The organism is Nodosilinea sp. LEGE 07088 (assembly GCF_015207395.1).
Lineage (GTDB): Bacteria > Cyanobacteriota > Cyanobacteriia > Phormidesmidales > Phormidesmidaceae > Nodosilinea.
In genome coordinates this window covers 1-55912 of record NZ_JADEWX010000016.1, presented here as the reverse complement: position 1 = coordinate 55912, position 55912 = coordinate 1, and the positions used below count along the sequence as shown (strand labels likewise).

Genomic DNA, 55912 nt, shown 5'->3' with positions numbered 1-55912 from the left:
TTTTTGGCAATTTCATGGTGAGCGCTCTTTTTGTTATTCCAAAGTTCCCACAGTAGATTTTGAGTGAGCCTAAAGTCATTGTGGCCTCTCGCAAGGCAAGGGATCAGATCCTAAGGCAAACCTTTATGCAGGGTTTAATCTAAAGCAATCAATGTAAAGGCGCTTAAAATGATTGCAATTTATGGTTTACCTAATCTACCTTCCTCGCTGAGAAATTAAAATTCAAAAGCTACTGGGTATAAAAGATGCTTTACCTGAGCAATATGCTCTTTGTCATTGTCCGCATTTAGATTCATTCTTTAAATACCAAATATAAAGAAGTTAGAACATCTAGAAAACAAGAGCGGCGGCTTCCTAGTAATCAGCAGAGTCCGTTTAGATGTGAGATGTCAGAAACCAAAAGTCTTGCTCAGTGCAAAAAGGATCCTTAATTCCACTATTCTCCCTACCTAGATCGTATCGTTTTCATCTTATACAGCCTCACGGAGTATGCTTGTGAAATTGGGAAACAATAACGAGGACTTTGCAGTCATATTAAAATGTGTATGCTCTTTAATATGCCCAAATAGTCAATGAAACAACTGATTGAACTAAGGAACCATAACGGCAAAGTCTGACAATGGTGTTCCCCTTGTCTCGTCTGTGCGTTTGCTAAGCCCAGGAAAGGAAGAGAAGCGGTGTAGGTGGGTCTACTGAATCCTTCACACGATAGATGATAAGGCTTGAGTCGCTCTCGTGAGGCTATCTATACCCAGCTTTATTGAATTTTTATACACTCAGCTCTAGATGTCTAAGAGATTAGACTTGGGCTAGCAAAAAAAAGATACTTTGCCTTCTTCTGACTCGTAAGAGCCGTATGACCATACTCTATGGTTGAGACAGACAATAGAAACCCTTTGGTTCCAACTGATTCCATCAGCTGAGAGCGCCAAATTATAGAAGGCAATCAGGAGCTTGCTACCCCAGGCCAAGCATTGCCCGTAAGGTGAAGGTCAAAAATAGAAAGCCAGCTACTGCGGTACCAACCAGAGCTACAGCAGTGATGGGGCGCTGTAGCAGGGGCACTAAGGGCTCGACAGCACTGTACAAAATACCCAGACTAAAGGAAATCAGGTAGCGGGGATAGCGAAAAACGTTTTCGAAAAATTCTTTCATGACGGTGATGAGAGGGTGTGAAAGGCTGATGCGCGTCGATCCAACCTCAATAGTTGAGCGGTTGGATGGGGGGCTACTAACGGCAGAAGACGCGTCTATCAAGCATGGCATAGCCAGGCCTTAGGGCAAGGAGATACAGAATTTGCCCTCCATCTTAACCTACGACAAAACGCTGGGCTGAAACCGACTCGGCACCACGAGGTTTTGATATAGTGTAAGCGTTTCTCAGGAAGTACATTTGATCTTGAATGGTTCTGTGACAGCAGTACTCTCAACTCAGACTGGTCTACATCCCCGCCCGTTTCTGAAATGGGCGGGGGGTAAGGGGCGTCTGCTGGGGCAATACGAACCTTTTCTGCCGACAGCTATTGATACCTACTACGAGCCATTTTTGGGCGGAGGGGCGGTGTTTTTTCACCTGGCAGGTCGAATGCAGCGGGCAGTGCTGGGGGATATTAACCCGGAGTTGGTCAATGTCTACTGCTATGTGCGTGACCAGGTGGAATCTCTCCTGCTTCATCTGTGGGAGCATCAACGTCGCCACAGTGTTGACTATTACTACCAGGTGCGCCAGCAGCATAACCTGCGATCGCCCCTGGAGCGAGCCGCGCGGCTGATCTACCTCAACAAGACCTGCTACAACGGCCTCTACCGCGAAAATTCCCAAGGCCATTTTAATGTGCCGATAGGTAAATACAAAAGCCCGAACATTTGCGATCCATTGCTGCTGAGGGCGGCCTCGGCGGCGCTGCAAAAAGCTGAGATCCGCACTTTTTCCTTTGAGACACTGCTGTCGCGATCGCTGTCTAGCCGAGACTTTGTTTACTTTGACCCGCCGTACCACCCTATTAGCCCAACTAGTAGCTTTACCAGCTATAGCCGCTACGGGTTTAGTCGCGATGACCAGCAAGCGTTGGCCCATGTCTTTAGCACCTTAGCTGCCCGAGGGCAACGGGTGATGCTGTCTAACTCCGACTGCGAGTTTATTCGCGACTTGTATCAAGGGTTTAATCTACAGCCAATTTTGGCCGCGCGGGCGATTAATTCGCGCGCGGGGCAGCGGGGCAAAATCGGGGAGTTGCTGGTTACCTTCCCCTGATACCGCCTAGATCTTACCGAGGATAAATCTTATCGGGGAAAATCTTACTGGGGATAGTTGAGTTTGCCCCGGAGCCTCAGTCTAGAGTAAGAGCAATATTCCTCTGAGAGATGTTGCCGATGCCCTCTTCCAGTTCTGGTGTACAAGATGCCACCCGAGATACCTTTCAAGCGATTACCCAGGTCATGCAGGCCATCGTCGCTGTACTCGACAATGCCACCGCTGCCGCCGGTAACGCAGTGGTGGCAAAGGCCCAACCTCTGTTAGAACCAGCTACCGCAACCGTTGGCAACGTGGTTGGCCCGATCGCAAATCTCCCCTTCGTGCAGTTTGCCACGGCACTGCCAGGGATGAAATGGCTACTGGCTGCCATCGGTCAGGTGAATACGGAGGCGGTGCGATCGCAGGTGGATGATTTGCGTCAGCAGTATCCCCAGGACAGCCAGCGCGCCCTGGCCCAGCGGGTCATGGCCGAGACGGCCCTCAAGGCAGCAGGCGTAGGCCTGGCTACTAACTTTGTGCCGCCGGTGGCGTTTGTGCTCACCTTGGTCGATATTGGCGCGATCGTGGCGCTCCAGGCCAACATGATCTACCGCATCGCGGCAATCTATGGCTACTCTCCCAGTGACTATGAGCGGCGCGGTGAGGTATTGACGGTTTGGCTGCTGTCATCAACCACCGCCGGTGTAGTGAAATCAGGGCTGAGCGTCGCGGAGATCATTCCAGGTCTGGGCGCTGTCTTGGGCATTGCCTCCGATGCCAGCCTGGTTTACGGCGTCGGCTACTTTGCCTGCCGCTATTACGAAACTAAGCAGGTAGCACCCAACGAGATTGTGGTGTAGCGATCGCCCTGTCCAAGGTCATAACTATACCCTGCTAGAGGGTCTAGCCTTTGAGCATGGTTCCTAGTACCGAAAGGCAGAGGCAGAAGGCAGAACGGGAATTCTAGGTCTCATCAGGGTTGCCGCGTTAATAAACAGCTGGGTTATTTCGGCCTCAGAATACTAGGTCAACAGATCAAACAAACCATCATCAATTTCGTAGCCCAACATTTGGGTCATAAACTTGAGTCGACTGTACTGGGTCTGGCCCTGGGAGCGCTGCCAAGCGGCGATCGCAAATATCTTAGCCATCATAAAAATTTCTAAGCACTCAGGGTTGTAGCGAATGCCTTCGGTCGGGCTGAACTGATGGGGCACTAGCATGGCGGCATAGCGCCCCAGTTCTCCTGCCTCCCAATCCAGCACCAGCGGCAACCAGGGATATACGCTATCTAAGCGGATAAACCACAACCGTACTTCCGGTAACTCCGATAGCTCACGGGGATCGGTCGGGTCGCGACTAATCTCGATCACAAAGCGCAGGGCCATGTCACCACTCAGTCCTTTTCCCGCTGCTAGCAACGGTTCAATCACCGATCGAGCCGGATCTAAATCCAGCGTTTGCAGGTGAGACTCGTGCAAGGTAATGGTGTGAGGCATGGGTTGAAGCAACAAACGCTAACTAACAAAATCTACAGCCATTGTGGCAGAGGGTGGCACACTATCCTCAGCTTGGGGGGCAGCCATCCGCAACGACAAATTCCTAACTCTTCAGACAGGAGGAATGGTTTAGGAAGGTAAGGCCATGCCATCATAGATATCGCTTTGGGGAATGCAGTCGGCCCGGCGATTCCTGAAGCTAGCCATAACGTTCATCGCGGCGGCTCCTATGTCTGATTTTTCTCTGCATGTATGTATTATCTTGGGCACCCGGCCCGAGGCGATTAAGCTAGCTCCGGTTATTCGTGTCTTCCAGCAAGACCCAGACATTCGTACGCAGGTGGTGCTTACGGGCCAGCACCGCGAAATGGTGGATCAAGTGATGGCATTATTTCAGCTGACGGCTGATGCCGACCTAGCCATTATGCAGCCACAGCAGACTCTCACCGATATTACCTGTCGCAGCCTGCAAGGCCTAGAGGCTTTTTTCCAGGCCCAACCTCCCGACCTCGTCATCGTGCAGGGCGACACGACAACGGCTTTTGCGGCTGCTTTAGCGGCTTTTTATCAAAAAATTCCGGTGGGTCACGTCGAGGCCGGGTTACGTACCGATAACATCTATAGCCCCTATCCAGAGGAGGCGAATCGGCGACTGATTTCCCAGCTCACTACGCTACACTTCGCCCCGACCACGACGGCGGTCAGTCATCTCAAAGCCGCGGGCGTCGTCGGCAGCATTCACCACACTGGTAATACCGTCATTGATGCCCTGTTGACCGTGGCAGGGCAAAATCCTGACTGTCCTGTTGCTGGCCTCGACTGGGAGAGCCACCGGGTCATGCTAGCGACAGTACACCGCCGTGAAAACTGGGGATCTCCCCTGGCGGATATTGCCGCTGGGTTTCTCGCTGTTTTGGAGCATGAGCCCGATACGGCCTTACTCCTGCCCCTGCACCGCAATCCTGTGGTGCGCGACCCACTCACTAAGCTGCTGGGCGATCATCCTCGTGTCTTTTTGACCGAACCCCTCGACTACGGACGCCTGGTGGGAGCTATGAACCGCTGCTATCTGCTGCTCACCGACTCAGGCGGCCTCCAAGAAGAAGCACCCGGCCTAGGAAAACCAGTACTGGTGCTGCGCGACACCACCGAACGTCCAGAGGCTATAGAGGCGGGTACCGCCCGGCTGATCGGTACCAGTGCCGACGCTATTCGTCACCATGCCCTTGAGCTGTTGACCGATCCTGATGCCTACGGAACTATGGCCCGGGCCGTGAACCCGTTTGGCGATGGCCATGCCTCAGAGCGCATTTTAGCCCTTGTTAAGGCTCACGTCTCAAACCAGCCAGCAGGCTGACCACCCAGCTGATCGCCCAAAGTCAGATCGGCTTATGTCAGAATTTCATGACATTAGACTTAGGGCTTTACGTACATTCTCAGGTTGGTTTCAAGGCAAATTCAGGATTTTATCCGCCGCAAGAACGCCGTCTACGGCCCCTACAGGTTAAGGCCGAGTTATTCTCTCCGGCAAACGTAAACCCGCCCAGTGTGATAGGTATCACACTGGGATTTCCAAAGAATCACGGGTTGATTTACGGAATCTCACACTTTACAAAAACTTGATACGGCTACATTGGAACCTAACGGTGGTCACCTACCCAGATTTATGCCCTCTCAACACCCGTCAGAAACGCAGCAGTTTAACCGCGATGTGCAGTTTCTTTTGAAACCTAACAACCCCCATGCGCGATCGCTGCTGGCGTTTATTCAGAGAACGATTCGACAATTTGGGCTGCAAGCTCACGTCACAGAGATCGATATTTTTGTGGAAGCGTATCTACGGGGTGTAAAACATACGCAGCAGCACCAAGAGGAAATTCGCCAACCTAAGGCCTGGATGCGGCGCACTGCCTACAACATTATTCGGGAGTGCAAGCGCGATCGCATGCACTATTCAACCCTGGCCTTTGATGAGCTCATGGATCAGGGACGGCCTTTGGTAAACGCCTCCCCTCCTTCGGGGGTAGAGGACGAGGTGATTGTCAAAGCCATTGACTCGGTGCTCCAGGCGGTGAATGCACTGTCACCTAGCGATCGCGCGCTCATTCAATGGAAAGTCATCGAAGGCTGCTCCTGGCAGGAGGTGCAGACCCGGCTGATCGCCCAGGGGGAGGAGCGTGTCTCCCACGCTGCGCTACGTAAGCGTGGGCAGCGCTCCCTGGAGCGTCTGCGACGGGCCTACCATATTTTCAATAACGCACCCGGCTCCCTAAAACTAGCCGACGACTTATCTGATCACCCGGACGGTGACACTGTCGCCCCGCCGGTATCAGCCTCTAGCCCCAGCAACACCTACAATACAGAAGATACCTTGCTTTGGAGCATTACTCTAGAAGGAAATTTCACCGAAACAGTTACCGATAACCAGCTCAAAATGGCCATCCTAGCCGAGCTCAGGCAGAAGTCCAAAGATCCTTTCCTACGCTTAATTAGCGTTAGGCAAGGCAGCATTATCATTGAACTCGGTGGCTCAGCAGAGGGCTACCAAATTATTCAGGCTCTGATTAGCTCTGGCCAGCTGACGAACATCCTCGGGCTACCGGTCAGGCACGTAGGGCTGGTGGGTGAATCACCTGACGATTATCAGCCGCCTCTCAACCCCCAAGAATGCAGCGAGTCCTCACCCCAGCGCCAAAGACCTGAAATTCCCCAAAGACGGTCCGACATGTACACTTTTTTGCTCAATTTGCCTGCACCTCAGTTCAATGCAGTTGTGTTCGACCTCAACCCACCCCGAGGCAATCTGGCCCAGCTAGATGCATCTCCAGGAGAACGAGTAGCGGCTCTGCTCGATTGGTTAGAGAGCTCAGTCGGCCCGGGGATAGACGCCCTACGGATTTCAATTAATAGCGTCTTAAACCGCCTCTAGCCAGCGATCGATCGATCTAACGCAATTTAGATTCTTAGGATTCAAGCCTATCCATGCCCACCACTCCTGCTGGATACTCTGACCTTTTGGATGTCTGACTCCGGAGAGTCTATCCCTACAGAATTGGGGGCTCGCTCAAGGCCCTGTACTCTTGTTTGACTAGTCTGTATCAGTCTCATGAGCACAATTAGTTGGGTCTGAGAGGTAAACTTTACTGAAGCCACTAGACGGATCCTCTCAAGGGATTGCTCGAAGCTATCTTCTGGGTTTGGCAGTGGGGTGCCTACACCAATGAACCACTATCTCAGTTTGGGACAATGTTAGGATTCCATGGCCAATATCGTTAGCCCATCTGATGCGATGACCCCGGCAAACCCTAGAGACGTCTCCCAGGGCGAGCAGGCAATAGCGGCCCAGACTTTCATGCTCAAGTTCTGGGGGGTGCGGGGCAATATTCCGGCCCCAGGGGCCGACACGGTGCGCTACGGCGGCAACACGGCTTGCGTAGAGGTGCAAGTAGCCGGTCAGCGACTTATTTTTGACGGGGGTACAGGCCTGCGGGTGCTGGGGCACGACTTGATGGAGCAGGGGCAGCCAGTCACCGCCCATCTCTTTTTTACCCATACCCATTGGGATCGGATTCAGGGCTTTCCGTTTTTCGCTCCAGCCTTTGACCCTACAACTCGTCTCGACATCTACGGTGCCCCCGCCCCCAATGGTGCCTCTATTAAGCAGCGGCTCATGGATCAAATGTTGCGGCCTAATTTCTTTAAACCGCTACAAACCATGGCTGCCACCATGACCTTTCACAACATTGCAGCAGGGGCCCCTCTGTCTTTGGGGGAGGTGACGATAGAGCCCTGGGGTCTTAACCGTCACACCAGTGCCCTGGGCTATCGAGTGAGTTGGCAAAACCGAGCGTTAGTCTACGCCACTGATACTGACTCTAGCCAAACCAGTCTTGACCCCAACCTGCTAATGCTGGCGGCCGATGCCGATGTGCTAATTTTTGATGGCACCTACGTTGATACGGCCTACTCAGAGTCGAGTGCCCGGAGTCTAAATCCTTGGCAGTTGGGCATTGAAATTGCCAAAGCTAGCCAGGTCAAGCATTTGGTGCTGTTTCACCACAACCCTTGCCATAGCGACGACCAACTCGACCAGCTTGAGCACCAGGTCCAGAAAAGCTTTGCCCAGGTCAGCCTGGCCCGTGAAGGTGCCACCCTAGACCTCACCCTACTCTAGCGATCGCCACTCTAGCGATCGCCCCCACCCAGCTCTCACACCATTAGGTGGGCTGAAGCAGATCACCGCGAATCCAGCCCGTAACCCCCTGGTAGGTCGCCTGATACCAAATAAAGCCATCTGCTGGGTTACCTACCCTGGCCATCACTTCGACTACAGCGCCGCGAGGAGCTCTGCCAATAATTTCGCTCCCGAGCCGAGGATCCATACGCAGACGGGCCGCTTCTGCAGACAGCACCAGAGCGGCGGTACCTGGGGCAAAGTTATTGCCAAGAAAGTCACTCGGCCCGGGAGCTACGCCAACCAATGCGTTGAAGCCAGGCTCCTTGAGAACTAGGGTGCCATCGGCGGCAATAATCTCTAACTCAGTATCGCCCTGGATGTTGATGCGGGCCAAACGTTCGGCCTCACCTTGCTCAACCCTGTAGACCATTTGATCGCTGGTATTCGGCACCAGCTGTGTCGGAGCGCCTCGCACCTCAACAATGTCGGTGCTCTTGTTGTAGAGGTTCATCAACAACGTAGAGCTCCGACGATAAACGCGTACCACCATAGACTCGGTTTCAAAATACAGCACCGTTTCTACGACATCGGCCTGGGCCAGCTGGAGTGTTTGTCCTAGCGTTGTTGCCGTCATTGAGGTTATGGCTGTCGTTCTGGCTGGCGCTGGTGCTGCAAACAGGCTGAGGGAGACAACCGATAGAAAAATTCTGTGAGAGACCTGACTCATGGACAGTGACCTGATACGTTACCTGGCAACTGGTGCTCGCAAGGGCAAGGCAAAGCCTTGAATGCTTACTAAGGGTAACCTTACTGCAAAACTCCACGGCTGTTAATCTCAGCCGACAAGATGGTACCCCCTCAGACAAACCGGAGATAACAACTGAATCCCTTAGCCTCTCCGTCTTAAAGCATGGCTGTTGCCGGCGGAGAGCCGGTTGAACCTACTGGTTCCAACCGGGCATCACCAGACTGTCGTGGATAGAGCCGAACTTGCTGAGACGGCACAGTAATTGTTACCCGACTGCCAATAGCAATGGGGTTACCGACCGGCAGACGAGCGTATAGCCATTTCCCCGCAGGGGTTTGCAGGCAATACTTATATTCACGGCCTAGAAACTGGCGATCGCGTACTACCGCCCCCCCGACAGCATCTTCGACCAGGGCAATATCTTCTTGGCGCACCATTAAATCGACCTGGCCCAGTTGGCTCCCAGGTTGATCGGTAGCATCAGTTTTAGCCTTAAAGCAGCCCACTTCAGTCAGCCAGCCGCCAGCACTATGCTGGGCCGGTAAAAAGTTGGCTTGGGTCACAAACTCTGCCACAAACCGTGAGGAAGGTTGACCGTATACCGCCTCTGGAGCATCAATTTGCTCTAATCGGCCCTGATGCATAACCGCAACCCGGTCTGCCAGGGCTAGGGCTTCTTCTTGGTCGTGGGTGACAAATACACCCGACGCGCCTACCTGCCGCAAAATATCGCGCACCTCTTGACGCAGATAGAGACGCACCTGCACATCGAGATTACTAAACGGTTCATCGAGCAGAATAATGGTCGGGCGCGGAGCCAGGGCGCGGGCTAGTGCTACCCGCTGCTGCTGCCCACCCGAGAGCTCGTGGGGAAAGCGGTGCTTTAGACCCTCTAGGCCCACTAGGGAGATGGCCGCAGCAGTCTGTTGCTCGATCTCGGTAGCTGTTGGCCCTCCTCGAGAGTTGCCCTGGAGACCAAAAGCTACGTTCTGGGCCACCGTTAAGTGCGGGAACAACGCATAATCTTGGAACACAATACCCACATCACGGCGCTCAGGAGGAAGCCAGGTCGTGCCACAGACTGATTGACTCCCGAGGAAAACATCACCATCATCAGGCTGCTCAAACCCAGCAATCAGCCGCAGCAGCGTGGTCTTGCCGCAGCCCGAGGGCCCTAACAGGCCTAAAATCTCCCCCTGCTGCAAAGCTAGACTCACTCGGTCTACTGCTGGAGGCAGCTGAGAACTATAGCGTTTGGTAATGTTATCAAGGCGAAGAATATCAGGTGGGGTCATAGCCTGGAAACGATTACAACAGCACAGGGCCGCTTGCAGTTTGTTATTGAGAACGCAATGCATTAACTATACCGTTCGCCAGGGGCTGATCTAGCCGGGGCAGAGGTATTTACAGTGCCGAAAGCGAGCTCTACTGCCTGTCTGGCGACACAGATTATGATGCGATCGCTTTATGATGCGATCGCTCAGGTCATCTGCAAGGCTGTCGTGATAGTCCAAGCATCGACCAGCAGTAGCAGCAGGGTAAAGCCCAGCAAAATGATATACATCCAGGGCTGAGCCAGTGGTTTAATATCCTGAGTATCAATGCCTGTGTAAGTCTCAACGATCTCTACTAAGCGAGCGAACCCGGCTACTCGCATCGGCAACAAATACGCCTGCTGGTCGCCGCCCACCAAGTAGTAAACGATCCCTCCTTGCCCCGTAGACCGGGGTTTTAGCGATCGCACCTGTGTCCAAGGCAAGCGCCAGCCGCCCCGCCACAGCCACCTCACCCAGGCTGGATAAGCCACCTCAATGCCACCACTATCCACCTCAACCCGCTGACTCAAGGCACCATAAAGCCCAGCCCAACCCAGCCCAATCGCGACGATGAGTCCAACTGGTGGTATTGCGGCCTGGGTAGCCTGGGCCAAAAACGGTAAGGGGCCCATCAACGCTAAGTACAGCAATAATAACGTCAGGCGAATTAACGACGAGATGTAAAAAACCTTGCGGGTTTCTGCAACATCTCCCATGGCCAAAGTAGTCGGAGGCAAAGACTCAGGCATAGCGCATCAAGGGAAAACATGGAACCGAGCAAAGTAAGGCATCAGCGCAGCTTAGAGCCCATTAGTAAAGCCTTTTAAGGTAAATATTTCTGCACGACCTGCCAGCCCGACAGACCCACAGCCATTAGCCCTAACCCCAACAGTCCATTTACGGTCAGGTGAAGCGATCGAGCCCAAGGGCGCTCTAACGCGATTCGGCTGGCACTCCAAGCTGAAGTCAGTACTAGAGCCACCACTAACAGACCAAACAGCAGGTGAATAGAGTGCCCGAGGCTACCATACTCGCCTAGGGTGCCGATCAGGCCGATCGCAAGCAACACCAGCACCAACATCACCATGGTTATGCCTAAGGCAATGTGAAGGGGACGCAGCCAAGCTGAGCGCTCAACGGTCTTAGATCGGGTATAAGACAAAACACTACCGGTAACAGCCAATAAGCTATAGCCAGTCAATGTCAGCCCCATTGACCAAGCCGCAATCCGCCAAAGCCACAAAAAAGAAGGTAGATTCACCATCCCTCCTGAATAGCACCAGCAAAACTTGATTGGCGACTCAGGAGCAGCAGGCTACCCACCCTCTGCAACACACCGATATTGAAACCCATACCCCAAATCCGAATACACTTGCCTTAATCTACCAGGCTAGCTAGCCGGAGAAACAGCCGCTACTGCAGAGGCATCGCCCAATGAGTCAGAAACTGGCTTCTCAAACATTGAAGGCTCCGGTGCATCTACTTCTAGGCGCTCACAGGGTATGCTATCAGACAAAATTGCGCTGGCCATCATGCCGGTATGAATCTCTAAAATCGCTCTTGGGACGGTTTCAAAGAGCAACCGCTGCCCTGGAAAAACGACTCGTTCAAAATACCAGTCTGAAACGTTTGTAATGCGGGCAATCTGAATTTTACTTGTTGCGTTTATGTAGCAACAGAGTATTTGGCTTTGCCCGTCAGATGGGAGGGGATCAAGGATTTGTGCCATTGATGCTCTACGGCAGTACTGCAAGAATCACTAGCAAAGCGTAACACCTTGCGATCCCCAGCTGTTGTAAAGGCGACTACCAACCCCTACAACGGCTTAATTATTCAGTACATTTAGCCATGGAACGTTACGATTCGCAATAGCCTCTGCCTAGATATCGCTTTAGGTGGTGCCCTTCTCGACCTCAGCCAGAGCGCAGGTAGAAACTTGCTATAGAGTTGTCTATGCAAACCGAGAGCCTGAACTACTTTTTTATACCATGGCAGACGGGATTTTTGTTGGCGATGATGGGGCCACCAGGATGTGACTATGAGGCTGACTCGGCTAGTACCGAAAGGCAGAAGGCAGAAGGCAGAACGAGAACCCAGGTCTCATAAGGGTTTCCGCGTGAGTAAACAGCTGAGTTATTTCCGCCTCAGAGTACTAGGAGCTGGATCCATGGAATAGGAAAAATTATGTGGTCAGACCTCGGAGTAGAAACAGATTTACCGACTTTCCCGGCCCAAGCCAAGGGACGGTGCTATCGTAAAGATATATATCAAGCCTGAGAAGTATGTCTCCTCCTACCGCCAGCCAGGCCCGCGTGCTCTACGTGCGACTACCCTGTAACCCTATCTTCCCCATCGGAGTAGTCTACTTAGCCGACCATGTTCATAAGCTGTTTCCAGCATTAGAACAGCGTATTTTTGATTTAGGAGCCGTTCCTCCCCTCGACTATGGGGCGGCCCTAGATCGCTGTATTGACGCATTTAAGCCCACGCTGCTGGTGTTCTCCTGGCGCGATATTCAGATTTTTGCGCCGGTAGGTGGTCGCGGCGGTAACCCCCTGCAAAATGCCTTTGAATTTTTCTACGCCCGCAATCTATTGCTCAAAGCCCGGGGTGCCCTGGGCGGTTTACGTATGGCTACGACCTATCTGGCCGAGCTGTGGCGTAACCAAGGGTTGATTAAGCGCGGGTTCAAGCGGGCCCAGCGCTACTGCCAAAACGTCACCACCGTAGTAGGGGGCGGTGCCGTCAGTGTGTTCTATGAGCAGCTCCACAATCGTCTGCCCAAAGGCACGATTATTTCTGTAGGCGAGGGAGAAATGCTGCTAGAGCGACTGCTGCGGGGAGAGGATTTCTCTGACCAGCGCTGCTACATCGCGGGAGAGACCACCCCGCGCGATCGCCTGATTCACGAAGAGCCTGCCCCGATCGAAAAAACCGCCTGTGACTACGATTACATCGAGAACATCTGGCCGGAGTTTGGCTATTACCTCCAAGATCAAGACTTCTATGTTGGGGTACAGACCAAGCGCGGCTGCCCGCACAACTGCTGCTACTGTATCTACACCGTCGTAGAGGGCAAACAGGTGCGCATTAACCCTGCCGCTGAGGTAGTAGCCGAGATGCAGCAGCTCTACAAACGGGGCGTGCGCAACTTTTGGTTTACCGATGCCCAGTTCATCCCCGCCCGACGCTTTATGCAGGACGCGGAGGAGCTGCTGCAAAAGATTCTCGATGCGGGCATGACCGATATTCACTGGGCCGCCTACATTCGCGCCGACAACCTCACGCCCAGGCTGTGTCAGCTGATGGCCGACACCGGCATGAACTACTTTGAGATTGGCATTACCAGCGGCTCCCAGGAGCTGGTACGGAAAATGCGCATGGGCTACAACCTGCGCACGGTGCTGCAAAACTGTAAAGATCTCAAGGCCGCCGGGTTTAACGACCTAGTGTCAGTCAACTACTCGTTTAATGTAATCGACGAGCGGCCCGAAACCATTCGACAAACGATTGCCTACCACCGCGCTCTAGAAGAGGTGTTTGGCCGCGACAAGGTCGAACCCGCCATTTTCTTTATCGGTCTGCAACCCCATACTCATCTGGAAGAGTACGCCTTCGACAAAAACATTCTCAAGCGCGACTACAACCCCCTCGATATCCATCTGCCCTGGGTCTCGAAGAAGCTGCTCTGGAACCCAGGGCCATTAGGAGCCTTTTTGGGCGAGGTGTGTCTGGAGGCCTGGCAGCGCAACCCCGACGACTTTGGCCGCGAGGTGATGGATATTCTTGAAGAGCGCCTGGGCCGTGCGCCCCTGGAAGAGGCCCTGAGTGCGCCTATCGAGGCTGAGCGTCGCCCTCTGGCAGCCGCCGTGGGATCATAACTGGTATAGCTAGCTGTTCAAGTCCAGCCCATGCCATAGACCTGGTCTGTCTAACTCAGCATCCCCCTAACGGGCTTGAGCTAACGCCAATCCTGCATGAGCCGACAATCCCAACGGCGGATGTCCGAGTTCATGGGCCGCTTCATCCCCATAGAGGGCGGCTAGGAGGGTTGCCGTATCGGTGCGATCCCACAGATCTGCCAACACCTGGCGTGTGTAGTGTAGATCATCTACCGCCAGGGTTGTCGTAGTTGTCATCGCCTGGCCCATAGCATAGGTTTCCTGGGCAATGCAGTCCCTCAGGGTTTGAGCATAGCCGTGCCGCTGAATATAGATAGCTCGGTAAATACAGCACAATACCTCAGCCTGAATTTGGTCTGGATCATACATTTCGCTGACCCAGAGAATAGTCGCTAGCCAGCCCCGCTGGTAGTAGGGTCGTTGGCGAAAGCGGTAGTCAAAGTCGGTCGTGTAGCGGTTTGTCCAGCCGCCTTGGAGATCGTCACAGACCACCAGAGTAACCTGGTAGTCGCCAGGGTCATCGGTGAGCTGGGCGGCAGCAGCGGCGGTGGCTGTAGCGGCGATCGCATCCCCATCCATCTCAATCAGCTCGTCCAAAAATGCTGGCACATGCGCCTTTGCCATCGGGTTCATTGCCATCAACGGCAGGGTAATATCGCCCCGGGAAGCATCAACTAGCGTACGCAGATACGTCTGAAAGCGATCGGGGCCCGGGGGCAGACGATACAGATCGCGCTGGAGGTTTAGCAGGGGTACATAGGTTAACCGCATCGAACCTGGCCTCAGGACTCAATCTGAATAGTGGGCTCACACAGTACTGGAAAATTCATCGACTTGGCGATAAAGCAGTTTTGGTGGGCCTGACTGTGCAGCTGAGTGGCCAGGGTGGCGTCGCTCTGAGAAGTAATGGTAACCACCGGGCGCAGTAAGACTTTAGAAAACTGCCCGCTGCCATCGCCCATTTCGACCATAGTGCCCAGGGGATAATCTACATAACCCGCAACGATTACCCCAGCGTCGGCACACAGGTGTAGGTACCACAGCATGTGGCAACTCGCCAGGGAGGCAACCAACAGCTCTTCGGGATTGTACTGGGTGGTGTCGCCGCGAAAAGCCGGATCGGCAGAGGCTGCGATCGGGGGCTTATTGGCACCGATAATGGTGTGGGTGCGATCGTAGGCGCTATAGCTCTTGGTTCCCTGGCCTGTGTTGCCAGTCCAGTGCACCTCTACCCGATAAAGGTGGTTTTTAGCTTTCTTCATATAAACCTCGCCAGTACAGCGCCCGTTGCTCCATGGTCTTCACGAATTCGTCTTTGCCGTCCATATAGCTGTCGATGTCATGGGGATATCGAACGGCTAGGGTTCGCTTTAGGTCGCTGTACTGCTGGGCACAGTCGGGGTGGGCCATCATAAAATCGCGAAAGGCCAGATGTCGCTCTATTTCTAGTGAACCCGTCTGATAGATATGTACGTGGTGAGTTCTATCCCCCTGGGCGTTGTCTTTGCGAAAGTAGCGCCGCTCGGGGAGGCCATATTCACCCATCACCTCATAGCCGAGGGTTTCCATAGCGGCATTACAGTCGCCAATCCGGACAATATCGTCGCCCTCTACCAGGATATCAATGACGGGCTTAGCGTAAATATTGGGAATAGCGGTGCTACCGATGTGGTGAATGTTGAGCACGTTATTCCCCAGGACGATGGCGACTCGGGCTGCTTCAGCTTTAAATTCTTGAGCCCACTGGAGGTCGGGGGGGCAAACCCGAACGTTTCTCATGGTCGCTATGGCGTGGCTCTAGACGCTGCCGAGATTACTCAAGTTTTTCACCCTGAGAGCAAGGGACGATAGCTATTGTCGTGCATTACCCGGCAAATTTACGGCTCTAGCAAAAAAGAGCTCCCCGGAGGAAACTCTTTCTGCTAACTAGGTCCATGAGATAGACCTAGGATAAAGCCTGAGACTTAGTTCTCTAGGATGACCTTAGCTACCATGCCAGCGCCACGGTGGGGAGCGCAGTAATAGGTGTAGGTACCAGCAGGCATATCGCTGGTAAAGGTGGTGGCATAGTTCTCGCCGGGGGCAAAGGTCAGTTGGCTATGGGAAATGCTGTCAGCCAGCGCTTTGTCACCGGGCACGTTAGCCGCATCAAAGATGACATTGTGGGGAGCCATCTTATTGTTGACCCAGGTTACAGTGTCACCAGGCTTAACGGTGACGGTGCTGGGTTCAAATACCAGCAAACCTGCATCAGACCCCATTTTGACATCATAGTTGGTGGCGGCAGCGGGGGTAGCGGCCAGGGTCAGCGTACCCACAACCAGCAGAGCCGACAATAAAACAAGACCCAAACGCTGGGCGGCGCGAATTACACGTTGCATATCTACCTCTAAAGCTCGTATCTCCAGTTCAATCAAATGGGCTGCGATTAAACAACCCCCCTATGGCATATTACCTGCTTTGTGAAGCATCTTGAGGCTAAAACCTCAGAGTAATTGCCGCTTTATTCAGCGCTCGCAGCATTTTTCCGGCGATCAGCCGTCGCAAGCGCTATCCTTTCCTCGCTGGGAAGCAAACTTCAGCCTAGCTCACCGACGGGGCTGAGAAGCGTGTCTTACCCGCACCCCACATATCACCAATCACCTTCGGCTGAAGCAAAATGTGGCCAGAAATTGCCACCAGGTCTTCTTCAGTCAGACTACGCATTTTGGGGAAAAGATCGGCACTCTTCTTGGCGGGATGCACCTGGGAAATATCAGTCAGGCCATCATAGGTCATGGGCTCTTTCAGGTATGCCACCAGGGATTCAATGTTATCCCGGGGGGGCAAAGCACCCTGCAAAGAGTCTGGGTCAAGACCGACGGTGGGGTTGGTCTTGGTAATGCCTCCAACGTGGCAGGTGCCACAGGCGTAGTTAAACTGACGACGACCTCGGGTAACCTGCTCCAGGGAAAGCACAACGGTATCCCCTTCAGGATTGAGCTGCACCGTACGGGTGGCCTCATCTAGCTCAGCCGCGACAGCGTCTCCCATTACCAGGTGGCCGACAAAGAAGAGTGCGACCGCAACTAGCCAAATGCATCTCTTCAACATGGTTCTCCTCGAATGTATAGGGCTTGGGTATGAAATCAACACAGCTAACTCAACGGAGCGAACCCCGTCGAATCGTTCTCGTAATGTCTATCATGCCACCGAAGGGGGCCATTCCCAAGGTTTTGCCGTTATAAATCAGCCACGATGTGAGCTGCTCCTACGGTATTCAGGCCATTTGACCAGTTGGTGTGGCCATCTAAATGAACCAGTGATGCGACGGGCTGATGCAGACGAATGAGTTGCGCCAGGGTCTGCTTGAGTTGGGTACGGGGCACAATAATGTCGACAAAACCATGGGCACGCAGGTACTCAGCGGTTTGAAAGTCGTCGGGCAGTTTTTCTCGCAGGGTCTGCTCGACAACGCGGCGACCGGCAAATCCTATCGTGGCCTTAGGTTCGGCCAAAATGATATCGCCTAGCATCGCAAAGCTAGCGGTAACGCCACCGGTGGTGGGATGGGTGAGCACAGGCATGTAAAGTAATTTAGCGGTCTGATGCTGCTGCAGGGCGCCAGAAATCTTGGCCATCTGCATCAGGCTGAGCATGCCTTCCTGCATCCGGGCCCCACCGGAGGCACAGACAATAATCACCGGTCGCCCTGTGGCAGTGCCTTGCTCGATCAGGCGGGTCAGCTTTTCGCCGACTACCGACCCCATGCTGCCCCCCATGAAGCGAAAGTCCATCACGCCGAGGGCAATGGGCAGACCATCGAGGTTGCCGAGGCCCGTTTGGACTGCATCGGTCAGACTGGTCTTGGCCTGGGTTTCGCGTAGGCGATCGCCGTAGGCCTTACGATCTTTAAACTGTAGCGGGTCTTGGGGTTGAACATTGGTATCGAGGGGCTGCCAAGTGTTGGCATCGATGAGTTGGCGGATGCGCTCATCGCTAAAAATGCGATGGTGGTGACCGCAGTCGCCACAGACCCACTGATTGATACGCAAGTCTTTGGTGTACGTGAGTACATCACAGTGCTCACATTTAGTCCACAGACCATCAGCGATTTCCCGCTCCTGGCGGTCTTCACTAATGGGGCCAGACTTTCGACGATTGGCAAACCAGTCAAACAGAGACATGCTTAGTGCGTGGGCTCAACGGCGGGGGAACAACCAAAAGTGTTCGCTTTGAACACAACATTCATCCTAGCGGGTTTGCTCCGTCTGCGATAGATCGGCGGAGTCGGGGGTAAGGCAATATCCCTTGACGGCGTTCATCATGGTGGCGCCACAAAAATCAGTGTCTTTGGTGGTTACTCCCTCAAGGCGGGCATACCGCAGGTTAGCGCCCCTCAGATCGGCGCCGTCTAGTTTGACCGCCTTGAGCGTGGCCCAGCGGAGGTCTGCATTTTGCAGGTTGGTCTGGCGCAAATCGAGCCCTGCGAGGTCAACGCCTGTGAGGTCGCAGTTGGGGCAGCGGCGGGTCAGCTGCAGTTGCCATACTCGCCAGACAGTATCGGCGTGGAGAGCACCCCAAACCATCGCAGTCATAATTAGCAGCCTCAGCAGTTTGAGCATAGTGGGGCACCAAAATCTATTCGGTTAGCTGGTATTGAGCTGTCATGGGTGGGGGGCAGGGTTACTTGGTGGTCATGATATGGACACCATCCCAGTCTTCTGGGGGAGGCTGTATCAGGTATTGTCGGGCACGGCTCAAATGCACGGCCACGGCTTTATCGTTGGGGCGCATTTGCTGGGCCTGCTCAAACAGCCCCAAAGCCTGCTCAAATTGCATCGCGGTGTAGGCACCACGGGCCTTGGCGTAGAGTTCGAGAAAGGCTTCGGTATCAGCAGGCAAAGGGGTCTCGCGCTTGTCGATCAGTTCGTAGATATTGACAGCTTGCTGCTTGCCTTTTACCTGGGTGCGATCGAGCTCGCGCACCCAAATCTTGTCTGAGCAGAGGGCGTAGGTATACTCGCTAATAATGATGTCGCAGCCATACTCTTTGGTGACCCCCTCTAGGCGCGAACTCAGGTTGACCCCGTCCCCAATGGCGGTGTACTCCATCTTGCGCTGGGATCCAATGTTGCCGGAGACCACATCGCCAGAGCTAATGCCAATACCAATGCGAATCTCGGGTTGGCCCAGATCGAGACGTTCCAGGTTGAACTGGGCTAGCCGTCGGCGCATATCAAGGGCACTCTGAACCGCTACCCAGGCGTGATTACTGAGCGGTAGAGGGGCACCAAACACCGCCATCAATGCATCGCCAATAAACTTGTCGAGGGTGCCCTCAAAGTTAAATACCGCCTCCACCATGGTTTCAAAGTAGGCGTTGAGCATTTCAACCACTTTGTCAGCTTCTAACCCTTCGGTTAGGGTCGTGTAGCCGCGAATGTCTGAAAACAGCACGGTGACATCTTTCCGTTCACCTTTCATCAGCAGATCGTCGCCGCTGGCCATCACCTGCTCGGCCACTCCGGGGGTCATGTAGCGATAGAGAGTACTCTTCATGCGCTTCTCTTGACTGATGTCTTCGAGGACGATGAGGCCGCCGCGCACCCTGCCTTCGGGGTTAGTCAACGGGTTGACGGTGAGGTTAATGCTGCGCTCGATGCGCTGCACTACAGCTGCGGGAACCGGGGGTACGGTCAGGTCACCCCAAGGATAGTAGACATCGGGGTTATCGGGATCCGGTAGGGCCAACTCCGCGATGGGGTCTAGGTTAGTGCCGGGGCCGGGGGCAATGGCCACTCGCAAGCTTTGTTCGGGTACGTAGTGACGGGCCCCGTTGCTGAGGCTGTCTTCGAGGCGCGATTGTAAGTTGTCAATGGGGATCACCCCAGACACCAAGCGGTGCAGCAGGGTCGTCTGCCAGCGATCGCGGATAGTGCGGCTGTGATCGGCATCTTCGGGGCAACCGATCAGCTCTAAGGCCGCATCGTTAATGGTGACAATGCGGCCTTCCATATCGGTGGAGATCACGGCATCCGAAAGGCTCTGGAGAATATCCTTTTGATACTGCTTTTCGACCAGCACGCTCTCAAACAGCTTGGCATTTTCTAGGGCTACCCCGGCCTGAATGTTGAAGGCCCGCATAAAGGCTTCGTCAGAGGTCGTGAAGGTACCCTGGGCCTTATTGATCAGCTGGGTGACGGCAATCAGTCTGCCGCCCGAATCGAACACGGGCATACAGAGGATGGTGCGGGTGAGGTAGCCCGTGCGCTTATCGGCATCGGGGTTGAAGCGTACATCCTGGTAGGCATCGGGAATATTCAGTAGCTCACCCGTGGTGGCGACGTGGCCCACAATGCCGCTGTTAATTGGATTGCGCAACTCCAGCATCGATTTGCCATCGCCAGATTTCACCTTCGACCAGAGGTCGCCGCTCTCTTCGTCAATCAGCCAGAGGGTACTGCGATCGGCTTGCATCAGCTGACGGGCCTCTTCCATCACCGATTGCAGCGTTTTCTCCAGATCTAAACTCTGCTCCAGGGAAGAAATCGCCTTCAGTAGGGCCGCGACGCCCTTCTGGTTGCGGGCGGCGACATAAAACGAGTTACAGCTTTCGAGAATGACGCCTAGGGATTCAGCGAATTCTTTAAAGTGCTGCTCGTCGTCGGCATCAAAGGTACTGTGGTTGAGCTTATTGAGCAGCTGCACCACAGCCACAATATTGTTGGTTTTTTTGCTCAGTACCGGCATGCAGAGAATGCTGCGGGTACGATAGCCCGTTTTCTGATCGTAGGTGGAATCAAAGCGATCGTCGGCGTAGGCGTCGGGAATATTCAGCGGCAGCACGTGGGTGGCGACGTACCCAGAGATACCTTTGCCCATGGGAACGCGAATCTCCAGGGGGCGCTCTCCATCACCCTGGGCAATTTTCGACCATAGCTCCTGCTTTTCTGGATCCACCATGAAGATGGTGGTGCGCTCAGCCTGAAGAATTTGACCGATTTTAAGGGTAAAAGCCTCTAAAATTTGCTCTAGCATGATCTCCAACGATTCGTTGTTGATCATGTCGATGGCGCGCAAAAAATGCTCAAACTCTGCCGTGATCTGATCCAGCAGACTGATGAACTGCGGGGTAGGCAGATCGCGCACTCGGCGAGTGAGTGAACTATTTTGGGTGGTCAAAGACAGCGCTGTAATCATGCTGCGATGGTCTAAGACCGGTCCGGCGGGGCCATCGATCTGAGTTGTCATAGAAACCCTACTCAAGCGTGGCAGATGATAACAAAAGCAGTGGGCACAGTCAGCTGCCTAGATTCAGTGTGGGAGAGAAAAAACCTCTCTGGGCCAACACCCCACCCAGTGTTGCCGAGCCCAGCTTTTCTCTACTTTAATCGTATATCTCAGCGCCTAGGACATAACGTTGCGATTTGCACAAAATGCCCGCTCCCAGCCATGACATAGCATACCCAGTTGTCTATGGTAGAGATGCGATCGCGCCCAAGGAGTCGGCCAAGAAGGTCATCACCTCAGCCCAGGCGGCATCGGTGGCCGCAGCATCGTAGCGATAGCCATCGTCGCGCATAAACGTATGATTGGCCGCATACATCAGAGTTTTGTAGTCTACGCCGGCGGCCGTCAAAGCGGCCACAATGGTCTCTCGCCCCTCCGGGGGTACGTGGGGATCTTGATCGCCAAAGATCAGGAGCAAGCGAGCGGTGATTTCGCCGAGGCGCTCTAGGGTATCGGCTCGGTCTCGCCCCAGCTTGCCGCTGTGGATACCCGTGGGATAACAGCACACGGCTGCCCGAATGATAGGATTCAGGGCTGCCCGACAGGCCAAATGGCCGCCAATACAAAAGCCCAGGCTACCCAGTTGGCCATCGGCTATGGTTGCAGACGCTTGCAGCCAGGCCAACGCGGCCTGGATATCGGCATCATAGTGGGTAATGGCGGTACGGAGAGCGGCATCATTACCCCGTAACCGCCCCAGATCGTTGGGCTCAATAACGGTGCCAATTGGCTCTAGGCGGTGGAAGATTTCGGGGGCTGCGACCACATAGCCATAGCTGGCTAGGCGATCGGCCAGGCGCAAAATTGGGCCACCCAGCTGATAAATATCTGAATAAAACAAAATGCCGGGGTACTGGCCGGGAGCCACTGGCTCGGCCACATAAAGCCGCATCAGGCTGTCGTCAACGGTGAGGCCCACTTCTCGGCGTTGAATTTGCACGGGGCACCTCTAGAAGATTGCTCAACCAGGCATAGACAGAATTTATCGAGTGAACCGGGCCAGCCGAGATCATGATTTAACTTGGCCCCTAAAACCCGTTGCCCCTAAATCCCATTGATTATGAAGCATCTTTTTCTATGGTGAAGGATAGTCTGATAAACAAACGGTGATTCAGAATACCAGCACTGGCTATGACAACATTTTTTGCCCCCGACTCTACCCTGCAAGCAACGCTAGATCACATCGTTGAGCAAGTACGGGCCGAGTTTTCCCTCACCCCGACCCAGATGGCCATTACCTGGGTTGTCTACGACCCACCCTACATCACCAATACTGGCGGAGCCTTGAGCGCAGACGCTTTCTGGCAGCAGCGTCCACGGGGGGCTAGTTATCGAGGAGTAGAGCTGATCTATCCAGCCAGCGTGGTGAAGTTGTTTTATTTAGTGGCTGCCCACGAGTGGTTAGAGCAAGGCATGGTAGCGCCTGCAGTCGAGCTAGACCGAGCCTTGATGGACATGATTGTGGACTCTAGTAACGATGCCACCTCCCTGGTGATAGATATCCTCAGCGGCACCACCAGTGGCCCGGATCTACCGGCTGGCCCCTATGCCACCTGGTGCTACCAGCGCAACATTATCAATCGCTTCTTTCAGTCATTGCAGTGGCCAGAACTGGTGGGCACCAATATGAACCAAAAGCCCTGGGGTGATGGCCCCTATGGCCGCGAGCGAGCCTTTGTGGGTGAGCACTACGAAAACCGCAACTACCTCACCACTAACGCGGTAGCCCGGCTAGTCCACAGTATTGCCGGGGGAGTGGCGGTATCGGCAGCGCGATCGCAGACCATGCTCTCCGTTATGCAGCGTGATCTAGCCGCTGCTCCCCCAGAGCCTGGCGCAGAAAATCAAGTCGCTGGCTGCTTAGGCGCAGGGTTGCCCATGGGCACTCGACTCTATTCAAAAGCAGGCTACACCAGCAAAGTACGCCACGATGCCGCTTATTTTGAGCTGGTCGATGGCCCACCGGGGATACTCGTAATATTTACGGAAGGCAGTCAGCGTGCCACTAAGCCGCTCATATTGCCGCGCTGTGCAGAGCTAATCAGCTCATCCATGGAGAATCTCTCTCCCTCGACAGGGTTGCACTGAGGGCAGTCGTTTCCTCCAGCATAGGAGAATGTTGCCAATACAGCCTCGCCCTAAAGGGTAGAGGTGGTACAATCTTGCAAACTTTCACAGTATGACTGTGGTGTGTGAGTCTGCGCTCGGACAGAGGTTGGATTTGATCTTTGAATAGTATTTTTATTCAACCGTCGAGCTTCAGCTGTAAGGCAGGTTTACCTTGGCTGCGAAGCTGATAAAGCCCAACTGTATAAACCCTGAGGAGTGAACGAAAACATGACGTACTCTAAGCAATTTTCCCTAGCCTTAAGCTTAGTAGCAGCGGCGGGCATGGCCACCCCTGCATTGGCTAATGATCAGCTAAGCGGGCTAGACCTCGCCCCCAGTGACCTCACCATAGCAGAGAGCACTCCAGCGGCTGTGGTTGAACCGGCTGAGGCTGTTGGTGTTGAGTCTGCCACTCTCGAAGCCGCCCCAATTGACCAGGCGACTGCCACTGAAGCAGGGCTGCTGGGGCTGCCTGAGGCCACCCCTGCAAACGCTGACAATGTATCCAATGACGTATTTTACTCGACAGATATTGAATCAGTGCTACTCGCAGCTACCGTGGAGGCTGCCCCGGAGGCTAACGATGCGATCGATCTAGCCCAGACTACTCGCTCGGCCTATCAAATCACCCCTGCGTACCTGGGTATCGGTGGCAATATTGGTATTGGTAACCGTGGCCAAAGCGGTATATCGAGCTTTGGATTCAACGTCATTAGCAAAATTTCCTTGGGTCCCCGCTTCTCCCTACGTCCTGGTGTTACCATTACCAACGATCGCTCTAGCTTCACCATTCCACTCACCTATAACTTCAATACCCTTAGTGTTAAGGGCTTTCGTGCCCAGCCCTATGTAGGGGCCGGGGTTGACGTTCCGACTAGCGGCGATGTGGGGCTAATGCTCAATGCTGGAGCTGATGTTCCTATTTCCCGCGACTTCACCCTCAACGGTGTCGCTAACGTTCGCGTTACCAGTGGTTTTGCCATGGGCATCTCCCTGGGTGTGGGCTACAACTTTCCTTTCATTTTTGAATAAACCTGAATTGGGACAAGCCTGCTGAGGCATTCCGGGGGCAGCATTAACCTTGAAGGGGAGCATGGTAGCCATGTTCCCCTTTCGTTTTGGTTCAGTCGATGATCTCAATCGATCCTGCTGGGTTGCCTGGGCATGCTGAGGCAAAGATGCGGGGAATCTGCCATGGCTCAGCCGCCTGTAGTCTGGGGCGATGTACGTCAAGCGTTTCAAGATATTTGGGGATATTCAGGCTTTCGCCCGCCCCAGGATGCCATTGTCAAGGCTTTGCTAGAGCACCGCGATGTGCTGGTCGTGCTGCCCACCGGAGGCGGCAAGTCGATTTGTTTTCAGCTACCTGCCCTGCTGCAAACTGGGTTGACCCTGGTGGTGTCTCCCCTGGTGGCACTGATGGAAAATCAGGTACAAGAGTTGCGGGCCAAAGCTCTGCCTGCGGCTACCCTCCACAGCCAGCTACCACCCCCCCAGCGCCACCAAACCCTGCGGGATCTGGAACAACAGCAACTGCGTCTACTCTACGTCTCCCCTGAGACCTTACTCAGTCCACCCGTATGGGAACGCCTCTGCCAGCCTGAGCTCAAACTCAACGGACTGATTTTGGATGAAGCCCACTGCCTGGTGCAGTGGGGAGAAACCTTTCGCCCGGCCTATCGGCGGTTAGGGGCGGTACGTTCAGCGCTGTTGGCCTGTCGTTCCCCAGGCGACACGCTCCCCATTGCCGCCTTTACCGCCACCGCTGATCCCGAGGCTCAGCGGGTTTTAAAGGAGGTGCTGCAACTCCAGTCGCCCCAAGTCGTGCGCCTTACCCCCCATCGCCCCAACCTCGATCTCAGCGTTAAATCTGTGGTGAGCGTTGGCCAACGGAAAGGGGCACTCCAGCGCTATTTACAAAACCACCCTTACCAGGCTGGGCTGGTTTACGTGCGCACTCGCAAAGACAGCGAAGCGCTGGCTGAACAGTTGGCCAGTCAGTATCGAGTGGCGCCCTACCACGCTGGCTTGAGTAGCCGCGATCGCCGCCGCATAGAAGCCGATTGGATGGACGATCGGCTTCAGTTTGTGGTCTGCACCTCGGCCTTTGGCATGGGGATCAGTAAATCAAACACGCGCTGGGTCGTGCACTATCAGGCCCCCTGCACGATTACCGAGTATGTGCAGGAGGTCGGGCGAGCTGGTCGCGACGGTAACGCAGCTGAGGCCCTCACCCTGGTCAGTGAGCCGACTGGCTGGCTGGATCCAGGCGATCGCCAGCGGGCTAAATTCTTTGATGCTCAAACCCAAACGCTGAGGCAAAAAGCCCAGGGGCTGGTTCGCCATATTCCGCCTGAGGGCGATGTTCGCGATATCAGCCAGCGATTTGACCACGGCGCTATTTCTCTGTCATGGCTACACAGTGTTGGGCAGCTAGAGTGGGTGAGTCCTTTTCATTATCGGCTGACAGCTAATACCTCAGGGGTTTCAACATTACAGGCGTCGGCCAGCCAGCAGATGCATCGGTATCTGCACAGTCGTCAGTGTCGCTGGCAGGGGTTGTTAACGGCCTTTGGCTTTCGCACCGAAGCCCAGCGTCTGGGCACTTGTGGGCATTGTGATAATTGCCAGAGGCGTCGCCCATCTACTGCCCCGAGCGATCGCGTTGCCAGTCGATGAACTAAAGCCTTCCCAGCACGTCTTATACCAAATCCTGCCTGAATCCCCCCGGTTTGTCGGGGCATAGCATGCTATGTCCCGACGGGGTTCCTGATGGTGAATCAGGGTTCCCCAAATCGGATTTCGTATTACAAACCGGCCCATAACCATTTGTGTACTCTACAGAGGGGGAGGAATAGCTCTAGGATGGGAAAGCCTGATCACCTTTGGCCGCTACAGACTCACGCTAACGATCGCGATCAGCAGCATAGATGCTGTTGCACCAACCCAATCTTTGCTACGGGTCTTGCCGCCGAAGGTTGCTGATTTTAAAGTTTTGCGTTTGATTATTTCATGTAACTCCCGTAGCATGACGGGGATACCCATACGGTCTCTATGAAAATTCTTCTGGTCTATCCGCTATTTCCTAAGAGCTTTTGGTCTTTTGATAAAACCCTGGAGTTGGTTGGTCTCAAGGCTCAGCTCCCGCCCCTGGGATTGGTGACCGTTGCGGCCATTTTGCCCCAGACCTGGGAGTACAAGCTGGTAGACCGGAACGTGCGCGAGGTGCGTGACGATGAATGGCGCTGGGCCGATATCGTGATTATTTCGGCCATGATCGTTCATCGGGCCGATTTTTTAGATGCGGTACAAACTGCCAAGCGCTACGGCAAGCTGGTAGCGGTGGGTGGCCCCTATCCGACATCCATGCCCCATGAATCTGAGGCTGCCGGAGCCGATTTTCTAGTGCTGGACGAAGGGGAAATCACGTTACCCATGTTTGTCGAGGCCGTCGAGCGGGGCGATCGCAGCGGCACCTTCCGCTCTGGCGGTGAGAAGCCCGATGTCACGATCACCCCGATCCCGCGCTACGACCTGCTGGAGATGGATGCCTACGCCGAAATGTCGGTACAGTTTTCGCGAGGCTGCCCCTTCCAGTGTGAGTTTTGCGACATTATTGTGCTTTACGGGCGCAAGCCTCGAACTAAAGCGCCCGAGCAACTGCTGGCCGAGCTCCAGTACCTCTACGATCTGGGCTGGCGACGCAGCATCTTTATGGTGGATGACAACTTCATCGGCAACAAGCGCAACGTTAAGCTATTACTCAAGGCGATGAAGCCCTGGATGGAAGAGCACAGCTATCCCTTCTCCTTTGCGACTGAGGCCTCGGTAGATCTGGCTCAAGATCCTGAGCTGATGCAGATGATGGTCGACTGCAACTTCGGCACCGTATTTTTAGGGATTGAAACTCCCGATGATGACAGCCTCAACATGACCAAAAAATTTCAGAATATGCGGGATCCGCTGTCTGAATCGGTCATGTCTATCGCTCGCGCCGGACTGCGGGTTATGGCCGGGTTTATCGTCGGGTTTGACGGCGAAAAATCTGGGGCGGGGGAACGCATTTACCAGTTTGTCGAGCAGACGGCGATTCCTACGGCATTGGTCAGTATGCTGCAAGCCCTGCCCGATACAGCTCTATGGCACCGACTCGAAAAGGAGGGCCGACTGCTGGGCAAGAGTGCCGACATCAACCAAACCACGCTGATGAACTTTGTGCCCACCCGGCCTATTGAAGACATCACCGAAGAGTTTATTCAGGCGTTTTGGAGCCTCTATGACCCCTTGGTCGTGCTCAACCGTACGTTTCGCCACTTCTTGATGCTGGGCGAAGCCCAGAAGAAAAACTACAAAAACCGCACCATCTCAGCTGGGGCTCCCGATATCAACTGGGCTACCATGCGCGCCTTTTTGATTGTGGTATGGCGTCAGGGGGTGCTGCGCAAGACTCGCCTGCGTTTTTGGATCAACCTGGCCATTATTCTATGGCGCTACCCAGGCGTGGCCGCTAACTATGTATCGGTGTGTGCCCAAGCCGAGCACTTTTTGGATTTCCGCCAGATTGTGCGGCAAAACATTGAAGAGCAACTGGCCGCCTATATTGAAGCCAAGCAGCAAACTGAGGCGGCGGCGTCCACTCCAGTGTCAGTTGCACTACCGGTGAGCTAACCCCTTTAGTCGCTGAGCTCTAAGTTTCAGGCCCGCTGGTTCTCCTGTGGGCTTTGTCTCTGTACCAACAGGCATGGTGACCAAAGGCGTTGACCCATGTGTGCTGAGGATATTTTCTGTAGCGTTCCTCAGGGCAGACCAAAAGTTCACTGCCAAAAGCTCACTGAGAAATCTGAGCAGCACCGGAAGCTCGCCTACTAACCCATGGGGTTTTCCCAGATATAGCGCTATATCTGGGAAAAATTCAATTTCAAGACGCTACAGCTAAAGAATGATCCGCTATTATGGGTCACCATTGGGGCACCTTGCCGGGCTCAGGTGAGAATCTGCCGATGCGTGCTGGGTTCAATCTCTGGGTTGGGGCAAAGGTGCTGGTCTACGTCCTCTCTTGCTAGCAAAAGGCTGATTCCATGGTTCAAGAACTTCCTCGTACCCGGCAGCAGGGGCCTTTCCCTGAGGCGGCTCCAGCGGCGTTTCCCGTGTTTTATCGCACCTACAGCCGCCGGGGCGAGGTGGTAGAAGGGGAGCGCGAAACCTGGGATCAAGTGTGCGATCGCACCCTAGCTGGGCTAGTGGAATTGGGTCACCTCACGCCCGACGAAACGGCGTTGCTCAAACGCATGCAGCGCCAGGTGAAGGCGCTCCCCTCGGGGCGCTGGTTGTGGGTAGGCGGTACGGCCTGGAGCAAGCAGCCCGAAAACTTCTCGGGTGCCTACAACTGCACCAGCACCGACGTTGTCGATTGGCGTGCCTTTGGTCTAATGATGGATCTAGCCATGATGGGCTGCGGTACCGGGGCCATTCTAGAACCCAAATACATCAACCAGATTCCTGCCATTCGCAACCATCTAACGGTAACCATGGCGGGCGGCATTGGGGAGACTCCGGCGGGCGATCGCCGCGAACAAACCGACGTCACTATAGAAGGCAACCAGGCCACAATTTGCGTTGGTGATAGCCGTCAGGGCTGGGTCAAGTCGTACCAAACGCTGCTAGAGCTATCGACCGACGACCGCTTCAACGGCGAGGTTAGCGTCGTTATTGACCTGCGAGACGTGCGGCCTGCCGGAGAAAAACTCAAGGGCTTTGGCGGGGTGGCTAACCCCGTGCGCCTGTCGCTGCTCTACGATCGCTGCGCGACGATTCTCAACAAAGCTGTGGGCCGCCAGCTCAATTCTGTCGAGTGCTGTCTGCTGATCGACGAAGCCGCCGCCTGCGTTGTCGCGGGCAACATTCGCCGCAGCGCCGGTATGCGCCAGTTTGATAGCCAAGATACCCTGGCCGCCAGCGCTAAAGATAACCTCTGGCAGCAGGATGCCGAAGGTAACTGGCGCATTGACCCCGAGCGCGACGTGCTGCGCATGGCCAACCATACCCGCGTCTTTCACACCAAGCCTAGCCTGCAAGACTGCATCGACTCGGTGCGCAAGCAGTTTTACTCCGGTGAAGGGGCCATTCAATGGGCTGGAGAAGCCAAGCAGCGGGCTGGCGCGGATGACCGTTACGGCCTCAACCCCTGTGGTGAAATTTTGGGGGCCAATTTCCACTGCAACCTAGCGGAGGTTCACCTCAACCAGCTGGATCCACAAAATCTACAAGACCAAGAAGATGCCTTTACGGCGGCGGCGCTCTCTGTCGCGGTATTGCTCAACCACCAATTTGCCGAGCCTCGCTACCAAAAGTCTCGTCTAGAAGACCCCATTGTCGGGGTTTCCTTCACCGGGTTGTTTGACTTCTTTGTCAATGCCTTTGGGGTCGAGTGGTTGCACTGGTGGGAGACAGGTCGCCCTGACACTATGCAGGGACTGGACTTCAAAGCTAAGGAGCAAGCCTACCTCAGCCGCTGGAACGGCATCGTACACCGAGTCGTGGGCGAGTACTGCGATGCCCACGGGCTCAAGCGCCCCAACCGCTGCACCACCGTCCAACCGGCAGGTACCAAATCACTGCTGACGGGCGCTAGCCCGGGCTGGCACCCGCCCAAGGCCCAGCGCTTTATTCGCCGCATCACCTTCCGCAAAAATGACCCGGTGGCTATGGCCTGTATTGACTATGGTTACTCGGTGGTGCCCTCTCAGTCTGACAAAGACGACAACGGCAACTTGCTCAGCGATCCCTTCGATCCCCGCTGTACCGAATGGCTAGTGGAAATTCCGGTCGAGGTGCCCTGGGCCAATCTGCCCGGTGCCGATGAGATTGCGATCGAGAAATTTTCGGCCGCAGCCCAGTTTGACTTCTATATGCAGGTACAAAAGCATTACACCACCCACAACACCTCTGCGACGATCGAGTTTCGTGAGCCCGAGTTGGAGTCACTGGCCGAACGCATTTACCAGGCGATACAGACCGATGAGGGCTATATTTCTGCCGCTTTGCTGGCTCGGTTTGACGACCTGCAAACCTTCCCACGGCTACCTTTTGAGCCGATCAACAAGGCTGACTATGAAGCTTTGCGGCAGCAAGTTGAGGCCCGGCGCGGCACGGATAATTTTCATGCGGCCCTGTCTCGCTATGATGCAGGCGAAGTTATCGAGGCGGGGCCGGCCGGCTGCGACTCTGACAAGTGCATGCTGCCAGAGAAGAAGCCTAGTTAGCTAGAGCAATAAAAGTACAAAAAAGCGACCTTGATTCAGTTGAGGTCGCTTTTTCGTGCCATGGCTCAACGCTGGATGACGCTAAATAATGATGGGGAATCAACCGACAATCAGCTGAGATCGCTAATGTCGTCTAGCCCTTCGAGCTGCTCATCGGAGACATTATCGGTGTCGGGAGCGTTGAGTAGAGCTTCGAGGTCAAGCTCCGCCTCGGCACCAAAGTCAGTGTCGAAAGCCTGCATATCGTCCTGAATATCACCAGCTGGTGGATTATCGTCTAATAGGGCGTCGAAATTCAGCTCATCAGAGCTGCCAGAAGTCCCTCCAGACAGACCGAAAATATCATCATCCTGCGTGTCCTGATTGTCTGATAGGGTCTCTAAGTCAAAACTTTCGACGGTTTCATTGCCTAAATCACCTAGAGCGTCGTCAGCGGAACCGAATATATCATCGGCTGCCGTATTTTCACCTTGATCATTCAACAGCGCCGATAGATCGGCTAGCCCGGCATCATTAGCTTCGACCTCAGATACATCGAGGCTACTAGTTTGCGTGTCTTCTGCTTGGTTTTCTGCTGAAGCCTGCTGCTGCAATTCACTGTCCCACTCATTCAGGTCACCATCGGCAGCTGAATCCATGGAATCTGCCTCAGGGGAGAGGTCGAGGGAGAGGTCGGAGGAGACATCATCTTCTAGCTCGTCAAAGCCTAGACTATCGCGGCTAGCAGCTGGGTCCGTCATCTCGGCGGTGTTTAGCTCTGCATTGATACCGAGATCTAATTCACTTTCTGCCGTGATGAGGGCTTCGGCAATTAGCCCCTCAGTGATTAATTCTTCGGCGATTGGGGATGAGCTAGTCACGGGTGAGGTCTGCAATGCCTCATAGCTTTGATCGAGCTCCTGGGTGCGCTGGGCAAGCTGATTTTGATAATGCTCGATTTCAGCCGCTAGTCTTTGGTCATACTCTTCTCGTAAACTGGCTTCTAGCTCACGGCGCAGGTTTAGCTCTAACTCGCTGGGAGTAGGGGCAAGCTCTGGTGAAGCCGTAGGCTGGGCCATTTGTAAGCGGGCCTCGTACTCCTGCTCAAGTTGGGCCATCCGCTGGGTCATGTCGTCTTGGTATTCAGCAATCCGCTCCGCCAATCGCCGATCATAGTCGGCCTGAAGTCGTTCCTCTAACGCGGCCAGGTTCGTTGCCTCTAGGCCAACGCTGGCCGGTGAATTGATGCGCTGCGGGTTGTCCTCAGGTTGGGGGTGCGATCGCGCTGCGGCGAGCTTTGCTTGCAAATGTTGCTCGTAGGCCTGCTGAATTTTGGCGGCCGCTTCTTTTAGACGAGTTTCGTACTGTTTGCGAATGCGCTGTTCGGTCAGGCTATCGACTTCAGCCAGGGCAACGCCCTCCATACCCTGGCGAGCGCGGTACTCAGACTCTAGTCGACTGCGCTGCTCTTCTAGCTGGATCTGGTACTGCTCCATTTTCTCAGACAGCTGAGCCTCGTAGTCTTTTTGTAGCTGCTGAGTCGCATCCCGCAACCGTTGCTCATGTTCAACCGCTAGGTCTTCTTGACGTTTTTGGCTGCGCTGCAAGGTCTCGGTCAACTCATTGATCTGACCCTGACGCAGGTAATAGCCCACAATGACGGCCAGTAATAGACCAATTAACCCGGCAACAATCAGACCCTGCGTAAGTTGAGGCATGGTGTATCTTCCCCTGTAAGACTAAACGACGAGCCGTAGAGCATCCACGCCTGAGGGGCGAAAACCACCACCTAACCCGCTTTAATGGCAGCTTTTGAGCCGCCAAATATTGACACCCAATGATATACGCTGCGCCAGATTTGGGATCTCAATCTTTATGTTACTAGCGGCTGTAAGCACGACATTTGAGCGCGCACAGCTGCCCAAATTAGTCAGCTGATTGAGCCTTCCAGGGGCGATCGCACCGCCGTGACAGTTTATGACCAAGGGTCGTGGTGCAGGGCAGTACCTAGGAGTCATCCTCTACAATAGACCTAGAGCCAAGGCGCTGAATCGAGCCGGTTTAGCGTCGTTGCTGTCGTCGGTTTGACCCACTATCTTTTTGCGTATGCCCTATTCTCCCTACCCTGAGTCTGCGATCAATGGCGATGTTTCTCAGGCCGCCCCGATGGACGATGACGCGCTTCGGTTAGCCTATGCCGTTGCGGCGGCTGCCGATGAGCGCAAGGCGGGGAACATCACCATTTTGCAGGTAGGAGATGTGTCATATTTAGCCGACTATTTTGTCATCGCTACGGGCTTTTCGGCGGTGCAGGTACGGGCCATCACTCGCTCCATTGAAGCAGCCCTCGAAACTGACCACAACCGTCGACCACTGCGGGTTGAAGGGCAGGGCGAGGGCAGCTGGATCGTGATGGACTATGGGGAAGTGATCGCCCACATTTTTATGCCCGAAGCGAGAGATTTCTATGACTTGGAGGCTTTTTGGGGCCACGCCAATCAGATTCTCTATCAACCCGCTAGCCACCAGGTTGGTTCGGCTCAGGTTTAGCCTGCGATCGCCCCCGTGTTCAGCCAGTAGAGTGCCTAAATTCTCAGGAAACAATTCCTATTGACGGGCAATTCGTTTAGGCTAGAGCTATATTTTGCAGTGTCAGTGACCATGCCCCAACGATGCCCAGTACCGGCTGAGCAGCAGCCTCTTAACGAATATCAAGATGTGCAAGGGTCGTGGTTTTACGGCTGGGGTAGTCGTAGTTGGAGCGGCTATATTAAGCCGCTCGTTTGGCTCTGGGTATCGGGCTGGTTAGTGGCTGGGCCGATGGCTGCCGCCAGCTTCGCACCGGCTAAGCATCCCTTGCCCTTTGGGCTGAGCGCTGCTATGGGCGCGTTGGTGCTACCGCTGCTGGCCCTGCTACAGCTCTATGTCGGCTGGGCCCACGTGGGGGGGCGTTTGCGGCAAACCACCGTGCCCTACGAAGAATCGGGCTGGTACGACGGCCAGCTATGGGTCAAGCCCGAAGATGTGTCAAACCGCGATCGCTTGATCGTAGACTACCAGGTACGGCCTGTGCTCCAGCGGGTGCGCCGGACGCTGGGGATTATCGCCTTAATGCTAGCCCTCGGGCTGATTACTTGGCCGCTGCTCTAGCGACTACCGCCGCCATAGATTTATTATTCACCACCGCAGAGCCTCCACTATGACCAGCAGTCGAGTTAATCGGCACCACACCAAAACGCTAGAGATTCAGCTGTTGCGGGAAGGCATCGCAGAATCTCATCACCTTGCCCATGTGGCGGTGTGCGACAACCGAGGTCGTACCCTGTCGATAGCGGGCAACGGCGAGCTAGGCACGTTTATTCGCTCAGCTTTAAAGCCTTTTCAGGCGCTGGCTGTAACCGCATCGGGAGCCCTAGAGCGCTACGCCCTCGACGATCGCGATTTGGCAATCATGTGCGGTTCGCACCAGGGCAACATTGAGCAGGCCCGTCAGGCCTTTCATATTTTGTGGCAGGCCGACCTCGACCCAACAGCCCTGCGCTGCCCCACCCCCGTCGGCAAAAAAAGCCCCTTAGAACACAACTGCTCTGGCAAACATGCTGGCATGCTAGCCGTTTGTCAGCAGCGTAGCTGGCCCCTTGAGAGTTATCTTGACCGCAACCACCCGGTACAAAAACTCATTCTTGCCCGGATTGCAGAACTGTTGGGCATGCCCGCCGACGAGTTTATCTGTGCCCACGACGACTGCGGTGCACCGACTTACTTTATGCAGCTCAGCCAAATGGCAACCCTGTTTGCCATGCTGTCTTCGGGCAATAGCTTAGAGATGGAGCGCATCGTGCGCGCGATGACCCACCATCCTGACATGGTCGGTGGCCCCGATACCTTCGACACCGGCCTAATGGAAATCACCAATGGCGCTTTGGTCAGCAAGTCGGGGGCCGAAGGCATTCAGTGCATTGGTCGGGTCGGGGAAGGCCTGGGCTTAGCCATTAAGGTAATCGATGGGGCTAAGCGAGCCAAGTACGCCACCGCCATCTTTGCACTGCGACAGCTCGGCTGGATTTCACCCACCGCCGCCGACACCCTGGCTGAGACCTATATGAAAATTGGTGATTTTAAGCGTTTAGACGTCATTGGCGATCTACCCATGATGTACTAAACGCTTCATACCAAGAGCTTGAGCAATTGACATCACTCCAAAACTCTCGCTTAGAGTGTTCCAACTAAATACCTATCCGGTGTCTCTCCGCGACCGGCCCAGTGGGCCGAGTTCGCGATCCTGATCGGAATGTTTTTTAGGTGGAATACTCTTAGAGAAAATTGATTGTTAATAGCGAACATTTATCGCTATACTAAATAAGCCGACGCGGGGTAGAGCAGTCTGGTAGCTCGTCGGGCTCATAACCCGAAGGTCCATGGTTCAAATCCATGCCCCGCCACCATCGAATAAAAAGGGTTTCTAGACCGGTCTAGAAACCCTTTTTATTTGCCTATCTTGGCCAATGTCCCCCCCATGGGCGATAGTGCATAGACAGCGGTGAATTTTGTTGAATCTGTCGAGGCCAGCAGTCATGGCTCAGCCCAAGATTATTGTTTTAGACGATGACCCGACTGGTTCTCAGACAGTGCATAGCTGCCTGTTGCTGTTGCAGTGGGATGTGGAGACTCTACGCCAGGGCCTACGCGATGCATCGCCGATTGTGTTTGTGTTGACCAACACCCGAGCGCTGACCCCGGCAGCGGCTGAAACGGTGACTCGGCAAGTGTGTCAAAACCTGAAACAGGCGATCGCCTTAGAAGCCATCGCTGACTTTTTGGTGGTCAGTCGCTCTGACTCTACCCTGCGAGGGCATTACCCGGTTGAGACCGATGCGATCGCCCAAGAACTCGGCCCCTTCGACGCTCACTTTTTAGTCCCCGCCTTTTTTGAGGGGGGCCGCATCACCCGCGACAGCATCCACTATCTGATGGTCGAGGGCGTTCCCACCCCTGTCCACGAAACTGAGTTTGCTCAAGATTCGGTCTTTGGCTACAGCACCAGTTACCTCCCCGACTACGTGGCCGAAAAAACGGCTGGCCGCATCCAGGCCCAGGCCGTCGAGCGCTTTACCCTGGCCGATATTCGCAGCGGCTCCCTCGATCGCTTACTGACCCTAGAGGACAACGTTAGCTGCGCCGTCGATGGCGAAACCCAGGCCGACCTCGATCAGTTCGCCCGCGATATTCTCACCGCCGCCGCCCAGGGGAAACGCTTTTTGTTTCGCAGTGCCGCCAGCATTCTTACCGCCCTGGCGGCCCTCCCTCCCCAGCCCATTGACGCTACCCACATGAGTCGCTACGTGCGCGGTGGCGTCCCCGGGGCCATCATTGTGGGTTCCCACGTTCAAAAGACCACCCAGCAGCTAGCGCAACTACTCGAAGAGTCTGGGGTCAGGGGCATTGAGGTCAACGTAGCTGAGCTGCGCGATGGTGGCCCCGCTGCCCCCAGCCAGATCCCTGACGATATCCTGAGGCAGGTAGCCGCTACCCACCGCAGCGGGCAAGTCCCGGTCGTCTACACCAGCCGCCAAGAGCTGGGGTTCGATACCGTGCAGGCCCGTCTCGACTTTGGCGTTGAGGTATCGTCTCTGTTGATGGAGGTGGTTAAAGGGCTACCCACCGACATCGGCTTTTTGATCAGCAAGGGTGGGATTACCTCCAACGATACCCTCAGCACCGGGCTCGCTTTGCAAACGGCTCGTCTGCTGGGGCAAATTTTGCCTGGGGTATCGGTCGTGCGCACCCCAGCCGACCACCCCCAATTTCCCGACTTGCCGGTGGTGCTTTTTCCCGGCAATGTGGGGGATGAGGGGGCCCTAGCGCTGGCCTATCGGCGGTTGATGGGGATATAAGGTGATACTAAGCACAAGCTAGGCCTGGTAAAGCCCTCGGCTCTAAACCGCCAAGAGGACGTCTTCAATGGGCTTGGGCAAATCGATCGGGTAGAAACGACTGGCTGCAAAAGCATCGTCGTCACCACTTTCATCGACAATTCGCATCAGCCCGTTGGCCATGGCATCGTCATCTCGAATAGAGCGATAGATTTTGCCGATTTCTAGAGATGCCTCATAGTCGGCATTGTTGCGGCAAACTACAAACTGAATATCTACGCTGCTGGGCTGGGAACAACGTCTTGCCAATCAGGTGAACGCTTGGTCACCGCCTGCCCCTGAGGACCGTGAGGTCACTCTAGAAGGTGACGAAGTGTACGCTCGTGGCGGCGAGAACCTTCTCCCCGTTCAGGAAACACCCCCCCAGCCATGGCGATAGGGCTCTGCTCTAGACCTGTATCAACTCAGGAAATCCTTTGCATGAGAGGGTTTCGATGCATCTCCTCTTAACAGACCAGTGCCGACTCCCTACCCTGTGGCTATCGAACAGCAAATGCAACGGTACTACATCTCGTTGTCGGAGAAAGACCGACGCCGCTATGCCGCCATCGAAGCCGTGAAGTTAGGCCATGACGGGATCAGCTACATCAGTCGAGTGCTGAACTGTGACTATCGACTGAGTTTATCGAGGGATTCCCTAGGCTCTCCACTCACTGACTCACTCTACCGTCTTGCCGCCTGGCGATCTTCCCGCAGATCTTCGATCAGCTGCGCCAGCTGATCGCTACTGGTGTGATAGACCTGATTGCAGAAGTGGCAGGTAGCCTCGGCCCCATCGTCTGTTTCAATCATGTCTTGCAGCTCATCTTCACCCAGCATCTTCAGCGCCCCCAACATGCGTTCAAACGAGCAGGGGCAAGCAAACTGCACCATCTGGGTCTCGGGCAAAATTTCCAAGCCAAGGTCGCCGACTAAATCAGCAAAGATCTGGGGCAGCGTCTTGTTAGCGCGCAGTAGGGGGGTAAACCCGGTCAGGTTAGCCAGGCGGCTTTCGATCAGGGCCACCATTTCGCTGTCTTCGGCCGCGCGGGGCAAAATTTGCAGCAGCAATCCGCCCGCAGCCTCCACTCCGTGAGCACCCACAAAGACACCTAATACCAAAGCCGAGGGGGTTTGCTCTGAAGTCACCAGGTAGTGGGTCAAGTCATCCCCAATTTCTCCAGAGACTAGCTCTACAGTGCTGGAGTAAGGATAACCATAGCCCATATCACGTACCACGTAGACATAGCCGTGGCGCCCTACCGCACCGCCAACATCCAGCTTGCCCTGGGCGTTGGGAGGCAGCTCAATGGCCGGATTATCGACATAGCCTCGAGCCGTACCATCCATGCCAGCATCGACTAAAATGCCACCTAACGGCCCATCACCGCGCACGCGAATATTGACTCGCCCCTGGGGCTGCTTCATGCTGGAGGCCAGTAAAAGGCCGGCGGACAGTGTGCGCCCTAGGGCTGCCGTAGCCACGTAGGATAAGTTGTGCCGCTGCCGGGCCACCTCGGTCAATCGGGTGGTAATGACTCCCACCACCCGTATACCGCCATCGGCGGCAGTAGCCCGAATGAGTTGATCTGCCATGCGCTCCCTAGCCTTGCTTAATATTGCTTCGTATATTGTAGAAGGTTTAGATGCCAGAGATTTGAGCGGGTTGCAGACGCGGCAATGCTGTTCCAGTAATGTCCCGAGTCTGCTATTTCATCGGGTTTCTTTTGGCATACTGAGAGATGTTGTTTGCGGGCACACCACCACCCTATGCTAGGCACATTTCAGCACAGTCGCCTTCGCATCGAAGTCGAGGCTACCCGAGGACACATCCAGGCCAGTTTGGTACAGCCCAGCAAATTTAGCCACTGGCTTTGGCCCCAGCGCTTTAGCCAGGGTCTGCCCACCGAGCTCTACGACGGCTTAAAATTCATCAGCTACCTGGGCCCGGTTGAAATTCACCATGAAGTCAAGCAGATCAGCGATCACGGCCTGCGGCTGCTGCTTTCTGGCGCGATCGATGGTTTCCATGAATGGTACTGGGGTGACCAATGGGTGCAATCACGGCTGGAGGGGGTCTCTGCCCTCCCCATCAACCTAGGGCAAAGTCTGATCATGATGCAGCTACGACAATACCTGCAACGACCTACACCATGAGGCTGGTTAAGGCTGCTGCAGGAACAAATGGAGCGTTAGGGCCGGTGTATCTGCCCCAAGATCTGCACCAGTTCATCCAGGAACTGGGCCTGGGCTTTAATAATGCGCTGCCGAGCCTCATCGAGGTGGAACCAGGCGGCCTGGTCGATCTCAGGGAACTCTCGCCACACCCCGGAATGAGGTGGCCACTCTAGGGTAAACATGTTGCTACGCAAATGGGCAGGGTCGAAATTGCCTTCAAAAGCCCAGGCAAAGACGAGTTTGCCGCCTGCCTGGCGCACGGGTTGTAGAGGGCAAAAGTCTCCTTGGGGCACTTGTCCGGTCTCTTCACAAAACTCGCGCTTGGCAGCGGCAAAAATGTCTTCTCCGGGGTCAACTTCACCCTTAGGAATGGTCCAGGCCTGCCAGTGGCGGTTGACCCAGTATGGCCCGCCAGAATGCACCAGTAGAACCTCTAGGCGCTCCGGGTTGCGATACATGAGTAGCCCTGCACTCTTTTTAGCCATGCCTGCGATCGCGCATTATCCTGACATGAGTGGTCACCTAGTCGGCCATGCCCCATTTCCAGACTACCGCTGGAAGTCGGCAGATACCCAGCTTCGACCCTGTCATCAGATGGCCCCAAATGGTCAGACATCACTGTAGCCAAATCAATTGACTCTCAACCAAACCTCACCTGTAAGAATCGAGAAAAATCTGTCAAGGCCCCAATCCTTGGCCTAGCATACCTATAGAATAGATTTCCAAAACCCCATCTCAGCAGATTTAATCTGCTTTAGCTCATTCACGGCTTTTAACCAATCCTGCCATGCCTTACCAGTACGATTTTGGCCCCGGCCAACGGTTATATCTCGATAACTCTGGTGATATCACTACGATTACCCTCGCCAGCGGCAGTGCCGGGCAACAGCAGCAATCTAGCACCCAGGTACAGACAGGCCCTTGGGTAGAGATGCCACAGATTGCTAAGGCAGGCAGTGGCGCAATCGTGCGTTGTATTACCCCCCAGGGTACGTTTATTTGGCAGGTTCAGGGTATGCAAATCGCGGCTGCCCAGGCCACGGCTTGGCCTGCCGATCAAGCCCAGCCGATGCAGCCTGTCGTGGCTATGCCCCCGCCCGCCATGCAGCCGATGCCACCCATGCAGCCAATGGCTCCTATGCAGATGGGGGATATGCAGATGGGGGATATGCAGATGGGGGATATGCAGATGTCAGCCAACCCTATGACGATGCGGATGGGCAATATGACTCTCGGCATGGAAAAAACCGCTGCCCCTACGCCCAGCGCCCAAAAATTTTGTACCCAGTGTGGGGCAGCGGTCGAGCCCAGCGATCGCTTTTGCGGTAGCTGCGGTCATCAGCGGCAGTAGCAATCAACAACATACGAGGAACATTCTCCTCCCCCTGTTTTGTTGCCTGCGAACATTCCATGCGCAGCCTAGGGGATGCACCTTAATCGGGAGGAAGCTTGTGCCGCCACGATGGCACTGGCTTGTCAGCAGGCCATCTTAGATGGAGGATTGAATCCATGCTTGATTGCCGAGACCCATGGCAGAGCAACATCAGTCGAAAACTGGAAAAGTTTTATAAGTTCACCATTACCAAAGGATGCTCGCCATGGCCACACCATCTTCCTCAGGCTGGTACCCTGAAATAAGCACGGGACAAGAGCGTGATGGAATGCACCTCATGACACCGCATATCAGCTTCGTTAAGCCTTAGGGTTATTAGGAAACAGCGCTCACCATGGGAATGCAAGTCTGGCCAGGTCGTCCCCATCCGCTGGGAGCCACCTGGAATGGTTCGGGCACAAACTTCGCCCTGTTTTCAGAAAATGCTACAGCAGTCGAACTCTGCCTGTTTGACCGCTACGATCAAGAAACTCGGGTTCCCCTCACCGAGGTCGATAACTACGTCTGGCATGGCTACCTCCCAGGGGTAGAGCCCGGACAGCGCTACGGCTTTCGGGTGCACGGGCCCCACGACCCTGAAAACGGACAGCGGTTTAACCCCCATAAACTTTTAATCGACCCCTATGCCCTGGCCCTAGACGGTGACGTCCGCTTTGACCCGGCTATTTTTGGTTACGACATCAGTGCTACCGATGACGATGATCTCGGAAATCTCGATCTGTCATTCTCCGAGGTCGACAGCGCTCCCCATATGCCCAAGGCAGTAGTTGTCGATTCGACCTTCGACTGGGAAGGCGATCGCGCCCCTGATACCCCCTGGCACCGCACCATTATCTATGAAACCCACGTCAAGGGGCTCACCCAGCGGCATCCTGAGGTACCCGAAAACCTACGCGGTACCTATGGCGGTCTGGCCCATCCTGCCGTGATTGAGCATCTTACTCGTCTGGGCATTACGGCGGTAGAACTGCTGCCGGTGCACCATTTCCAGGCCAACCCAGGGCATCTAGCCAATACAGGCTTACGCAACTATTGGGGCTACGATTCCCTGGGCTATTTCGCTCCCTATGGTGGCTACAGCAGTGCTGGGCAGCAGGGCGGCCAGGTCAATGAGTTCAAGCACATGGTCAAAGCCCTTCACCGCCAAGGCATCGAGGTGATTCTCGATGTGGTCTACAACCACACCGGGGAAGGGAGCCACCTGGGGCCGATCCTAAGTTTGCGAGGCATCGACAACGCGGCCTACTATCGCCTGGTAGAAGATGCCCCCCGCTACTACATGGATTTCACTGGCTGCGGCAACTCGCTCAATGTGCGGCATCCCCAGGTTCTCAAGTTAATTATGGATAGTCTGCGGTACTGGGTGTTAGAAATGCATGTCGATGGCTTTCGCTTTGACCTGGCATCGGCTTTAGCGCGTGAGTTGTATGAGGTCAACAGCCTGGCCGCCTTTTTCGACATCATCCACCAAGACCCCGTGCTTTCGACCATAAAGCTGATCGCTGAACCCTGGGATCTGGGTGAGGGTGGCTATCAGGTGGGTAATTTTCCCCTGCTGTGGTCGGAGTGGAACGGCAAATATCGCGACTCAATGCGAGATTTTTGGCGCGATCACGACTGTCGCCTAGGCGAGTTCGCTTTTCGCATTACGGGTAGCTCTGATCTGTACCAGGCCAATGGCAAACGCCCCCATGCCAGCATTAACTTTATTACCTGTCACGATGGCTTTACCCTACGCGACCTGGTCAGCTACAACGAAAAGCACAACCTGGCCAACCACGAGAACAATCGCGATGGCGAGAGCTATAACCGCTCTTGGAACTGCGGTGCTGAAGGTGAAACCGATGATCCCACTATTCTGGCCCTGCGTCACAGACAGCAGCGTAACCTGTTAGCAACCCTGCTCCTCTCCCAGGGCGTGCCGATGCTGCTCGGTGGTGACGAGTTTAGTCGTACCCAGCAGGGTAACAACAATACTTACTGCCAAGATAGCGAACTGTCTTGGTTTGACTGGGAACTCAGTCAATCAAACCAAGACCTGTTGGCCTTTACTCGCCGTCTGATTCAGCTGCGCCAAGAGCATCCTGTCTTTACCCGTCGCCACTGGTTTCAGGGACGTGAAATTCATGGCTCGGGGATACACGACATCGGCTGGTACAATCCCGACGGTAGCAAAATCACCGCTGAGCAGTGGCATGATGGGTCGGCAAAGGCGATCGCAGTGTTTCTCAACGGAGAAGAAATGTTGGGCTTTGAGGCTCAGGGTCAGCGGCTAGTAGACGATAGTTTTTTGCTGTTTTTTAATGCCCAAGCTGAGCCCCAAGACTTTGAAATTCCTGTGTCGGTGGTTAAAGACCGCTGGTTCACGGTCTTCAATACCGCAAGCGCTAATGGCTTTGTGGACGATCCGCAGGGTTATCGGCCAGAAGCCGCGATCGCAGTCGCCGAATTTTCCCTCGTAGTCCTCACCAGTCCCCGCGCTCAACCAGCCCAAAACTAAGCCATGCTCACCTACGAACGCATCTACGCAATTGTGCGCCAGATTCCTCGGGGGCAAGTGGCTACCTACGGCCAGGTGGCCGAGCTAGCAGGACTGGTCGGCAAGCCACGGTTAGTTGGCTATGCCCTTTATCGGGTCGATACGGCTACCTCCGATGTGCCCTGGCAGCGAGTCATTAATGCCAAGGGTGAAGTTTCGCAGTCATCCCTACGCAATGGTAGCGACTACCTACAGCGAGCCATTTTAGAAGACGAAGGCATCGCGTTTGACAGTCAGGGGCGAATTAATTTGAACCAATATAAATGGCGCCCGTCCGACATTGTGATCGAACAGGCGCTGGCAGTATTTAGAGAAAAATTAGAAGAAACGACCTAGTCAACGGCCACGGCTACTTCTTCTTCCACATAGGTATCGGCAGGCTCGTCAACCACTTCACCCGCCTGTTCGGCAGCCTGGCGGCGCATGGCTTCACGATATTTAGCGGCCATCTCCTCTGCCTTGTCATAGACCAGATCAGGATTTTTCACCATGTCACCGGGCTCGGGCTCGAGCTGCTTAGTGGATAGCGAAATGCGCCCACGCTCAGCATCGAGATCAATAATCATGACCTTGATCTCGTCATTGACGTTTAGGACGCTGTGGGGCGTATCGATGTGGTCATGGGAGATCTCGGAGATGTGCAGCAGACCGCTCACGCCGCCAATATCAATGAAGGCACCGTAGGGCTTAAGACCGCGCACAGCACCTAGCACTACTTCCCCGACCTGCAGGCCATTCATCTTGCGCTCAACCAGGGCGCGACGATGACTGAGTACAAGCCGATTACGCTCTTCGTCTACTTCTAGAAACTTCAGAGGCAGGTCTTCACCCACTAGATCTTCCTTGGGCTTGCGGGTGCTGATGTGGGAACCGGGAATAAAGCCTCGCAGACCCTCAATTCGAACCAACGCGCCACCACGGTTGGTAGCAAACACCCCAGAACGAACCGTAGCGTCCTCTTGCTGCAGCTGACGCACCCGCTCCCAGGCTCGCATATACTCAATCCGACGAATTGAAAGGGTCAGCTGACCATCTTCATTTTCGTCAGTCAGAATAAAGAACTCGCGGGTTTCATTGGAGCGCAGTACCTCTTCAGGATGATCAACCCGGTTGATCGACATCTCCTGAATGGGCAGATAGGCCGCAGTTTTTGCACCAATGTCAATCAGGGCGCCCCTGGGCTCAAGACTAAACACGGTACCAGAAACGGTATCGCCCGGATTGAAGTGATAGTCGTACTGGTCTAGTAGCGCGGCAAAGTCTTCGTGTGTAAACCCGATGTCAGCGTCCTTTACGTCCTGATTGAGCATGCTAGTGTTGTCCTATTATTTCTCCGTAATACTGCGGTTTCCGTGTAGACGTACAAAACAATCAACTCAGATGTGTAACGGCTTCTACCTCAACGCGACAGCGCTTCGGTGCAGACGGCCCGATAAACCCACAGGATTAAAATTATAGCTGAAGAGGCGGTGTTGTTGATCGCCCACCCTCAGGATTGGACATAGAACAACGGCTAGCCTAAGCGCTACAGCGATTGAGCCGTGACGAAGGTAGAGTTGTGGCCATTGTCGGGGTCACCGGCTGGGGGTTCGCCTTGATGATCTTGAAGTTGGCTGAGCGTTTCAGCAAAATCACGGATGCCCTGAAACTGTCGATATACCGATGCAAATCGGACAAAGGCGACTTCGTTCATCGCCTGGAGCTTAACGAGCACCATTTCGCCGATCTCAGAGCTGCTTACTTCCCGAGTAGCACGCTGCTGAAGTTCAGCCTCAATGTCGTCAACGATCGACTCCATGGCCAAAGACGACACCGGGGTTTTTTCACAGGCCCGCACAATGCCCCGCAACACCTTAGATCGCTCGAACAGTTCTCGATCCTCGCTGCGCTTGATTACGGTAATGGGCACGTACTCAATGCGTTCGTAGGTCGTAAACCGGCGCTCGCAGCGCAAGCACTCCCGCCGTCGACGAATGCTACGTCCGGCCTCTGCCGAACGCGACTCTAGAACTCGATTATTTAGATGCTGACAAAACGGGCAGTGCATAAGTGCGCTCCCAAGGGGAGGAAGAAACCAGGAGACATAGCGAAAAGATCGGCTATAGCCTGGACAAAAAATAGAGACAAGCCTTCCCATCGCTAGGAAAACTTGTCTCTATATTAATTAAATTGTGGGAAAACAATCGCCATGCTGCGAAAGTCTTACCAAATTCAAGCCAACCTCAAGACCTTAATGCCCTGAAAGCAAGCTCAATGGCACTAATCTTTGGGAATGCGGGGGGGTTCGCGAAATGCGATCGCAAAAAACAACGTGCCAATGATGCAGGCAAAAATAAAGATGTAAGCGACAGATTCCATAGTTAAAAAGGCTCCTACCCAATCGGTTACTTTCAGTTTACAGGGATTTAAAGGCAAGTGCCCGACGGATAAAGCACAATACTCACCCGCCGGGCTACTTAACTCACCGATACCTAAACCGTCGTTTCTTCTTTGCGAGTGGAGGTATCCCCTACCTTGGCGAAGAAGCCCCATTCCACCTGTTCAGGAGAAAGATCGGGGTCAACACCAGCAAACACATCTCGGAACAGAGTACGAGACCCATGCCAGATATGGCCGAAGAAGAACAGTAAGGCAAACACGGCGTGGCCATAGGTAAACCAACCACGAGTACTGGTACGAAAGACCCCGTCAGAGCCGAGGGTTTCGCGATCAAACTCGAAGGGCTCACCGAGCTGGGCCTTCCGGGCGTAGCGCTTAACCAGAGAGGGCTCGGTAATCGTTTGCCCCCCCAGTTCGCCGCCATAGAAAGTGGCCGTTACACCAGTCTGCTCAAAGCTGTACTTAGACTCAGCCCGGCGGAAAGGAATATCGGCACGAACGACGCCGTCTTTGTCGACTAGCACTACGGGAAAGGTCTCAAAGAAGTTAGGCAAGCGACGCACAAATAGCTCGCGGCCTTCGCCATCTTTGAAAACGGGATGGCCGAGCCAGCCCTCAGCAATGCCATCGCCTTGAACCATCGGCCCTACACGGAACAAACCACCCTTGGCCGGGCTGTTGCCCACATAGTCATAGAAAGCCAGCTTCTCGGGGATGCCGGCGTAGGCTTCAGTTAGGGAATAACCAGCGTTAACATCCGCCTGAACACGACGCTGGATCTCTTGCTTGAAGTAGTCACCATCCCACTGGTACCGCGTCGGCCCAAATAGCTCGATGGGCGTGGCAGCACTGCCGTACCACATCGTACCGGCCACCACGAAGGCGGCGAAAAACACGGCAGCAATACTGCTAGACAGCACGGTTTCAATGTTACCCATACGCAGCGCCTTGTAGAGACGCTGGGGTGGGCGCACCGTCAGGTGAAATAGACCCGCAATGATGCCGACAATACCCGCAGCAATGTGGTGGGCCACAATGCCGCCGGGATTGAACGGGTTAAAGCCCGCCGCCCCCCATTCAGGGGCTACCCCCTGAGCATGGCCAGTTAAGCCATAGGGGTCAGAGATCCACATGCCTGGCCCCCAAAGCCCAGTCAGGTGAAAGGCACCAAAACCAAAGCAGAGTAGACCCGATAAAAATAGATGAATGCCGAACATCTTAGGGAGATCCAGCGCCGGTTCACCGGTACGAGGATCGCGGAACAGATCTAGATCCCAATAGACCCAGTGCCAACAGGCGGCTAAAAATAGCAGACCCGACAGCACGATATGGGCAGCAGCCACGCCCTCAAACGACCAAAATCCAGGGTTAACAGCCGTTGCGCCAGTAACGCTCCAGCCGCCCCAGGAGTCGGTTACGCCCAAGCGCGACATAAAGGGCAAGACAAACATGCCCTGTCGCCACATGGGGTTGAGTACGGGATCGCTGGGGTCAAACGTGGATAACTCAAATAGCGCCATAGAGCCAGCCCAGCCAGCTACTAGGGCCGTATGCATAAGGTGTACAGCAATCAGTCGCCCGGGATCGTTAACGACGACCGTGTGTACCCGGTACCAGGGTAGTCCCATTGACTACGATCCTCCTCTAGGTAAAGCAGTGTTGTTTTGTTGAATTGTCTTAAGCAAGTCAGATAGTGATTAGCCTATCAGATCAGGCTGCCAGAATTGCCTCAACTGACCCTTTCATCCTGGCGTTGCTTCAGGGCATTGCCGTTGTTGGATAGTGAATCATTTGGTACAGATGAGATGTAACAATGAAATTACTTAAAGAAGTGTAACTAGTCCGAATTTCCCTCGCAACCAGCTAGCGCAGCGGTCGGGGGCAATCAATCTAGATTTTGACAGGGGGGAGCTTAAGCCCAGATGCTAAAGGCTTGCCCTGCCGCCATTAAAGACGCAGAACGCAAAGGAGATTCCCTTAATGGCCAATGTTAAGTTTGTTAACGAAGACACTGAGGTTAACGTTGCCGACGGGGCCAACCTACGTTTTAAGGCACTGGAAAACCGCATTGATATCTACACCTTCAGTGGCAAGCTGATGAACTGCGGGGGCTATGGCCAGTGCGGTACCTGTGTAGTGGATATCGTGGCAGGCAGCGAAAACCTGTCGCCCCGCACCAAGGTGGAGGAGCGGAAGCTGAAGAAGTGGCCCGCTAGCTGTCGATTAGCCTGTCAGGCTACGGTGCATGGCCCAGTTTCGGTGGTGACCAAGCCGAGTCGCAAGGCTAATGCGTCGTCGAAGGCATCAAAAAACGCTTAACGCAATGTTTAGAGCCAGGCCATGGTGCAGGAATGATTCTGGCAGGCATGGGGTGTTTCCGGGAGTAGGGTGATATTCTAAAGGGGTGGAATCTGTGGGTTATGCGGCTCCCTCTTGATCTGGCCTAAATCGCCTATGAAATAGGGTTTCGCTGACATCACGAGGGTTCGACGCGACGTTGTTGGCATGAGAGTAGAGGCAAGTACTGATGGAAGTCAATAAGCTTGGTTTTGTAGCCAGCATTCTTTTTGTTCTAGTACCGACGGTTTTTTTGCTCATTTTGTACATCCAAACCTCCAGCAAACAGACGGGCTCCTAAGGGGCTAGTTGATGGGGCGAGGCGGGTTTGACTAATCCGCTGACCAACCTCTGTAAGCCCAGTCGGACAGGGATTAGGTGTAGGATTGAGGCGCTGGGCTCACCGGCGCTTTTTTATTGCCTTGGGCAATGGGTCTTGAGTCGCGCCCGCAGCAGCGATCGCACATTTTATCGAACCAATGACATACTGTTTGGGCATTTTGGTGCGAGAGGGATTGGTGCTGGCGGCAGACTCTAGAACCAACGCCGGAGTTGATTACATTTCGTCGTACCGCAAGCTGTTTGATTTTTCGAAGCCGGGCGAGCGGGTGATTTTGCTCTGCACCTCGGGGAACCTATCGATCACCCAGGCGGTGGTGCACCAGCTCAGTCAAGACATTAAGCGCGATCGCAACCACAATCTCCACAGCCTGCCGACCCTCTACGACGTAGCCCGTTACCTGGGAGAGCAGATTCGGGCGCTACAGGAAGCCGATCGCCTCTGGCTGGAAAAAGACCAGATTGATTTTCAGTGCAGCTTCTTACTAGGGGGGCAGGTGCAGGGGGAAGTGCCCGAACTTTTTTTGGTCTATAGCCAGGGCAACTGCATTCAGGCCACTCCCGAAACCCCGTTTTTGCAGATCGGCGAGACCAAATACGGCAAGCCGATTTTAGACCGCACGCTGGGGTTTGACGCTTCTCTGGATGCCGTCGCCAAATGCGCCCTGCTCTCGATCGATTCAACCATGCGATCGAATCTGTCGGTGGGGCCGCCCATTCATATGGCGATGTATCAAACCAATAGCTTTGAAGTGCGCCATCGGGCTCAATTTCAGGCGGGAGACCCCTATCTGATCAAAATGCGCAAGCATTGGGAAGTCGCCCTGCGAGCCGCCTCGACCAGCATGCCCGATATTTCTTGGAACCAGAACGATGTGCCATCGCCTTTAGGCATTGCTGACTTAGGCGACAGCTAAGATAGTCGCCATCAGCGATCGCCTGGGGTGTTGCCCCGGGTCACGTTATAGAGCTGGTAGCGCTCTTCGATCAGGCGATCGACGTCGGCATCGGCTAGGCGCTTGACATAGTTGAGCTTAACTTCTTCCAGAAAGTCGATGACCAGGGTCTCAAGTTCGTCAACGTTTTCGTTCTCTTTAAGCTGAAGCTTGAAGGTCTCCCCTAGTTTTTGCACCAAAGCTTGGGTTAACTCACCCCCAGAGTGATCTTCAAGGGAGCCTTTGACCACGCCGTAGACATTGGCCGACAGTTGAGCAACCACCTGTTGCGCCACCTGATCTGGCAGGTTGCCAATGCCAGGAATCTGCCGAAACCCCTGGTAGCCCGGGGCCTGATCAAACGCCTGGGTAATGGTGTGTTTGAGCAGGGCATCGAGTTCAGGCTTGACCTGGGGCAGCACGTTGTATACCGTCAAAGCCCCCAGTCGCTGAGCAATGACCTCGAGTTCATTCACGCCACCGACCTCGATATAACGCCGGGAGTTGGGTTCGAGCAAGGCCTTAGTGACGCCGCCCTCGCGGACAAAGGACTGCATCTGGTCAATAATGCGCAGCACCACGATTTCGGTCAGCTCTACAGCGATCTGGCTAATGGCAAAATGGCTAATCCGCCGCTGAATCGGCTCCAGGTCGATCAGGTTTGACTGGTTAATGCGAATGACCACTGGAATCACACGCGCCAGCGCCAGCCAGGGCAAGCGCAGGGCGCTGAAGGGAATGACCAGCAGCAAATCGTACCAGCGCCAGAGGATGGCGTCGCGCCAGGTAAAGTTTTTGTAGCGGCGACCGAGATAAAAACTGCGGGCCAATAGCTCCAGGCCAAACAGCAGGTTAAACCAGATATCGATGCGCCAAAACTGATCGACAAAGCCGCCGTGAACGGCAATGCGCCGAAAAAAGTTGGTCTCTACTAAGGGTCGAATTTCCTGATTGAAAAAGGCAATTTCCTGGGTGAAACCCGCCTCGTTCATGTGGTCATAGCTCCAAAAGGTGGTGAAGGCGTCGGTGGCCGAGTCAACATTGATGCGATCGCGCATTTCATTCTTAATCTGCTCCAAGTTGCCCGATCGATTGGCAATTTGAAACGGATCTTCGGCAATCATGGCCTCGCTTTGATCCTGCAAATTCTCTAAAATGGCCTGGGCAGCGGGGGAGGTAATGCCGGTTTGGGCCACCTGTTCTTCGAGCTGGTCTACAGTCTTGAGATAGTGGGCCGTAAAGCGATGGGGCTCAATGCCTTTAAAGGTTTCGCCATACCAGGTGGTGATCTTTGGCAAGTACCTGAGGTACTGATCTCGCAGGGGAATATAGCTCAGATCGCCAATTATCAAAATTAGGTTGGCAAGAGCAACCGTCGCCATCAGGCGCGCAAACCACGGCGCTTTGGGGCGGCGAGCATCGTACTTCGAAAATTCGCGACGGTTTTTCGATTTTCGGGGACGAGATAGAGCGGCCATGGCATTGAGCTTGAAGGCATTCCCTTGAAACAATGCCTGTAAATCGCTGTTTTGTCACCTTTCTGAGGGCATGGGAGGGCAAGATTCGCTACCATCACATTAATGTTTGTTTACAAAACACCTGTTTACCACTATGTCCGCCACTGCCTTTGTGCCCCAGCCCACCGTCAGTATGCCGAGTGCTCACCGGATCTGGCGAGACCAGGCCATTCACTACGTGGTGGCAGGGGAGGTTCAGGATGATCGGCCACCGCTGTTGCTGGTGCATGGCTTTGGGGCCTCCACTGACCACTGGCGCAAAAATATCCAGGGTCTGCAGGCCGACTTTCAGGTGTGGGCGATCGATCTACTGGGGTTTGGGCGATCGGCCAAGCCCGATTGGCAGTACAGTGGCGACCTGTGGCAGGCACAGCTCCACGAGTTCATTACCGAGGTGATCGGTCGTCCGGCAGTGCTGGCGGGCAATTCGCTGGGGGGGTACGCCGCGCTATGCGTCGCCGCCAACCATCCCGAATCTGCCGCTGGCCTGGTGCTGCTCAACAGCGCCGGGCCCTTTTCTTCGCCGACCCAGACCCCGCCGCCACGCCCCAACCCGATCGCAAAGGCCATTCAATCGCTGATGCTGCAGCCGTTGCCCAGCTGGCTGCTGTTTCAGTATGTGCGCCAGCCCGCTACCATTCGCCGCACCCTGCAACAGGTGTACCTGGATAAATCGGCCATTACTGACCAGCTCATCGAAGACATTCGCCGCCCCTCCGGTGACCCCGGTGCGGCCAAAGTCTTTGCCTCGGTGTTCAAGTCGCGCCAGGGGGAAAAGGTTGATGAACTCCTACAAAAGCTCGCCTGCCCTCTGCTCATGCTCTGGGGCGAAGGTGACCCCTGGATGAACTGCCGCGAGCAGGGGGCCCAGTTTCGCCAGCACTATCCCACGCTGACGGAGCACTACTTGCAGGCAGGCCACTGTCCCCACGACGAGGTGCCCGACCAGGTCAACGGGCTGCTGAGAGATTGGGTGTTAGAGCAGGTGAGCTGAGTCGGCCAGGTGGCTCAGGACTGCTAGATCTCGTTCAAGTCCCAGACGACTCTAGAGTAGCCCTAAGGAACCTCGACAACGATGGTAGCTTCTATTTTTTGGCCATTGTGGGTCAAGGCTTCGTGGCCGTTGGCATTGAGGCCGACGGTGATTTCAGTTTGCCCGCTGGGCAACTCAGGGAGATGTAGCCAGGGGCCATAGAGGCGCGATATTTTCTCGCCGTTGATGTAGAGATGGGCATGGCCTGAACCAGGGCTGTTGGCCAGGTTTACTTGCTCTGGGGCAAAGCTAAAGTGAGTGGTCAGCACTTCCAGATTCCACCCCTGCTCTGGGTCGGGATAGATCATTAGCGTGACCGTTGGCACTGGCTGACCCGCCGGAATTTCAAGGGTGCTGTGGTGGTGACTCTCGTTGCTGTGACTCTCGCCCGCACCGTGGCTGTCGCCCATATCGTGGCTGGGAGTATGGCCGTGGTCTGAGTCAGCGCGGGAGACGAGGTGACTACAGCCCAGGGCCAGGGCCAGGGTGAGCAGGGCCAGGGTCGGCTTGAACATCGAGGTGGGGATATTAAATAGTTTCATTAGCAGCGCCATAACTGGGTGGACTAAAAACGAATCGGCTGAGGCCAGGTAGACCTAGCCCAGCAATGTGCTGGGGGTTTGCCATTCGTTGAGCAGGGTTAGGACATAGTGGTGTAGGTAGGGTTGCCCCTGGGCCTGGGCACAGTCGGCGGCCTGGCGCAAATCGGCCAGACTGCCGGTGCGATCGCCCAGCGCCTGCCTCAGCACTCCCCGCTTTAAGTAGGTACGGGCATGGTCAGGCTCTAGATTCAGCACTTGATTGAGGTCGGCTAGGGCATCGTTGACGCGGCCCAGCTGGTGACAGGCGCAGCCATGGTTAAACAGCGCCCGCGTATCGTCGCTATTGAAGGCCAGAGCCTGGTCAAAGTCGCGCAGGGCCGCCTCAGGCTGGGCTGCCATCAGCTTAGCCAGGCCGCGATCGTCGTAGATGTCGCTGAGAGACATCGGCTCAGAGGCAAACTTGGCGGCCTGGTCAAAATCGGCGATCGCAGCCGCAAAGTCGTGCAGGGCAATGTGAACTAATCCCCGGTTGTAGTAGGCTCGGTAGTCGTCGGGGTGGGTGGCTAAAACCTGAGTATTGTCGGCGATCGCCTCAGCGAAATAGCCGCTGCGGTAAAAGGCCAACCCCCGACTGAGGCGATAGTCAGCCGCATCGGTAGGCTCTTGCTCAATGACCTGACTACAGGAGGCGATCGCCTTCTCATAGCGCTCCTGCTGAACTGCTAGTAAACAGCGATCGCCGTCATCGGGCTGCAATGGCCCCGCCTGGGCCATACCCGGCCAGCCCAGGATAAGCAGCAGCCCGAGGCAACCCGCTATCAGTCGATCAATCCCCATTGGAGCGACCTCGCTAACGACAGAAAACTAACGCCAGAAAGCCCCACTCGTCTAGCTCAATAGAAAGCGGGGCGTAGGAACTGGAGAAACGAGACTAACCCTTACCAACCCTGCTCGGCCTGGCTCAGCACATAGGCTGCCACATCGGCAATATCTTCGTTGCTGAGCCGCCCCAAAAAGGCGGGCATGGCATTTTTGCCTTTCGTGACCTGGGTGACAATGGCCTCTAGGGAAGCCATGTCATACTTTTCTAAATCAGCTTGTTTCAGCGTCTTGGCCCCGTTGACCACATTGCCGCCGCCAATGTGGCAGGCCGCACAGTTGTTGCCAAAGATCTGACCGCCGTGGCCCGCATCCGCCGCTTGAGCCGCAGGAGCCATCCACAGAGTGAGGGCTACCAACGCAGCCACCAATGTCAAAGCAAATTTCTTCATTATCTTTCTACTGACAAAAATCCTCTCCTGGGCATTGTCTGAGCCGATGTCATTTCAATCAAAAGACAGCCCGTCAACTATTACAGACTGCAAACTTACGCCTGGCTAGGGAGCAGAGGAGCAAGGGGGCTGGAATAGTTGTTACGTCAGCCACTAGGCTAGGCAGCCCTTGGCCCCATCCCCTAAACTAAAACCTGTCCCTGCTTCACGCCCCTACTCACCTACCGACTCCTCTACCCACTCCCCATGTCCCCTCTGCCTCGCAATCGTCCGCACCAGCTCTCCCTTGGGCCCCTTGAAGCCGAAATTTTGGCCATTATCTGGACTCAGGGTGGGGCCACCGTCAGAGACATTCACGACTGCATTCTGGCTGACCCCGATCGCGAGCTGACCCAGGCCTCGGTGACGACGGTGCTGCAGCGCCTGGCTCAGAAAGGCTGGCTGCGGCGCGAGACCGTCAACCAAGCCAAGGCTGGAAAGCGGCGGCAGGTTTATCGGTGGCAGCCTACGGTTTCCCAACAGGAGGCCAAGCTGCTGACTGCCCACCAGCAGCTGCAGAACTTTTTGGCCATTGGTAGCCCCGACATTGTGGCCGCCTTTGCCGACAGTCTCGATACCGCTGAGCTCGACCAGCTCGATGCGATCGCCGATCGCCTGCGCGCCCTGCGCAATCCCCATCGGGAGGATGCCTAATGCACAGCAGCCTGATTTTGCTTACCCTGCTGCTAGCGGTGGCCTGGCGACAGCAGTGGTCGGGCCTTCAGGGGCGATCGCCGCATAGGGCCTGGTCGGCCCGCTGGGAATCTGCCCTGAGCAACTTTTGCCTGCCGCCGCTGATGGTTTTGCTAGTGGCCGGGGCGGTGTTGTCTATGGGTCACCACGGCACCATGTTGGGTTGGTCGGTCAGCCCGGTGGGGTGCTGGGTGAGCCTGGGAATGCTGCTCTTTGGTAGCAGCGTGCTGGCCTATTCCCTAGGGCGAGCCATCGCCACCCATCTGCGACTGCGGCAATACCCGACCATCGCTCTACCCCAGGGTGAACGAGCTCGTTGTGTGCCTATCGACCTGCCCATGGCAGCTCAGGTGGGCCTGTGGCGATCGTCGCTGCTCGTCAGCCAGGGCTGGCTCGATCAGCTCACTCCCCATGAGCAGCAGGCGATGCTCGCCCATGAACAGGCCCACGCCGACTACCACGACCCCCTCTGGTTTTTGGGGCTGGGTATGCTCCGTCGGTTTGCCTTCTGGCTACCCAACACCAACGCCCTGTGGGAAGAACTCTTGCTGCTGCGCGAAATTCGGGCCGACCAACAGGCCGCGAGCACCCGCGATCCGCTGCTGTTGGCAGAACTGTTAGTGAAGCTGGCCCGGCAGATGGTTCTAGCGATGCCGTCTTCTGCCTTAAGGACTGATATTGAACCCTGGGTGGGCTTTGGCGATTCCCTCTTGCTCAGCCGCCTAGAGCAGCGGGTCAATGCCTTGATAACACCGGACCCGATGCCTAAAGCCCACCCCGCCCCATGGGGTCGCCTCGCTTGGTTGCTGGCCGTGGCGCTGCCTCTGGCTACCACCTGGCTGCATACCTGACCTGAGATAACCTAGGGATTTAGCTGGGCCTGAAGCGCAGGCAGGTCTGCTTTGAGAAATACGGCCATACGACCGAGGTAAGCAGTGCCGGTGCGATCGTAGGCAATCTCTTGCCAGTAGGCAAATTGTTCACCCTCGCGCACTTCACCCCGCAGCACCAAATTAGGATTGTCTGTAGGATCTGGCCTAGCTCCCCGCGCCGGGTAACGCATGAGCACCTCGGCTTGGCGATAGTCGTTAAAGATTTCTTGCCCGTAGATGGCCCGCAGAGACTCGTCTAGGCGGGCTGAGGTAATCGGGTTGGCGTGGTCGGCCAGGCTAAACCGCTCGGTGCGAATCTGGAGACGGTTTGGGGCAGGCGTTAGGTCACCAATGGGGAATACCGAGGCCTGAAAGGTAAATCGCTGGCCTGGGACAGCTACGCGATTGACCGTCAGCCGCTCGTTGACGGCAGGCTTGAGGGTGGGATGGTTGCGAATCCAGGATTGGGCCAGGTTCACGGTCTGCCCAGGAATGGCCAGGCCCGGTGGGGCAATAAGGGCCAAGGCTGCCATCGTCAAAGATCCGACTTTTAGGGCGATCGCCAGAGAGCCCCCATCCATGGGAACTGCGCCCCTACAGCCATCGTTAAACCGCATCAACATTCGCCCTGCCCCCAAGAAGCCCGTGCCCGATGATAACAAGTCAGGGCGCGATCGCATCACTAATTATTCTCGCAATTTCTCCACCGCTAGATCCCTACCGCTAATCTAGCCAGCGCGGCGGCTATGGGGTTCACTCAGAAAAAACCAACCCCCGGCTTCTCAGGGCAGGGGGTTTAGAGCTTTACCGATCAAGCTACGACATCGCCTGAATGATGTAGTCGAAGTAAGGAGCCGCTTCGGCTTGATCTTCATCCGCCAGCAGGTTGAGAGAGGCCGTTTTGAGGCAGCGAATGGCCTCGGCCATGCCAGGCACAGGCACGTCGAGGGCGTTATACATTTCGCGCACGCCGACAATGCCAATACTCTCGATGGGGTCTTTGTCACCAGCTAAAATGCCGTAGGTGACCAGACGCAGGTACCAGCCATAGTCGCGAATACAGAGGGCACGCTGCTTTTGGCCGTAGGCATTACCGCCAGGGGCAATAAAGTCAGGTCGCCGTCGCCATAGCTCTTTGCTGGCCTGATCGACAATCTTTTTCTCACTTTCAGACAAGATGGCAGCAATACGAGTGCGCTGCTCACCGGTTTTCAAAAATTCTTCAATGGCCTTGAGCTCGCCGGTGGTTGGGTAGCGGAGCTCGTCGTCGGCATTCAAAATAACTTGGCTAACAACAGACATAGTTAAAAATGACGGGATGACCTTTTTCCATTGATAGTTTAGCGACTTGGGGGTCGCTAGGGAAAGTTAAATTCTCATTTAGTTAGCGATAACCCAGGGCGGGCGGGGCTATTCCCAGGGCTGTCTCTGAT

The 55912-nt window shown here is 55.0% G+C and carries 58 protein-coding genes and 1 tRNA gene (1 of these 59 cut by a window edge); 27 read left to right on the top strand and 32 right to left on the bottom strand.

Features of this window, described 5'->3' with window-relative positions:
• Together IQ254_RS06490 and IQ254_RS06485 are read right to left on the bottom strand one after the other, a co-directional pair.
• Positions 1 to 16, bottom strand: partial view of a WecB/TagA/CpsF family glycosyltransferase gene (locus IQ254_RS06490; protein WP_193965358.1) — the beginning only. Its footprint begins 782 nt before the window's first position; the window shows 16 of its 798 coding nt (coding positions 1–16); the start codon lies at positions 14 to 16; its stop codon lies off the left edge, out of view.
• A 941-nt stretch (positions 17 to 957) separates the two neighbouring features.
• Positions 958 to 1155 (bottom strand): DUF751 family protein, encoded by a 198-nt coding sequence (locus IQ254_RS06485; RefSeq protein ID WP_193965357.1) that lies wholly within the window; start codon positions 1153 to 1155, stop codon positions 958 to 960.
• Positions 1156 to 1411: 256 nt separating this feature from the next.
• On the opposite strand from IQ254_RS06485, the gene IQ254_RS06480 reads away from it, so the two are divergent.
• Both IQ254_RS06480 and IQ254_RS06475 read left to right on the top strand, forming a co-directional pair.
• Positions 1412 to 2254 carry a DNA adenine methylase gene (locus IQ254_RS06480; RefSeq protein ID WP_193965356.1) on the top strand — a complete coding sequence of 281 codons (843 nt, stop codon included), beginning with the start codon at positions 1412 to 1414 and terminating at the stop codon, positions 2252 to 2254.
• A 119-nt stretch (positions 2255 to 2373) separates the two neighbouring features.
• Positions 2374 to 3096, top strand: a complete 723-nt coding sequence (locus IQ254_RS06475) for an EcsC family protein (RefSeq protein WP_228040252.1) — start codon at positions 2374 to 2376, stop codon at positions 3094 to 3096.
• Positions 3097 to 3258: 162 nt separating this feature from the next.
• On the opposite strand, the gene IQ254_RS06470 is transcribed toward IQ254_RS06475, so the two are convergent.
• Entirely contained in the window at positions 3259 to 3735 is a 477-nt protein-coding gene (locus IQ254_RS06470; RefSeq protein ID WP_193965354.1) for a CRR6 family NdhI maturation factor, read from the bottom strand.
• Positions 3736 to 3964: 229 nt separating this feature from the next.
• Between IQ254_RS06470 and wecB the strand changes: the two genes are divergently transcribed.
• From wecB to IQ254_RS06455, 3 genes are all read left to right on the top strand, one after another.
• Positions 3965 to 5092 carry a non-hydrolyzing UDP-N-acetylglucosamine 2-epimerase gene (gene wecB / locus IQ254_RS06465; protein WP_193965353.1) on the top strand — a complete coding sequence of 376 codons (1128 nt, stop codon included), beginning with the start codon at positions 3965 to 3967 and terminating at the stop codon, positions 5090 to 5092.
• 309 nt (positions 5093 to 5401) lie between these two features.
• Positions 5402 to 6664, top strand: coding sequence for an RNA polymerase sigma factor (locus IQ254_RS06460; protein ID WP_193965352.1), 1263 nt, complete (start codon positions 5402 to 5404; stop codon positions 6662 to 6664).
• A 360-nt stretch (positions 6665 to 7024) separates the two neighbouring features.
• Positions 7025 to 7909 carry an MBL fold metallo-hydrolase gene (locus IQ254_RS06455; protein WP_228040250.1) on the top strand — a complete coding sequence of 295 codons (885 nt, stop codon included), beginning with the start codon at positions 7025 to 7027 and terminating at the stop codon, positions 7907 to 7909.
• Between the two features lie 43 nt (positions 7910 to 7952).
• On the opposite strand, the gene IQ254_RS06450 is transcribed toward IQ254_RS06455, so the two are convergent.
• The 5 genes from IQ254_RS06450 to IQ254_RS06430 all read right to left on the bottom strand — a co-directional run bounded on the left by IQ254_RS06450 (position 7953) and on the right by IQ254_RS06430 (position 11705).
• A complete protein-coding gene (locus IQ254_RS06450; protein ID WP_193965350.1) occupies positions 7953 to 8639 on the bottom strand; it encodes an SH3 domain-containing protein in 687 nt (228 codons plus the stop codon).
• 176 nt (positions 8640 to 8815) lie between these two features.
• Positions 8816 to 9955 (bottom strand): ABC transporter ATP-binding protein, encoded by a 1140-nt coding sequence (locus IQ254_RS06445; RefSeq protein ID WP_193965349.1) that lies wholly within the window; start codon positions 9953 to 9955, stop codon positions 8816 to 8818.
• Positions 9956 to 10140: 185 nt separating this feature from the next.
• Positions 10141 to 10725 (bottom strand): hypothetical protein, encoded by a 585-nt coding sequence (locus IQ254_RS06440; protein ID WP_228040248.1) that lies wholly within the window; start codon positions 10723 to 10725, stop codon positions 10141 to 10143.
• A 74-nt stretch (positions 10726 to 10799) separates the two neighbouring features.
• Positions 10800 to 11237 (bottom strand): DUF4079 domain-containing protein, encoded by a 438-nt coding sequence (locus IQ254_RS06435; protein ID WP_193965367.1) that lies wholly within the window; start codon positions 11235 to 11237, stop codon positions 10800 to 10802.
• Between the two features lie 129 nt (positions 11238 to 11366).
• Positions 11367 to 11705, bottom strand: a complete 339-nt coding sequence (locus IQ254_RS06430; RefSeq protein WP_193965348.1) for a DUF1830 domain-containing protein — start codon at positions 11703 to 11705, stop codon at positions 11367 to 11369.
• Positions 11706 to 12258: 553 nt separating this feature from the next.
• Here IQ254_RS06430 and IQ254_RS06425 point away from each other — a divergent pair.
• Positions 12259 to 13857: a photosystem II high light acclimation radical SAM protein gene (locus tag IQ254_RS06425; protein WP_193965347.1), complete on the top strand. Its 1599-nt coding sequence runs from the start codon at positions 12259 to 12261 to the stop codon at positions 13855 to 13857.
• A 66-nt stretch (positions 13858 to 13923) separates the two neighbouring features.
• Here IQ254_RS06425 and IQ254_RS06420 read toward each other — a convergent pair whose 3' ends face one another.
• From IQ254_RS06420 to IQ254_RS06380, 9 genes are all read right to left on the bottom strand, one after another.
• On the bottom strand, positions 13924 to 14649 hold the full coding sequence (locus IQ254_RS06420; RefSeq protein WP_193965346.1) for a hypothetical protein: 726 nt from the start codon (positions 14647 to 14649) through the stop codon (positions 13924 to 13926).
• A gap of 11 nt (positions 14650 to 14660) precedes the next feature.
• Positions 14661 to 15140 (bottom strand): OsmC family protein, encoded by a 480-nt coding sequence (locus tag IQ254_RS06415; protein ID WP_193965345.1) that lies wholly within the window; start codon positions 15138 to 15140, stop codon positions 14661 to 14663.
• Positions 15127 to 15657 carry a GrpB family protein gene (locus tag IQ254_RS06410; RefSeq protein WP_193965344.1) on the bottom strand — a complete coding sequence of 177 codons (531 nt, stop codon included), beginning with the start codon at positions 15655 to 15657 and terminating at the stop codon, positions 15127 to 15129. Before IQ254_RS06410 ends, IQ254_RS06415 begins: the two co-directional genes overlap by 14 nt.
• A gap of 185 nt (positions 15658 to 15842) precedes the next feature.
• Complete coding sequence (gene petE, locus IQ254_RS06405) at positions 15843 to 16259, bottom strand: plastocyanin (protein ID WP_193965343.1); 417 nt, start codon at positions 16257 to 16259, stop codon at positions 15843 to 15845.
• A gap of 202 nt (positions 16260 to 16461) precedes the next feature.
• Positions 16462 to 16971, bottom strand: a complete 510-nt coding sequence (gene psbV / locus IQ254_RS06400) for a photosystem II cytochrome c-550 (protein WP_193965342.1) — start codon at positions 16969 to 16971, stop codon at positions 16462 to 16464.
• Between the two features lie 128 nt (positions 16972 to 17099).
• The gene (gene accD, locus IQ254_RS06395; protein WP_193965341.1) at positions 17100 to 18044 is read right to left on the bottom strand and encodes an acetyl-CoA carboxylase, carboxyltransferase subunit beta; all 945 of its coding nucleotides are present in this window, start codon (positions 18042 to 18044) and stop codon (positions 17100 to 17102) included.
• 66 nt (positions 18045 to 18110) lie between these two features.
• Positions 18111 to 18455 carry a pentapeptide repeat-containing protein gene (locus IQ254_RS06390; protein ID WP_193965340.1) on the bottom strand — a complete coding sequence of 115 codons (345 nt, stop codon included), beginning with the start codon at positions 18453 to 18455 and terminating at the stop codon, positions 18111 to 18113.
• An 88-nt stretch (positions 18456 to 18543) separates the two neighbouring features.
• Positions 18544 to 21111, bottom strand: coding sequence for an adenylate/guanylate cyclase domain-containing protein (locus IQ254_RS06385; protein WP_193965339.1), 2568 nt, complete (start codon positions 21109 to 21111; stop codon positions 18544 to 18546).
• A 223-nt stretch (positions 21112 to 21334) separates the two neighbouring features.
• Complete coding sequence (locus tag IQ254_RS06380; protein WP_193965338.1) at positions 21335 to 22090, bottom strand: dienelactone hydrolase family protein; 756 nt, start codon at positions 22088 to 22090, stop codon at positions 21335 to 21337.
• Positions 22091 to 22281: 191 nt separating this feature from the next.
• Between IQ254_RS06380 and IQ254_RS06375 the strand changes: the two genes are divergently transcribed.
• From IQ254_RS06375 to IQ254_RS06365, 3 genes are all read left to right on the top strand, one after another.
• Complete coding sequence (locus IQ254_RS06375) at positions 22282 to 23238, top strand: serine hydrolase (protein WP_193965337.1); 957 nt, start codon at positions 22282 to 22284, stop codon at positions 23236 to 23238.
• Between the two features lie 249 nt (positions 23239 to 23487).
• Positions 23488 to 24291 (top strand): hypothetical protein, encoded by an 804-nt coding sequence (locus IQ254_RS06370; RefSeq protein WP_193965336.1) that lies wholly within the window; start codon positions 23488 to 23490, stop codon positions 24289 to 24291.
• Positions 24292 to 24453: 162 nt separating this feature from the next.
• Positions 24454 to 25938 (top strand): ATP-dependent DNA helicase RecQ, encoded by a 1485-nt coding sequence (locus IQ254_RS06365; RefSeq protein ID WP_193965335.1) that lies wholly within the window; start codon positions 24454 to 24456, stop codon positions 25936 to 25938.
• A 213-nt stretch (positions 25939 to 26151) separates the two neighbouring features.
• On the opposite strand, the gene IQ254_RS06360 is transcribed toward IQ254_RS06365, so the two are convergent.
• On the bottom strand, positions 26152 to 26304 hold the full coding sequence (locus IQ254_RS06360; RefSeq protein WP_193965334.1) for a hypothetical protein: 153 nt from the start codon (positions 26302 to 26304) through the stop codon (positions 26152 to 26154).
• 9 nt (positions 26305 to 26313) lie between these two features.
• Here IQ254_RS06360 and IQ254_RS06355 point away from each other — a divergent pair, with 9 nt between their 5' ends.
• Both IQ254_RS06355 and nrdJ read left to right on the top strand, forming a co-directional pair.
• Positions 26314 to 27927: a B12-binding domain-containing radical SAM protein gene (locus IQ254_RS06355; RefSeq protein ID WP_193965333.1), complete on the top strand. Its 1614-nt coding sequence runs from the start codon at positions 26314 to 26316 to the stop codon at positions 27925 to 27927.
• Positions 27928 to 28337: 410 nt separating this feature from the next.
• Positions 28338 to 30521 (top strand): ribonucleoside-triphosphate reductase, adenosylcobalamin-dependent, encoded by a 2184-nt coding sequence (nrdJ, locus tag IQ254_RS06350; protein ID WP_193965332.1) that lies wholly within the window; start codon positions 28338 to 28340, stop codon positions 30519 to 30521.
• 110 nt (positions 30522 to 30631) lie between these two features.
• Here nrdJ and IQ254_RS06345 read toward each other — a convergent pair whose 3' ends face one another.
• Positions 30632 to 32218, bottom strand: coding sequence for a hypothetical protein (locus IQ254_RS06345; protein ID WP_193965331.1), 1587 nt, complete (start codon positions 32216 to 32218; stop codon positions 30632 to 30634).
• Between the two features lie 388 nt (positions 32219 to 32606).
• On the opposite strand from IQ254_RS06345, the gene rsfS reads away from it, so the two are divergent.
• The 5 genes from rsfS to IQ254_RS06320 all read left to right on the top strand — a co-directional run bounded on the left by rsfS (position 32607) and on the right by IQ254_RS06320 (position 36394).
• Positions 32607 to 33050, top strand: coding sequence for a ribosome silencing factor (gene rsfS / locus IQ254_RS06340; protein ID WP_193965330.1), 444 nt, complete (start codon positions 32607 to 32609; stop codon positions 33048 to 33050).
• A 111-nt stretch (positions 33051 to 33161) separates the two neighbouring features.
• The gene (locus tag IQ254_RS06335) at positions 33162 to 33650 is read left to right on the top strand and encodes a CGLD27 family protein (protein WP_193965329.1); all 489 of its coding nucleotides are present in this window, start codon (positions 33162 to 33164) and stop codon (positions 33648 to 33650) included.
• A gap of 49 nt (positions 33651 to 33699) precedes the next feature.
• Positions 33700 to 34662 (top strand): asparaginase, encoded by a 963-nt coding sequence (locus tag IQ254_RS06330; protein WP_193965328.1) that lies wholly within the window; start codon positions 33700 to 33702, stop codon positions 34660 to 34662.
• A 206-nt stretch (positions 34663 to 34868) separates the two neighbouring features.
• A tRNA-Met gene (locus IQ254_RS06325) sits at positions 34869 to 34945 on the top strand.
• 129 nt (positions 34946 to 35074) lie between these two features.
• Complete coding sequence (locus IQ254_RS06320; RefSeq protein WP_193965327.1) at positions 35075 to 36394, top strand: four-carbon acid sugar kinase family protein; 1320 nt, start codon at positions 35075 to 35077, stop codon at positions 36392 to 36394.
• 42 nt (positions 36395 to 36436) lie between these two features.
• Here IQ254_RS06320 and IQ254_RS06315 read toward each other — a convergent pair whose 3' ends face one another.
• The gene (locus IQ254_RS06315; RefSeq protein WP_228040244.1) at positions 36437 to 36682 is read right to left on the bottom strand and encodes a hypothetical protein; all 246 of its coding nucleotides are present in this window, start codon (positions 36680 to 36682) and stop codon (positions 36437 to 36439) included.
• A gap of 414 nt (positions 36683 to 37096) precedes the next feature.
• The gene (hslO, locus tag IQ254_RS06310) at positions 37097 to 38008 is read right to left on the bottom strand and encodes an Hsp33 family molecular chaperone HslO (protein ID WP_193965326.1); all 912 of its coding nucleotides are present in this window, start codon (positions 38006 to 38008) and stop codon (positions 37097 to 37099) included.
• Positions 38009 to 38182: 174 nt separating this feature from the next.
• On the opposite strand from hslO, the gene IQ254_RS06305 reads away from it, so the two are divergent.
• Positions 38183 to 38569 (top strand): hypothetical protein, encoded by a 387-nt coding sequence (locus tag IQ254_RS06305; protein WP_193965325.1) that lies wholly within the window; start codon positions 38183 to 38185, stop codon positions 38567 to 38569.
• Between the two features lie 35 nt (positions 38570 to 38604).
• Here IQ254_RS06305 and IQ254_RS06300 read toward each other — a convergent pair whose 3' ends face one another.
• Positions 38605 to 39075, bottom strand: coding sequence for an NUDIX domain-containing protein (locus tag IQ254_RS06300; RefSeq protein ID WP_193965324.1), 471 nt, complete (start codon positions 39073 to 39075; stop codon positions 38605 to 38607).
• 302 nt (positions 39076 to 39377) lie between these two features.
• Between IQ254_RS06300 and IQ254_RS06295 the strand changes: the two genes are divergently transcribed.
• The 3 genes from IQ254_RS06295 (at position 39378) to IQ254_RS06285 (ending at position 42858) form a co-directional block, all read left to right on the top strand.
• The gene (locus tag IQ254_RS06295; RefSeq protein ID WP_193965323.1) at positions 39378 to 39941 is read left to right on the top strand and encodes a zinc ribbon domain-containing protein; all 564 of its coding nucleotides are present in this window, start codon (positions 39378 to 39380) and stop codon (positions 39939 to 39941) included.
• 376 nt (positions 39942 to 40317) lie between these two features.
• Complete coding sequence (glgX, locus tag IQ254_RS06290) at positions 40318 to 42483, top strand: glycogen debranching protein GlgX (protein WP_193965322.1); 2166 nt, start codon at positions 40318 to 40320, stop codon at positions 42481 to 42483.
• Positions 42484 to 42486: 3 nt separating this feature from the next.
• Positions 42487 to 42858, top strand: a complete 372-nt coding sequence (locus tag IQ254_RS06285; RefSeq protein WP_193965321.1) for an MGMT family protein — start codon at positions 42487 to 42489, stop codon at positions 42856 to 42858.
• On the opposite strand, the gene IQ254_RS06280 is transcribed toward IQ254_RS06285, so the two are convergent.
• From IQ254_RS06280 to psbB, 4 genes are all read right to left on the bottom strand, one after another.
• Positions 42855 to 43832, bottom strand: coding sequence for a 30S ribosomal protein S1 (locus IQ254_RS06280; protein ID WP_193965320.1), 978 nt, complete (start codon positions 43830 to 43832; stop codon positions 42855 to 42857). The genes IQ254_RS06285 and IQ254_RS06280 overlap by 4 nt on opposite strands.
• A 215-nt stretch (positions 43833 to 44047) precedes the next feature.
• Positions 44048 to 44569: a transcriptional regulator NrdR gene (gene nrdR / locus IQ254_RS06275; RefSeq protein WP_193965319.1), complete on the bottom strand. Its 522-nt coding sequence runs from the start codon at positions 44567 to 44569 to the stop codon at positions 44048 to 44050.
• 212 nt (positions 44570 to 44781) lie between these two features.
• Entirely contained in the window at positions 44782 to 44880 is a 99-nt protein-coding gene (locus IQ254_RS06270; RefSeq protein WP_008311663.1) for a photosystem II reaction center protein T, read from the bottom strand.
• 113 nt (positions 44881 to 44993) lie between these two features.
• Positions 44994 to 46529 (bottom strand): photosystem II chlorophyll-binding protein CP47, encoded by a 1536-nt coding sequence (gene psbB, locus IQ254_RS06265; protein ID WP_193965318.1) that lies wholly within the window; start codon positions 46527 to 46529, stop codon positions 44994 to 44996.
• Between the two features lie 352 nt (positions 46530 to 46881).
• Here psbB and IQ254_RS06260 point away from each other — a divergent pair, with 352 nt between their 5' ends.
• From IQ254_RS06260 to IQ254_RS06250, 3 genes are all read left to right on the top strand, one after another.
• On the top strand, positions 46882 to 47220 hold the full coding sequence (locus IQ254_RS06260; RefSeq protein ID WP_193965317.1) for a 2Fe-2S iron-sulfur cluster-binding protein: 339 nt from the start codon (positions 46882 to 46884) through the stop codon (positions 47218 to 47220).
• A 208-nt stretch (positions 47221 to 47428) separates the two neighbouring features.
• Complete coding sequence (gene psbM, locus IQ254_RS06255) at positions 47429 to 47539, top strand: photosystem II reaction center protein PsbM (protein ID WP_017300174.1); 111 nt, start codon at positions 47429 to 47431, stop codon at positions 47537 to 47539.
• 178 nt (positions 47540 to 47717) lie between these two features.
• Entirely contained in the window at positions 47718 to 48494 is a 777-nt protein-coding gene (locus IQ254_RS06250; protein ID WP_193965316.1) for a proteasome-type protease, read from the top strand.
• 11 nt (positions 48495 to 48505) lie between these two features.
• Here the strand turns inward: IQ254_RS06250 and IQ254_RS06245 are convergent, their stop codons facing one another.
• On the bottom strand, positions 48506 to 49990 hold the full coding sequence (locus IQ254_RS06245) for a hypothetical protein (RefSeq protein WP_193965315.1): 1485 nt from the start codon (positions 49988 to 49990) through the stop codon (positions 48506 to 48508).
• 133 nt (positions 49991 to 50123) lie between these two features.
• Here IQ254_RS06245 and IQ254_RS06240 point away from each other — a divergent pair, with 133 nt between their 5' ends.
• Entirely contained in the window at positions 50124 to 51023 is a 900-nt protein-coding gene (locus IQ254_RS06240; RefSeq protein ID WP_193965314.1) for an alpha/beta fold hydrolase, read from the top strand.
• A gap of 62 nt (positions 51024 to 51085) precedes the next feature.
• Here IQ254_RS06240 and IQ254_RS06235 read toward each other — a convergent pair whose 3' ends face one another.
• From IQ254_RS06235 to petJ, 3 genes are all read right to left on the bottom strand, one after another.
• A complete protein-coding gene (locus tag IQ254_RS06235; RefSeq protein ID WP_193965313.1) occupies positions 51086 to 51604 on the bottom strand; it encodes a hypothetical protein in 519 nt (172 codons plus the stop codon).
• A gap of 54 nt (positions 51605 to 51658) precedes the next feature.
• Positions 51659 to 52441: a tetratricopeptide repeat protein gene (locus IQ254_RS06230; protein WP_193965312.1), complete on the bottom strand. Its 783-nt coding sequence runs from the start codon at positions 52439 to 52441 to the stop codon at positions 51659 to 51661.
• Between the two features lie 101 nt (positions 52442 to 52542).
• Entirely contained in the window at positions 52543 to 52875 is a 333-nt protein-coding gene (gene petJ / locus IQ254_RS06225; protein ID WP_193965311.1) for a cytochrome c6 PetJ, read from the bottom strand.
• Between the two features lie 246 nt (positions 52876 to 53121).
• Here petJ and IQ254_RS06220 point away from each other — a divergent pair, with 246 nt between their 5' ends.
• Positions 53122 to 53568 (top strand): BlaI/MecI/CopY family transcriptional regulator, encoded by a 447-nt coding sequence (locus IQ254_RS06220; protein WP_193965310.1) that lies wholly within the window; start codon positions 53122 to 53124, stop codon positions 53566 to 53568.
• Entirely contained in the window at positions 53568 to 54458 is an 891-nt protein-coding gene (locus IQ254_RS06215) for a M56 family metallopeptidase (RefSeq protein ID WP_193965309.1), read from the top strand. Before IQ254_RS06220 ends, IQ254_RS06215 begins: the two co-directional genes overlap by 1 nt.
• Before the next feature lie 11 nt (positions 54459 to 54469).
• Here the strand turns inward: IQ254_RS06215 and IQ254_RS06210 are convergent, their stop codons facing one another.
• Positions 54470 to 55060, bottom strand: a complete 591-nt coding sequence (locus tag IQ254_RS06210; protein ID WP_193965308.1) for a hypothetical protein — start codon at positions 55058 to 55060, stop codon at positions 54470 to 54472.
• Here IQ254_RS06210 and IQ254_RS06205 point away from each other — a divergent pair.
• Entirely contained in the window at positions 55059 to 55211 is a 153-nt protein-coding gene (locus tag IQ254_RS06205) for a hypothetical protein (RefSeq protein ID WP_193965307.1), read from the top strand. The two genes, IQ254_RS06210 and IQ254_RS06205, sit on opposite strands and share 2 nt — an antisense overlap.
• Before the next feature lie 84 nt (positions 55212 to 55295).
• On the opposite strand, the gene IQ254_RS06200 is transcribed toward IQ254_RS06205, so the two are convergent.
• Complete coding sequence (locus IQ254_RS06200; RefSeq protein ID WP_193965306.1) at positions 55296 to 55781, bottom strand: allophycocyanin subunit alpha-B; 486 nt, start codon at positions 55779 to 55781, stop codon at positions 55296 to 55298.
• Positions 55782 to 55912: the final 131 nt, after the last annotated feature.

Bases quoted from the DNA above. Each gene is read 5' to 3' on its own strand.
- IQ254_RS06485 (WP_193965357.1), bottom strand. From the start codon at position 1,155: ATGAAAGAATTTTTCGAAAACGTTTTTCGCTATCCCCGCTACCTGATT.
- IQ254_RS06475 (WP_228040252.1), top strand. From the start codon at position 2,374: ATGCCCTCTTCCAGTTCTGGTGTACAAGATGCCACCCGAGATACCTTT.
- IQ254_RS06470 (WP_193965354.1), bottom strand. From the start codon at position 3,735: ATGCCTCACACCATTACCTTGCACGAGTCTCACCTGCAAACGCTGGAT.
- wecB (WP_193965353.1), top strand. From the start codon at position 3,965: ATGTCTGATTTTTCTCTGCATGTATGTATTATCTTGGGCACCCGGCCC.
- IQ254_RS06460 (WP_193965352.1), top strand. From the start codon at position 5,402: ATGCCCTCTCAACACCCGTCAGAAACGCAGCAGTTTAACCGCGATGTG.
- IQ254_RS06455 (WP_228040250.1), top strand. From the start codon at position 7,025: ATGACCCCGGCAAACCCTAGAGACGTCTCCCAGGGCGAGCAGGCAATA.
- IQ254_RS06450 (WP_193965350.1), bottom strand. From the start codon at position 8,639: ATGAGTCAGGTCTCTCACAGAATTTTTCTATCGGTTGTCTCCCTCAGC.
- IQ254_RS06445 (WP_193965349.1), bottom strand. From the start codon at position 9,955: ATGACCCCACCTGATATTCTTCGCCTTGATAACATTACCAAACGCTAT.
- IQ254_RS06440 (WP_228040248.1), bottom strand. From the start codon at position 10,725: ATGCCTGAGTCTTTGCCTCCGACTACTTTGGCCATGGGAGATGTTGCA.
- IQ254_RS06430 (WP_193965348.1), bottom strand. From the start codon at position 11,705: ATGGCACAAATCCTTGATCCCCTCCCATCTGACGGGCAAAGCCAAATA.
- IQ254_RS06425 (WP_193965347.1), top strand. From the start codon at position 12,259: ATGTCTCCTCCTACCGCCAGCCAGGCCCGCGTGCTCTACGTGCGACTA.
- IQ254_RS06420 (WP_193965346.1), bottom strand. From the start codon at position 14,649: ATGCGGTTAACCTATGTACCCCTGCTAAACCTCCAGCGCGATCTGTAT.
- IQ254_RS06415 (WP_193965345.1), bottom strand. From the start codon at position 15,140: ATGAAGAAAGCTAAAAACCACCTTTATCGGGTAGAGGTGCACTGGACT.
- IQ254_RS06410 (WP_193965344.1), bottom strand. From the start codon at position 15,657: ATGAGAAACGTTCGGGTTTGCCCCCCCGACCTCCAGTGGGCTCAAGAA.
- petE (WP_193965343.1), bottom strand. From the start codon at position 16,259: ATGCAACGTGTAATTCGCGCCGCCCAGCGTTTGGGTCTTGTTTTATTG.
- psbV (WP_193965342.1), bottom strand. From the start codon at position 16,971: ATGTTGAAGAGATGCATTTGGCTAGTTGCGGTCGCACTCTTCTTTGTC.
- accD (WP_193965341.1), bottom strand. From the start codon at position 18,044: ATGTCTCTGTTTGACTGGTTTGCCAATCGTCGAAAGTCTGGCCCCATT.
- IQ254_RS06390 (WP_193965340.1), bottom strand. From the start codon at position 18,455: ATGACTGCGATGGTTTGGGGTGCTCTCCACGCCGATACTGTCTGGCGA.
- IQ254_RS06385 (WP_193965339.1), bottom strand. From the start codon at position 21,111: ATGACAACTCAGATCGATGGCCCCGCCGGACCGGTCTTAGACCATCGC.
- IQ254_RS06375 (WP_193965337.1), top strand. From the start codon at position 22,282: ATGACAACATTTTTTGCCCCCGACTCTACCCTGCAAGCAACGCTAGAT.
- IQ254_RS06370 (WP_193965336.1), top strand. From the start codon at position 23,488: ATGACGTACTCTAAGCAATTTTCCCTAGCCTTAAGCTTAGTAGCAGCG.
- IQ254_RS06365 (WP_193965335.1), top strand. From the start codon at position 24,454: ATGGCTCAGCCGCCTGTAGTCTGGGGCGATGTACGTCAAGCGTTTCAA.
- IQ254_RS06360 (WP_193965334.1), bottom strand. From the start codon at position 26,304: ATGGGTATCCCCGTCATGCTACGGGAGTTACATGAAATAATCAAACGC.
- IQ254_RS06355 (WP_193965333.1), top strand. From the start codon at position 26,314: ATGAAAATTCTTCTGGTCTATCCGCTATTTCCTAAGAGCTTTTGGTCT.
- nrdJ (WP_193965332.1), top strand. From the start codon at position 28,338: ATGGTTCAAGAACTTCCTCGTACCCGGCAGCAGGGGCCTTTCCCTGAG.
- IQ254_RS06345 (WP_193965331.1), bottom strand. From the start codon at position 32,218: ATGCCTCAACTTACGCAGGGTCTGATTGTTGCCGGGTTAATTGGTCTA.
- rsfS (WP_193965330.1), top strand. From the start codon at position 32,607: ATGCCCTATTCTCCCTACCCTGAGTCTGCGATCAATGGCGATGTTTCT.
- IQ254_RS06335 (WP_193965329.1), top strand. From the start codon at position 33,162: ATGCCCCAACGATGCCCAGTACCGGCTGAGCAGCAGCCTCTTAACGAA.
- IQ254_RS06330 (WP_193965328.1), top strand. From the start codon at position 33,700: ATGACCAGCAGTCGAGTTAATCGGCACCACACCAAAACGCTAGAGATT.
- IQ254_RS06320 (WP_193965327.1), top strand. From the start codon at position 35,075: ATGGCTCAGCCCAAGATTATTGTTTTAGACGATGACCCGACTGGTTCT.
- hslO (WP_193965326.1), bottom strand. From the start codon at position 38,008: ATGGCAGATCAACTCATTCGGGCTACTGCCGCCGATGGCGGTATACGG.
- IQ254_RS06305 (WP_193965325.1), top strand. From the start codon at position 38,183: ATGCTAGGCACATTTCAGCACAGTCGCCTTCGCATCGAAGTCGAGGCT.
- IQ254_RS06300 (WP_193965324.1), bottom strand. From the start codon at position 39,075: ATGGCTAAAAAGAGTGCAGGGCTACTCATGTATCGCAACCCGGAGCGC.
- IQ254_RS06295 (WP_193965323.1), top strand. From the start codon at position 39,378: ATGCCTTACCAGTACGATTTTGGCCCCGGCCAACGGTTATATCTCGAT.
- glgX (WP_193965322.1), top strand. From the start codon at position 40,318: ATGGGAATGCAAGTCTGGCCAGGTCGTCCCCATCCGCTGGGAGCCACC.
- IQ254_RS06285 (WP_193965321.1), top strand. From the start codon at position 42,487: ATGCTCACCTACGAACGCATCTACGCAATTGTGCGCCAGATTCCTCGG.
- IQ254_RS06280 (WP_193965320.1), bottom strand. From the start codon at position 43,832: ATGCTCAATCAGGACGTAAAGGACGCTGACATCGGGTTTACACACGAA.
- nrdR (WP_193965319.1), bottom strand. From the start codon at position 44,569: ATGCACTGCCCGTTTTGTCAGCATCTAAATAATCGAGTTCTAGAGTCG.
- IQ254_RS06270 (WP_008311663.1), bottom strand. From the start codon at position 44,880: ATGGAATCTGTCGCTTACATCTTTATTTTTGCCTGCATCATTGGCACG.
- psbB (WP_193965318.1), bottom strand. From the start codon at position 46,529: ATGGGACTACCCTGGTACCGGGTACACACGGTCGTCGTTAACGATCCC.
- IQ254_RS06260 (WP_193965317.1), top strand. From the start codon at position 46,882: ATGGCCAATGTTAAGTTTGTTAACGAAGACACTGAGGTTAACGTTGCC.
- psbM (WP_017300174.1), top strand. From the start codon at position 47,429: ATGGAAGTCAATAAGCTTGGTTTTGTAGCCAGCATTCTTTTTGTTCTA.
- IQ254_RS06250 (WP_193965316.1), top strand. From the start codon at position 47,718: ATGACATACTGTTTGGGCATTTTGGTGCGAGAGGGATTGGTGCTGGCG.
- IQ254_RS06245 (WP_193965315.1), bottom strand. From the start codon at position 49,990: ATGGCCGCTCTATCTCGTCCCCGAAAATCGAAAAACCGTCGCGAATTT.
- IQ254_RS06240 (WP_193965314.1), top strand. From the start codon at position 50,124: ATGTCCGCCACTGCCTTTGTGCCCCAGCCCACCGTCAGTATGCCGAGT.
- IQ254_RS06235 (WP_193965313.1), bottom strand. From the start codon at position 51,604: ATGAAACTATTTAATATCCCCACCTCGATGTTCAAGCCGACCCTGGCC.
- IQ254_RS06230 (WP_193965312.1), bottom strand. From the start codon at position 52,441: ATGGGGATTGATCGACTGATAGCGGGTTGCCTCGGGCTGCTGCTTATC.
- petJ (WP_193965311.1), bottom strand. From the start codon at position 52,875: ATGAAGAAATTTGCTTTGACATTGGTGGCTGCGTTGGTAGCCCTCACT.
- IQ254_RS06220 (WP_193965310.1), top strand. From the start codon at position 53,122: ATGTCCCCTCTGCCTCGCAATCGTCCGCACCAGCTCTCCCTTGGGCCC.
- IQ254_RS06215 (WP_193965309.1), top strand. From the start codon at position 53,568: ATGCACAGCAGCCTGATTTTGCTTACCCTGCTGCTAGCGGTGGCCTGG.
- IQ254_RS06205 (WP_193965307.1), top strand. From the start codon at position 55,059: ATGGGAACTGCGCCCCTACAGCCATCGTTAAACCGCATCAACATTCGC.
- IQ254_RS06210 (WP_193965308.1), bottom strand. From the start codon at position 55,060: ATGGATGGGGGCTCTCTGGCGATCGCCCTAAAAGTCGGATCTTTGACG.
- IQ254_RS06200 (WP_193965306.1), bottom strand. From the start codon at position 55,781: ATGTCTGTTGTTAGCCAAGTTATTTTGAATGCCGACGACGAGCTCCGC.